The organism is Leptospirales bacterium, assembly GCA_019694655.1.
Taxonomy (GTDB): domain Bacteria; phylum Spirochaetota; class Leptospiria; order Leptospirales; family Leptonemataceae; genus SSF53.
In genome coordinates, this window is record JAIBBN010000017.1 from 1 (window position 1) to 54,180 (window position 54,180).

A 54,180-nucleotide genomic window follows, 5' to 3' on the forward strand; every position below is an offset into this window, starting at 1 on the left:
ATCAGCCAGAAGAAGACCAGATTGATATAAGTGGGCGTCATCGTATCGCCAGCGCCATTGAAAGCCTGGACGGAGACCATCCACCAGCCGTAAACGATGAAGGAGATTGCCAGGATGCGCAACCATTCCGCGCCAACGGCAATGACCGCCGGGTCTTCGCTGAACAATGCGATGATCGAGCGATCCAGCGAATAGAAGAGAATGGAAATCACTAATAGAAACACTGTATTGCACAGACCAATGCGCCAGACGGCGGACTCGGCGCGATCGGCGCGGCCGGCGCCAAGGTTCTGGCCGACCAGCGTCGCTGCGGCATTGGACATTCCCCATGCCGGCATCAGACTGAACATCATTACGCGTAGCGTTATCGTCGCCCCGGCGACAGCCGCCACGCCGACGCTGGATAGAATGCGCATCAGGAAAATCCACGCCGTAGTTGCAATGATCATCTGCGCAATGCCGCCAAGCGAGGTGCGCAGCAGATTCCAGAAGGCTGCCGCGTCAAAACGCAGATGCCGCGCCGCCAGTCGCAGGTGTTTTCCACCGCGAAAAAGCAAAAGAAGCTGCAACAATACGGCGCTGCCTCGGCCAATGTTGGTAGCTACGGCGGCGCCCTCAATTCCCAGACGCGGAAAAGGGCCAATGCCAAAAATCAAAAGCGGATCAAACAGGATGTTCAGTGCGCTGGCTATGGCCAGGGACCACAGCGCCATCATTGGATCGCCGGCGCCGCGAAAGACGGCGTTGATGACAAACAGCAGCAGAATGACCGCATTGCCGCCAAGCATCCAGCGCGTATAGCGGTAGCCCTCGCTCAGCGCCCAGTCGTTGCCGCCCATCAGAGCCAGTAGATCGCGGGCAAAGAAAACTCCCAGAAAGCAAAAGGGGATAGAGATCAGCAATGCCAGCAGAATGGACTGCACGCCGGCTATGGCCGCATCTTCCGGCCGCTTTTCGCCAATGCGTCTGGCTACGATCGCAGTGGCCGACATGGCCAGTCCGATGCTGATGGCGTAGAGCACAAAAAGAAAGGTCTCGGTAAGTCCAACCGCGGCCTGGGCATCGGGTCCAATGCGCCCGACAAAATAAATGTCCACTAACGCAAAAGTCGCCTCCATCATCAATTCCAGGACCATCGGCGTGGCCAGCAGCAGAATGGCGCGACCGAGCGGGATGCTGGTGTAGTCGGCATCGCTGCCGCGCAGTGCATCGAGCAACTGTTGCCAGATGCTCCGGGCCCAGGAGCGGGATGGATCTGATTGAACTGCTTGCTGCATGATAGTTTTGCCCCGGGCTAAGATCGCCAGCCGCGACGAATCCGCCAAACTTTTCCGACGCAGCTTTTTGCGCGTTGCCAATTTTGCCGCCTGCCGCCGCCTGTCGCTGATGAAAGCAAGCCTGTTGATGCGGATTGCCGGCGGTCTGAGTCTATTTACCTGTCTTGGACATACGGCAGGAACCTTTATGCCCATTCCAGCGGAGCAGCCGGCGGTCGCCGCCGCCTTTCAATTGATGCAGGAAACCCTTGTGCCCATGCCCTTTGGTCGGCCGCAAAGCTACGCTGACATTTTTCTTGGCGTCAATCTTTGCCTTATGGTGCAACTGCTGACTTACGGGCTCATGCTTTTTGTTCTGTCAAGTCGACTGACACAGGACAGAACTGCGAGATTGATTGCAATGTTCATCGCTCTGGCCCTGACCGCCACGGCCGCAATCAGCGCACGCTATTTCTTTCCGTTGCCTGCGTTCTGTACTGCGCTGGCGGCAATAGCAGTAGCCCTGGCGTTGGCTGTCTCGCGCCGCAGTCTCGCAATGGAGCATTCCTGATAGGCTGTTCTCCGTCAACGCATCAGGGGGCCACAGCGCTGAAGATGTCGTTGGCCACATTTGCGTCCCCACTGAAAAGGTTTGTTGCAGCAGACTCAAAGGCGACCTGAATGCAGCGCGCACTCAAGTCTGGCAGGCTGCTCAGGCCGTTTGCCACGGCGCCGCCGGGCGCAAGCGACACGACACTGGTCACGGAGGAGGAAATATTGTGCACAAATATATCGCCCACGCCATTGGTGTCGCCTGCAAAGAGGTTTGCGGCGTTGGAGCGAAAGGCAACTAAGTTGCCGTCAAAGCCGATAGAACCATCTTGTGATCCGCCGGCAGCTTCAATGCCGCCGGCGCCTACCGACACTCGAATCGTTTCATTGGCGATCAAGTCGCGACGAAATACATCGCTTGCTGCATTCGTATCGGTTGAAACCAGGCCTGCATCTAGACTGCTGAAAAGCGCATAGCGTCCACTGCCGCTAACGTCCTCTAGCGTCGATAATTGCGTCGTCTGGCTGCCATCGAATCGCAGTGAGGCGCGGATTGTCTGCCCGGTGAGGCGATAGTATACGAAAACATCCTGCTGGCCATTGGTGTCGCCGCTTACCAGATTGGTGGCTGAGGATTCATAGGCGATGACTGACGCATCAGCGTTGATCTCTGGATTGAAACTTCCTCCATTGCTTTCGACTCCGCCTGGTCCCAGCGATATTCGCACGGTCGTTCCCAGCAGCCGGTCGCGCAGGAAAACATCCGACTGAGCGTTCGTATCCCCGGCGACAAGATTCGAGGCCATCGACGAGAAGGTTACAAAGCGTCCGTCGGCGCTGATTCGCGCGCCGCCACTGAAGCCGCCAACTGCTTCGGCGCCTCCGGTGGCAACGGAGAGCCGCTCTACGGCGCCAGTGTTCCGATCGTAGAGGAATGCGTCATTTTGTCCGTTGGTATCGCCGATTACCAGCGTGGTTGCGAGGGAGGTGAAGGTAACAAAGCGACCTGTAAAGCTGAGCCAGGGCGCTGTGCTAACGCTGTCCCCCTGAACGCCGCCGGGGCCGCGCGAAATGAGCGCCGTGGAACCGGTGCTACGATCGCGCAGAAAGATATCTACCTGTCCGTTAGCATCGCCAGCAACCAGATCAGAGGCTTGCGATTGGAAAGTCAGCCAGCGACCCTCGGCATCCAGACTGACTGCTGCGCTGGCTGCGTTGCCAACGCCGCCTCCGGATGCGGCAGATTCAAGACCGCTGGCATAGTTCCCACAAATGTTGGCATAGAGCAACAGCGCTCCTGGCGAGCAAAGGGCGTCGCCCGGATGGCAGGTAGTGTCAAAGCACCGGCTGCCAACCAAACTGCTTAGAATGGCTAAAGTGAAATAAGTCGCTCCTCGAGTTGCACACACAGCAGACCCCCGCTTTGACAACTGTGCGGCGGTCGATTTTTTCAATCTCAGCAGAAAAAATCAGCCCTCTTTTCGGGGCCGCTCTTGCACAACTTCTCAGCTGGAGCGCGCTGCATGGCGGCCGGCATTGCGGCCGCTGAAGATACAGCCGCCCAGGAAGGTGCCCTCCAGCGCGTTGTAACCGTGGTAGCCGCCGCCGCCAAAGCCGGCCACCTCGCCGGCCGCGTAAAGACCGGCGATCGGCTGGCCCGCTGCATCGAGCACCTGTGAATCAAGATTGGTGTGCAGACCGCCCAGGGTCTTGCGCGTTACAATATGCAGGCGCACCGCAATCAAGGGTCCCTTGCTGGGGTCCAGAATTCGGTGCGGCTTGGCGGCGCGGATCAGACGATCTCCGCGGTACTGACGCATCTGACGGATGGCCATGATTTGTGCATCTTTGCAGAAGAGATTGTCGAGCTCGCGGTCGCGGGCGACAATCTGGGCGCGCAACTTCTCGTGATCGATCAGGTTCTCTCCGCTCAACGCGTTCATGCCCTGCACCAGTTCGCCAAGGTCGTTCTTCACAATAAAGTCGACCCCGTGCTCTTTGAAGGCTTCCACCGGTCCCGGCGCCCGACCGCGAGCCCCCAGACGGCTTCGAATGACCTGCATCCAGCTGGCCGAGGCCAGATCCGGATTCTGTTCCGAACCGGAAAGCGCGAACTCTCTGGAGATGATGGCTTGAGTCAGTACAAACCAGGAGTAGTCGTATCCCGTGGAAAGTATCTGGCGCAGCGTTCCCAGCGTATCAAAGCCCGGCAGATAGGGCGGCGGCAGTCGCTGCCCGAGAGCGTCGAACCACATGGACGAGGGGCCGGGAAGGATGCGGATGCCGTGGTTGGGCCAGATCGAATTCCAGTTCTTGATTCCTTCTGTATAGTGCCACATACGATCTTCATTGATCGTGGCGGCGCCGGCCGAACGCGAGATGGCCACCATTCGGCCGTCCACATGATGCGGAACGCCGGAGATCATCGATTTGGGGGCCGGCCCCAGGCGATCTACAGGCCAGTTCTTACGCACCAGCTCGTGATTCCCGCCGATGCCGCCGGAAGTGACAATAACCGTTGATGCTTGAAATTCAAACTGACCGATGACCGTGCGGCTCGATTGCTCGCCCCGATTTACTTTAGATTCCTCCAGCACTTCGCCGGATACGCCGCTGATGCGCCCGTTGTTGCGAAGGATCTGGCTGACCTGATGGCGGCAGCGCAGCTGGATCAGGCCGCGGGCGACGTGTTCGCGCACCCGTCGCTCGAAGGGCGCCACCACGCCAGGACCAATGCCCCAAGTGACATGAAAGCGCGGCACGGAATTGCCATGGCCATCGGCCAGCGCGCCGCCGCGCTCCGCCCAGCCGACCACCGGAAACCAGCGCATGCCCATCTTATGAAGCCACGGGCGCATTTCGCCGGCGGCAAAATCGACAAAGGCCTCCGCCACCGTGCGCGGCCAATGGTCCTCTGCTCGATCGAACTGCGCCGAGCCCAGCCAGTCCTGCAGCGCCAGTTCGCGGCTATCGCGAATGCCCATCCGCCGTTGCTCGGGACTGTCCACCAGGAACAGTCCGCCCAGCGACCAGAAGGCCTGTCCGCCCAGCGAGTTCTCGCCTTCCTGTTCAACGATGATGACCTTCTTGCCGGCGTCGCCCAGTTCGGCCGCCGCAGCCAGGCCGGCCAGACCCCCGCCAACGATGATCGCATCCGCTTGTTCCGCCATGACTGAAGCCAGGGCGCTCTCTTCAGGAAGTCAAGCCTTTGGAACGAGCTTTGCGACTGGAAAACGACGCAGGCTTTGGCGCCGGCGAAGACTGATTAGCGCAGGAGCAGGTCGCGCAGCAGTGATTTTTCACGCGCATCAAAGTAGTCGGCGTATTCGGCCATAATCTGCTCGGCCAGTTCCTTGCTCAGAAAGTCAATGCTGCGTGTGAAAGGCCGGCGGCGATAGGGCTCGTACCACTGGAAGACAAAGCCGCCATCGAGCGACCAGATGGCTGCGCCCATGCCTGTGCGCTCATCTACCGTGGAGTTCGTGCGACGACCATAGATTGCTTCGATCTTGCCGTTGATCAAGGAGGCTTCGATGAAGGGCAGTATTACTTTAACATGGAAGAGAATCGCCTCTTCCTCGTCCCACTGTTCCATGCTCAGCTGGTGATCGGCAATGCGCTTCACCTCGTAAGGCGTCTTGTAGAAGCTGTAGCGGTATTCGATGTCATTGCGTCGCACCAGAATGTAATCGTTGCGCACTTCGTTCAGGATTTCGACGCGCTCCACAGCGTTTTGCGCCGTGGCCAGGGCGCGCAGGCGTGCTTTCACTTCGGAAAAGGTGCTGCGCCAGGGCGTTTCGGCAAAACCGCGCAGCGTGGTTTGCGCCGGCTGCATGGGCGTTGGCTGATTGGCCCCGGCCTGGGCCAGCAAAACGGAGCTGGCGTCGATACTTTGCGTACCGGCTTCGCCAAAGAACTGCTGGTCGTCGCCGCCCATGGCCGCGGCAGCGGGATCGCCGGCCATGGCCTGTTCATCGGACGCCGGGCCTTCATCCATGGATTGCGCGCTCAGACCGGCGACGAATACCAGAAGCGTTGCCAGAAGGCTGCGACGAAAGTACATGCTATACATGTCGGTCCTCTTCGATGAGGGGATTAGAGTCCTTTACCGACTCCTGGCCGGCCGATGTCCCGCCGGCAGCGGCTTCATTCAATAGTCTCCGTCTTCCTGCTCGTAATCTCCGCCGCTGGCGGCCTGTCGTAGCCGGTAGAGGGCGTAACCGATACAGACTATGGCGTTGGCGGCGCTGAAAAGAAAGCTCATTTCGTGGTACACACCCCACATCGTCAGCGACATTGCCGCCAGACAGCAGCAAATGCCAAAGAAGAAGGGCGTCTCCGATTCGAGCAGTCTGGCCAGCAATCCGTCGGGGCCGCCGCGATCGATGGCAAAGTCGCGCAGCGAGGGCCAGATAGCGTGCAACACGCCAACGAAGAGAAAGGACTGAAAGAAGTAGTTGGGGACCTGGTTTTCGCCGTGGTCGGGGACCAGCGCCACCTGGTCCGGGGATAGCAGACCGCCCAGCAGGGTCAGGGTCCACCCGCCGCCGACGCCAGCCGCCAGCGCCAGGTAATTCAGGCCGGCCTCGCCGCGCACGGTGAGGATCTCAAATTCACGGCGCAATATTGCAGTGAAATCAAGCAGCTCGTCGCGTTCGTAGCTGTCCTTTTGCTGGAAGAGCCGCAGCCAGTAATCCAGAAAAAAAGCAACGCCGCCGCACACGGAGAAAAGAACAATCCAGACAATGGCCTGAACAATTTCCATAAGCCTACTCCAGGTCAGTCCTGATTCTGCGTCGAGCTTGCGCCATCAGCCAGGCGCCCTGTCGTCCAGAGCCTTGTAACGCCCTTCTCGGACAACAAGGATTCAAAGGGATCGACCTGTCCGACGGCCGGAAATCGATCGAAAATCTCAATCTCATCAAGCTGCACCTGGCGCCCGGCGCCCTCATAGCTGGTGCAGAAGCGCAACCCATGCACCGTTCGCCACTGGCTGAGCCGAAATTCCATGCCCGGCGCACGAATGGCGCTGACCCACATTTGCCAGCGCTGCGGCAAACCCTTCTCGTCGGTGACAATCAAGTACGAATCTCCCGGAGTAACGCCGCCGCTGGGGTAGTGAATTGCCAGCGCGCGTTGGCCGATGAACTCACGCTGCGCCCCCGGAGCGCGCAATTGCGTAAAAGGCAGCAGCCAGAAATAATCGTTGGTGAAGGCGCGGTAGGCGGCGCGAACAGCAGTTCGTATGTCCTCAGTATTTTCCAGCCGGCGTCCGGCGCGCCAGGCGCGGCCGTGCAGATCGCGCAGGGAAAACTGGACGCGCATTGGCTGCTCGGCATCCTGGTAGCGGACCTCGGCCAGTCGGCGATGCAGATCATAAAGGTGGCGACGATCCGCCGGTCCGAAATGAAAGCGCAATGCCGCCACGCTCGACAAATGGTCGGCGCCGGTTGCAATTTCAATGGAACGCGCCAGCGCTTCGGCGCGCTGATCAGCAGCGCCGCGAGGCCGGGGCTGTTGCAATCGAAGATAGATTACGCCAAAGACAATGGCCAGTGCCAGCAGCGCCAGCGCCAGCAGCGTAAGCAGCAGTCGATGCGACTTCATCGAGCCTGCTCCCGCGCAGCGCGCTCTTCCATGCGCATGTATTCGCGCCAGACAAGGCGCAACGAATCCAGCGCGTCCTGGACGTTCAAGGCGACGGCAGGACCATTCTCCGGTTGCAAGAGCAACAGATTCTTGCGCGGGCCTTCGACGACCTGAATACCCGGCAGAAAATTGATGGCCCGCAACAGCAGCGAGCGCGCCGTCTCGGGGCTCAATTCGTCATCAATGGTTGATAGCTCATGGCGCAGGGCATGAAACAGCGTGAGGGCCAGGGCCCGGTCTTGGCGGGGATCCTTCACGCTTGAAACATCGCAGCGCTGCCGCCGTCAGGGACGGATGCAGCGGACGTAGCGCGGCGTATCCTTTTCGGCAGCCAGTTGATCGCCGAAGGTGTTTTCGGCAAAGCTGATCGACCACGCCGAAGTGCCGTCGGTGTCGGTGGTATTGGCGCTGCCCGTCCAGAAGTACTTATCGTCAGGCGTCTGCGGAAAGGTATAGAGCAGTGCGCTGCGCGAGGAAAAGGCCGCCAGCGAGGCCAGTTCGCCCTGGGTTGGCAGCCGCCAGTCGCTCTGTCCGGCAAACACCAGATTGGAGCAGCTATCGTAAGCAGGACCGGAATTGGCCACGCCTTCGTTGGTAGTGCAGTAGGACGCGCCGCCGGTGATGACAGTACAGAAGGCCAAACTGGTTGCGCCATAGACCGTTCCCGATCCTGTGCCGGCGCAATTGTTCAGGGCTGCATTCCAGGCCTGGCCCTGGGTACACTTCATCCAGCTGAAGGTTCCTGTGCCAATCACCTGGTTCACAGTGCCATTGTAGTTATCGGTGACGCCGCTGGAGGATAGCAAGAGACCCAGCCAGTCCTCGTCCTCTTCGGACTTACAGGAGGCCGCGGCCGCCACAACCAGGACCAAGGCCGCCGCCAGAGTCGCCATGCGCTTCAGGCTCATGTTCCAAGTATCGACGTTGCTGTAAAATCGGGCAAGCATTGCTTCCAGACCAGGCCGCCAGATGGGGGCCCTCTCAATTAGACGACGCCTCAGGGCCGCCCGGCTTTCCGTTTTTTCAGGGCCTCGCGCAGCTTTTCGAAGCTATCGCCGGCGTGGTAGGAACTGCGCACCAGGGGTCCGGCCTCGACATGCAGAAAGCCCTGCTGCAGCGCATGGTCGCGGAGAGCCGCAAAGCGCTCCAGCGGCGCATATTCCAGCAAGGGGGCGTGATCACGGCTGGGCTGTAGATACTGGCCAATGGTAAGCATGGTCGTCCCTGCCGCCGCCAGATCCTCGATCACTGTGCGAACCTGCGGCTCTGTTTCGCCCAGGCCCAGAATGATGCCGCTTTTGGTCAGAAAGCCGCGTTCGGCGCTGAGCTGTAAGGTGCGCAAGGAATGCTCGTAATTGGACTGCGGGCAGATGCTGCGGTAGAGCTCGGGGACCGTTTCCACATTGTGATTCACGATGTCCGGGGCTGCCAGCCAGATCCGCTCCAGATTTTCCAGCCGCGCGCGAAAATCGGGGATCAGCGTTTCTACAATGAGCCCGGGGTTGAGCCTGCGCACGGCGGCAATCACTGCGGCAAAGTGCGCGCTCCCACAATCCGGCAGATCGTCGCGATCGACGGACGTTATCACAACGTGGCGCAGTCCCAGCCGCGCCACGGTCTGGGCCAGGCGCTCTGGCTCATCAGCCTCAAGCGGCAGCGGCTTTCCGGTGGCAATATCGCAAAAGCCACAGCGTCGAGTGCAACGCTCGCCCATGATCATGAAAGTGGCGGAGCCCTGCGCCCAGCAATGGCCGAGATTGGGGCAGGAGGCTTCCTGGCAGACAGTACTCAGCCGGGCGCCATCCACAATTTGTTTCAATTGTGTTGCCGGATCGACTTCGCCCACGGCCATGCGCAGCCGCACCTTCATCCAGGCCGGCGGCGCCGGCGGCGTTGATTGCGCGTACTTCACGACCAGAAAGCTCGGGCGCCGCAGAACCTGCTTCAAGCCTTTTTTGCGCCGCGTCATGACGATCCGCCCTGGCCCCGTCGGCTCCCGGATTTGCGGAAATTACTTTGCCGCCCCGCAAGGCGAAGCCAGCTTGCCAGCGCTTTCCTGAAGCAAAGCATTGGAGCAAAGCGGCATGGCGCAGCAGGCGGAGACACTTCCTCTATCAAAACAACTCAGCTACGCCATCGGGCAGCTTGGCTGGAGCACGCTGGTCAATATCATTGGCTTCTGGCAGGTGAAGTTTTACATACCAACAGAAGAAGACAACATGCCGTCGTTGATCACGCGCATCACATTCCTGGCGGTGCTCAATGCAATTGCCATCATCGCCGCGGCCTCGCGACTGTGGGATGCAATCACCGATCCCTTGATTGCCAGCCTCAGCGATCGCAGCAAGAATCCGCGCGGGCGTCGGATCCCCTTCATGAAAATTGCAGCTTTGCCGGCGGCCGTCTTTCTGACGCTATCATTCATGCCGCCCGATCGACAGCCGACCATCGCCAACATCGTCTGGCTCTGTATGATGCTGCTGGGCTTTTTTCTCTTTCTGACAATCTATGTAACGCCCTACTTTGCGCTGATTGCCGAATTCGGTCATACGCCTGCCGAACGTTTGAAGCTTTCGACCTGGATTTCCGTTACCTACGCACTGGGCATCATCGTCGCCTCACAGGCTGCTTCCATCTGGAATCCCATGATTGAAGGCGGTATGGATCCGCTGCAGGCCCGGCAGATCGCCATCGGCCTCCTGGCCGCCATCGCCGCAGCGCTGATGTTTGTTCCAGTCCTGACCATTGATGAGCGGCGCTACAGCAAGGCCGAGCCCTCCAGTTCGGCCCTGCTGCCGGCGCTCGTACGCACCTTCAAGAATCGCAACTTCTTGCACTACACCGCAGCCGACTTCGCCTACTTCATGGGCTTGACGATCATCATGACTGGCCTGGCATACTACCTGCCGGTGATGCTTGGCATGTCCGAAGCAAATGTCGGCCTGCTGATGACGGTCATGATCGCCATTTCCTTTGCATTCTATGCCCTGGTCTATTTTCTGGCCGGTCGCTTTGGCAAGCGCCCGCTGGTTTTGATTTCATTTCTGTGGTTTGCCGCCGTGTTTGCCTTTATCTACAACCTGGGTCGCTTGCCGGCGTCGCCCGAAGCGCAGGCCTACGCCCTGGTCGTTCTGGCGGCGCTGCCCATCGCCTTTCTGGGCGTGTTGCCCAACGCCATTCTGGCCGATATTGCCGAACACAGCGCGCTCAAGGAGGGCGTACGCCAGGAGGGTATGTTCTATGCCGCGCGCACTTTCATGCAGAAGATGGGCCAGACCCTCGGCATCTTTGTCTTTGCCATCCTGACGCAATTCGGCATTGATCGTGGAAATGATCTGGGGCTGCGTTACAGCGGCCTGGCCGGAGTCGCACTTTGTGCGTTGGCCTTTGCCTTGTTTTTTGGCATGAACGAAAAGAAGCTGCTGGCGGAAACTGCAGAGTTGCAGAAGCCAGAATCTTGAGCCAGGATTTTCAGCCACGTGACTCGACTTGCAATTTACCCCGGCTCTTTTGATCCGATTACCAACGGCCATGTCGACATTATCAGCCGCGCCAGTCGCATCTTCGACCGCCTGCTGGTCGCCGTAGCCGCCAATTCCTCGAAGAGCGGCCTGTTCACCTACCAGGAGCGCGTCGAGTTGATTCGCAGCGTGGTCGGCAACATCGCCAATGTCGAGGCTGTTACCTTTGAGGGACTGCTGGTGGACTTTGCGCGCCAGTCCGGGGCCACTGCCATTGTGCGCGGCATCCGAGCCGTAACCGACTTTGACTACGAATACGCGATGTTTCAGATGAATCAGGAGGTCTTCCCCGCGGCGGAGACCGTCTTTCTGCTGGCATCCGGCGAATTCTCCTATCTCTCCAGCACCATCGTGAAGGAGTTCGCACGTTACGGCCGCTCGGTTGAGAACTTCTGCCCGCCAAGCGTAAGCGCCGCGCTACTCAAAAAGTTTGGCCACGGCGAGGCGCAGATCTGAGGTGGAGGCTTCCCGACGCCAGCTTGACACCGCCCTGGAAACGCCGGCGCCGGAGTACATTGTCTTTCGCCATGCCCTGGCCGGACCGGCGACGCGATTTGTCGCAGCGCTCATCGATCAATTTGTTCTGACTGGCGGGCTGCTGCTGATCATTCTGGGACTGCTGGTCATTTTTGGCATCAGCGGTCTGGCCGCCTTCGAAAGCGGCTCTGCATTGCTGATCTTTTTGATCCTGATGGCGCTCTTCGCCTTCAACTGGTTCTACTTCGTGCTGATGGAATGGTTCACGCGCGGTCGAACCGTTGGAAAGCTGGCGCTGGGATTGCGCGTGGTCTCGCTCGATGGCAGTGCGCTGCGCTTTTCGCAGACCGCGTTGCGCAATTTGCTGCGCGTGGCGGACATGATGCCGGCAAAACTCTTCGTGGGCGGCGGGCAGATTATCCCTATTTATGCCGCAGGCGCTCTTGCTATGATCCTGAACGCGCGCACTTTCCAGCGCCTGGGCGATCTCAGCGCAGGGACGATTGTAATCCGCGATCGGAAGCGCGACGTCATTTTTTCACCGCCGCCGCCGCCAGCGCATATCGAGTCGCTGGCCGAACGACTCAACCCGCGCATCCTTCCTTCGCCCACGCTGGCCCAGGCCTTGAATGACTTCGTGCATCGCCGCTCGCGTCTGCATCCCGATCGGGCCGCGGAGATTGCGCGTGCTGTCGAACCGGAGTTGCGACGCATCTTTGGCGCGACGCAGATTCCCTGCGATGCCGTCGATCTGCTGATCGCCGCGCAGACGCGAATGTTCCGACTTTCACGCGAGGCCGCCGCATCGCTGCAACTTACGGCTGGCCGGTCGCCGCTGCAACAGCTGGGAGCAAAGCTATGATCCCGGCGCAGTTTGTCGAGCGTCGGCTGGCCGACTGGCGTCGATTGGAAGGGTTGCTGCGCCGCGTCGAGGGCGCTCCCGACCTGATGCTGAGCGCTGGCGAATTGTTATCCTTCTCGCGTCTCTACCGCGTTGTCTGTACGGACCTCAGCCTGGCCGATGCCAATCGGCTGTCGCGCGAGATCCAGCTCTACCTGGAAGATCTGGTATCGCGTTCCCATGCCGCACTTTACACCGTGCGCCGCAAGCGCATCGAAGCGATTCGCGATCTGTTTTTTTTGCGCATCCCGGCGGCTATTTATGGCGATCGCTACATCCGCTTGAGTTTGCTTGCTTTTTTTCTGCCGATGATCTTTTGCGGCGTCGCTTCCTATCATTCGCGCAGCTTTGCGGCCAGCATCCTCGGCGAAGCGGATATGGAATCGTATGTAGAGATGCACTCCGACTCGCACAAGGATCCCTCTGCGGCCCAGGCCCTCGCCGGAACCGGTATGTACATCTACAATAATACATCGATTGCGCTATTGATGTTCAGCGTTGGCATCCTGGGCGGCGTCCTGTCGCTCTTTCTTACCCTGTTCAATTCCGTGCACATCGGCGCGGCAATTGGTTTTCTGTTGAGCAGTCCGGCGCGCGACAACATCCTGTCGTGGATTCCAGGGCACGGCCCTTTCGAGTTAACGGCCATTGCCATTGCCGCCGGCGCCGGGATGCGCGTCGGCTTTTCCTGGGTCGCGGCGCGCGGCCGCGCCCGCTTGCGAGCGTTGCGCGAGGAGGCGCGCGCTTCGACGCCGGCGGTTTTTGCCGCCTGTATTCTGCTCTTTCTGGCCGCCGGACTGGAAGCTTCGCTGGCCCCGGCTGAACTTCCGCTATGGCTGAAGTGCAGCGTGGGCGGTCTGTGCCTGGTCATGATGATCGCCTACTTTGGCGTCATTGGCCGCATGGCCATGCGTATCTTGCGCAAGCGGGAGCTTGATGGACATTCGTAATATTCAGTACGAACTGCGCCCGCGACGGATGCTGGAGATATTTGATTTTGCGGTGCTGGTCGTGATGCGTCGACCGGGTCCCTTCCTTACATTCACTCTACCTTTTGCCCTTGTCTGTGTAGCGGCCAATACCGCGCTGATGTCATTGTTCGCCGATCCCGACGACGGACTGGAGTGGTGGCACTGGCTGAGCTGGCTGTTGCCGTGGATCCTGTTCCAGCAGATGCAGTTGCTTTCCTTGCCGCTCACTTTGATCAATGGTCGCTTGTTATTTGAAGAAGAGTTGCGGCCTGGTCAGATCTTTCGGGAAGCCGTGGCGCTCTTGCCGCAGTTTGCATACCATCAGCTTTTCTGGCGCGGCAGCCTGGCAGCCTTGTTTGCAGCGCCCTTTGTAATGATCCATGTGTTGCATCGCTACTGGCACGATGCGGACCTTGGCGGCTACATGGCGCTGGAAGTTGCCATTGGCCTTGTCGCGCTGGTTGCAGGTTGGCGCGCCCTGCTCAGTCAGATTTTTCGCGGCGAGGTCCTGGCCCTGGAGCGACTGGAGCGTCCGCTGATGCGCCGCAGGATGCGCACACTGGCCGCAGGCAATGCCGATCGCAGCCTGGGCTTTCGGCTGCTGGAGCTCAGTCTGCTATTTCTGGCAATGAGCGCTGTAAGTTTGAGCTGGAACTTTGCGCTGGAGGGTCTGGAGTTTCATGGTCGCCATTGGTGGCTGGATGCAAGCTTTGTTCCGCTTTCGCCGCCGATGCAATTGCTACTGTTCATTTTCTTTGCCTACCACTGCACGGCTCGTTTTCTCTACTATATAGATTCACGTTCCTTGCGCGAGGGCTGGGATCTGGAGCTGGGGCTGATTCGGGGTGTGCGCGATACGGAAGAGGCCGTCAGTCGACGATGAGCGTCCGTAGCCCAGGCCTCCTCCATGATTTGCTTCGACAACTGGGGCGCGGACTGATCCTGGCGCTGGCCGTAGGCTGGCCCTTAGCCCACGGCGCCGCTTTGCTGGCCCAGGATGCTACTCGCGAGGCCTTGCAGGGTTCTGAGTGGTACGAGTATGGCCCGGATGATTATCACAAGTACGCACCCGAGGATATTGAACCGCCAGCGCAGCGCGAAGGCTGCAATCAATCCAGAGATCAGCAAATGGCGCCGGCGCCCGGCGGTCTTGGTCTGTCGCTGTTTCAGGGCCTGCTGGTTCTTGCCATCGCGGTGGTGCTGGCGCTGGTCATTGCGCTGCTGCTGCGCGTCTGGCGGGAACGCAACAGCGGCCCGGCGGACGAAGCCGATGAACTGGCCAGGGTCGAGCACGGCGCGCTGCCTGATTGGATCGCGGCCCACGGAGGCATGGAAGAGCCGCTGACCATTGCCCGCCTGCGCAGTCTGCTCGATCAGGCGCTGGAGCAACAGGACCGTTTGAGCGCTGCCCTGCTGATGTTTCTTCTGGCGTTGGCGCTCCTGGAACAGGCTGGCTGGATCCAGGAAAAAAAGGAAAACACGGCGCGCGAGTATCTGAACGACGCGCGGCGCTCGCCGCTGGCCGTCGCGAAGCCGGAACTGTTTGAGCCCCTGCGCCATTGCCTGCGCTGTTTCGAATACGCTCGCTACGGCGGCCTGGCGCCGCCCGATATTGATCTGCGCCAATTGTGGTCGCAACTGGAGCCACAGCTGCCATGATTTCGCCGCAAATGCTATCGGGACGCCGCGCTCTATTGCGTCTGCTGCTGTGCCTGCTGCTGGCGCCTGCTTTTGGCTGTGGCGATGGCTCGCCAGCAACCAGCTATGGAACGCTGGGCGCCGAAAGCGTCAACGGCTTTGACGCAATTGTCGCCGAGATCAAGGCATCATCGGACGATGTAATCGAAGGCGCCTATCTGACCCGAAGGATGCGGCGCGAGGCGGATGTTATTGTCTACCTGGAGCGCGATCCCGATGAGTCGCCGCAATATTACCTGTACATGGAAGCGTGGCTGCAGCGATCCAGCGTAGCCGAAATGAAGAAGCGTGCGCGCAATCCGGAACAATTTGAAGACGCTGCCGAAGATTCCCCGGACGAAGAAAGCGTTGAACCCGGCGACGACGAGCAGCAGAGCCCGGAGGACGAGGAGGAGAGCGAGATAGCAGAAGAGGCGCCCGTAGCTCCTGATTCATCCGCGGACGGCGATGATGCGACCGATCAGGACGAAGACCAGGGCGATGTCATGGCTGACGAGCGAACAAAGACGGTGCTCTACTTTGTGCGGGACACGGATGCAACCGCGCCGATGTGGGAGTTGCTGCACAGCCAGATGGGGCAAACCGAACCACAAGCCGCCTACTGCCAGCTCAGGCAAGAACTGGCAATGCAGTTCCGATCCGAGCATGACCGACAGAGCGTTCCCTTCAATACCACTCGCATGATCGACGAGTTCGGCCGCAGCGCTGCGCCAGGCTCTTACAGTGAAGACATCTTTTCCGCAGCGCCGCCGCCATGGCCTCAGCACGTTGGCCCCTCCGGCGTACCGGCTTTGCATGTAACGGGCGAGGCGCTGCTGGCGCACAGCGTTCTTGCCGATGCTCATGGTCGTCCGCTGATACGCGAATTCCACTTCGAGCAGGCGCAGCTGCTGCTGATCTACAACACCGAGCCCTTCCTGAATTTCTGGATGGTGCACAAGCAAAACCGGCGCATGGCCCGCGACTTGATTCGCTATGCGAGTCGCGCAGCGCTGCGCGAAGGCCGCAAGCCTGTGGCGGCTATTGTACGCAGCGGCCTGACGCCGGTGCACCGCGCCGCAGAAAATGAAATTGGCCTCTTGCGATTCCTTACGGTCTATCCCTTGAATTTGATTTTCATCCACTTTGCTGCGCTGCTGCTGCTCTATCTTATTTCGCGCTGGCCGCACAAGCAGCGGCCGCTGGAGAATCCTTCGGCCGGGCGGCGCGAATTCATGGAACACATTCGAGCGTTGGGCGCCCGTCTGTCGCGAACACGCGATCGTCGCAGCGCCCTCGAACCGCTGCTATTGTATCGTAAGCGACATTTCAATCAGGACTTGAAGCCGCTGGCCGACTCGCTCTTTGGCCCCCTGCCTGAAGCGAAGACCGCGTCAACTTCGGAACCGAATCAAAATACGAATGCGGCCACAGCGCCTGCGGAGAAGAATCCCTATGTCTAACACGCCCCAAATCGATCGCCACCAGGCCGCGGAGGATATCCAGAGGCTGCGCGCCGAGGTCAGTCGCGTCTTCGTCGGCCAGGAAGAGCTGGTAACAGGCGTACTGGCTGCACTTTTTGCTGCGGGCCACGTACTGATCGAAGGCGTTCCGGGGCTGGGCAAGACGCTGCTGGTTCGCGCGCTGGGCAAGGCGCTTGGTTGCACCTTTTCGCGCATCCAGTTTACGCCGGACCTGATGCCTTCCGATATTACCGGCTCGCACATTTTCAATCAGAAGGACCAGAAGTTTGTCTTTGTACGCGGGCCGGTTTTCACCAACCTGCTGCTGGCCGATGAAATCAATCGCGCGCCGGCCAAGACGCACTCGGCGCTGCTGGAGATCATGCAGGAGCGGCAGGTCACAATTGATAACCGTCGCTACAATATTGATGCGCCCTTTCTGACGCTGGCTACCCAGAATCCGGTAGAATCCGAAGGGACCTACTCCTTGCCGGAGGCGCAGCTGGATCGCTTTTTGTTGAAGCTCCTGATTCAGTATCCGGAAGAGAAGGAGGAGCTGGAGATCCTGCGCCTGCACGCAGGAACAGAGCGCTTCGACGAAGTAGACTCCATCCAGGCCGCTCTCGATCCGCAGCGCACTCTGGCCTGCATTTCGGCGGTCGCCCAGGTGCGCCTGGATGATGCTATACTGGACTATATCAATCGGCTGGTGCGCGCCACGCGCGAAAGACGCGATATCTATCTGGGCGGATCGCCGCGCGCCGGCATCGCCCTGCTCAAGACAGCCCGCGCGCTGGCCTTGATGGAGGGAAGAGATTTCGTTATTCCCGACGACGTCAAACGACTGACGCCGCCCGCTCTGCGGCACCGCATCACCCTGACTCCGGAGGCCGAGGTCGAAGGTCGCAGCGCCGACGAAGTCATAGGCGAAATCCTGCGGGCGGTCGAAGCGCCAGTGCGCGCCGGCTGAGGCAACTCGTTCAACCAGGGCATGATCTATCCTACCAAGCGATTCCTCTGGCTGCTGGCCATTCCGCTGGCGCTGGCGGCGGTCCTGCCGGCCGCCGACTACTTGCTCAGCGGGAAGCTGCTGGGCGAGTCGGGACTTGCCGCCTGGAGCATCCTGTGGATCGTCGATGGCGCCCTGGCTGCAGCTCTGGCCATCGACTGCCTGAGCATTCCGCGCCGCAGTCGTTTCGCGGCCGAGCGTCAGTGCGATTCCATCTTTTCCGTGAACTATGCCCATCGCGTCAGGCTGCACTTGTTTTTGCTGCCTGGCTGGCGCCGCAGGGTTCGGGCTCTGGTTTACGATGACCAGCGCGAACACATGCGCGTGCGCGGCCGCCGACCGCGCATGCTACTGAGCACAGGACGCAATACGGTTGAGTACCGTTTGCAGATTCCGCTGCGCGGCCGCTACCAGCTGGAGTGCGTCTACTTGACCTGCTATTCGATCTTCGGTCTGGCGCGCAGGGTCTACCGCATTGCCTGTCCGTCGACGCTGCGCGTATATCCGGATCTCAAGGCGGTCAGCCGCTACTCGCTGCTGGCGCGACGATCACACCTTGGATTGCTGGGCATTCGCCGTGCGCGTCGGGCCGGCGGCGATACCGAGTTTGAGCGACTCCGCGAATTCCAGCGCGACGATGAGTTCCGGCATATTGACTGGAAGGCCACGGCGCGCCAGAATAAGATGATTGTACGCACGTACCAGATGACGCAGAACCAGAGCGTCCATTTCTTGCTCGATTGCGGCCGGGTGATGACCGCGGAGTTCGATGGTCGATCGCTGCTGGACTACGCCTTGAACAGCGCGCTTTTGCTGGCGCATGTCGCCTTGAAGCAGGGCGATCGCGTGGGTCTCTCTGCCTTTGCTGCGGCGACGCTACGTTACGTAAAGGCGGCGCCCGGTCCGGTGCAACAGCGACGCCTGATACAGGCTTCCTACGACCTGGCGGCGCGGCCAGAAGAAAGCAATCTCGACGCAGCCTTTCAGTTTCTCAATGCCGTTTCGCGCAAGCGCAGTCTGGTCATTTTGATTACCAACGTCATCGATGAGCTGACGGCCAATCAACTACTGGCCTATCTGGGCGCAATTTCTGGCCGGCACCTGCCGTTTGCCGTACTTCTGAAGCAGCGTGAAATCGAATCGCTGGCCGACGCGCCGCCAGCAGAGAGCGGCGATTTATTCGAGATGAGCGCGGCGGCGGACTTTCTGCTCTGGCGAGAATCCGCCGTGCAGCGCTTGCGCAATCGGGGCGTGCTGTGCCTGGAGGCCTTCCCGGATCAGCTGGACTCGGCGCTGATCAACGAATACCTGAAAATCAAGGCCCGCAAGCTGTTGTAACTTCGGTCGGAGGGGCGCTCCTGTATGCATATCCGCGATTGGCTGCTGCCCTATGGCGGCCTTGGTCTGGCAGTCGGACTGATACTTTCCGGCGGGCGTCTGGCCAGCGAATTGTGGATCGCGCCTGTCGCGTCGCTCTTCATTTCCGCAGGCGCAATGTTTCTTTCATCGCGTCCGAGGATTGTCGCCGGCGGCGCCAGAGCAATGGTAGGCGCGGCTCTCATCGGCGGCGCTGGCGCCGCCGGTCTGCTGCATCTGGCGCTATGGGCGCTGGCGCTGGAAGAGCCCCGGCCGCTGTCCGCTGTAATGCTGGAGTTTTATGCGCCGGCGTTGCTGCTGACTGCAATCAGCGCCCTGGCTACGCTGCGCGTTCGATTGCGCCGGCAACTCGACGAAAGGTCCAGGCCTGCGAGGTCTGAGCCCGGCCATTCCATCCCCGCGGCGCTGGCCCTGCGTCTGGGCGGGGAGACCATTTTGATTCCTTATGCCGAAATTAACTACCTGTCTTCGCGACGCAATACCACGGTCCTGCATGCTTCCGGCAGGGATCACGCCTTGAAGCAATCGCTCAAGGCGATCCTGGCTCGGCTGCCACAAGACAAATTCATCCGTATTCATAAACAATACGCAATAGCGATTGATCGTCTGGCCGCTTTGCAAGGCGGCCAGAGCGGGAACTACGTTCAATTGCGCGATGACGATGATACCCGGCTGCCGGTAGGGCGCGCCTATGCGTCCCGTCTCCGGCAGCTCGTCGCCGAGCTCCGGCCGGCGCCGATTCAAGGACAGCGAAAAGTCTCCGGATAAGCGGCAAGGGCCTGTTGCACCTCTGGCGGAAACTGATCGGCAATTGGCGCATAACTCTGGCGGATGAGCGCTGCGTTTTGTTCGGCGCCTGCCGGATGCAACAGCGGCCGCAGATCGCCGGCGCCGCTGTTGATATCGATGGTCCGGGCGCCAGCGCGACAGGCAAATTGCAGCTGGCTCAGGTCGATCCAGCGCAACTGCGCATTGGAACGAGTGCGCAGCGAGATCCTGCCAGCCTGCGGTTGGTAGACAATGCTCCATTGCGTAAAGCCCGGCGCAGTCCCATGAAAGATCCAGGCCAGCAGATCGCGCCAGCGCGGTTGAGCCGAAACAGCTCGCAATGTGGCGTAGGCGCGATCCAGCGGCGCAAGCTGCGCATTGCCCTGCGACTGATGGAAGGCAATGGCAAAGCGCTGTCGGTGATCGTAGATGTCGTCGGGAAGTTCGCCGCGACTTTCGGCGCGCTCGGCGTAGGCCAGCGAGACGGCGTAGGAGGTGTTGGCCAGCGCGCGGCGCGGCAGTGCGGCCCCGGAGAAGACCGTCATTCTGCCATCGACAAATTCAATGATGGCGCAAGCCGCGCTGCGATCGCAAAGAAAGTAGTGCACCGGCAAGACAACGCGACGAATTCCGACGCGTCTGGCAGCGGCAATGGCGTCGGACACAGTAGCGGATAGGTCGAGCTGGTACTGGATCCACTGCAGTTCATTGAGGTTGCCGCGTTCGGCTGGCGGCGGATAGACGGCGTCATCCTGCCAGAGCAATTCGATGGCCAGTCCGGCCTCATTCATGCCGCCAGTCGGCAACTCGCGCCCAAATTGATTTAAGGTTACGCTGCCATAGCGCGCCTGCCAGTCGATCCGGTCCGATTCCACGTCGCGCAGATTGCTTTTCTGCAGACCGCGCGGATTGACGAAGAGCAGTCCCTGTTCGTAAGCAAAGTCATAGTTGGCCGCAAAGAAGAGCTGTCCTTGCTCGGAGAAGGCGGCTACGGTGCAGGCCTGATCGGGGCGCGCCGTCAGCAAGAGGATAGCGCTGCAAAGCCAGAGAAGTTTCAGGCTACGGGGCCAGACGCGGCGCGAATCATGGTTGTTCATGCCTCAGTCTGGCACAGTCCTGGGCGCAAGGCAAGAGGGCGGGGGACAAACGACGCCTGCGCCGGGGACCAACGACCGCAACGTGATCAGCGGCCAAAGGCGGCCACGCGCGCTTTCAAGAAGGCATCGAGCCGCGCGTTGTAGGCCTGAGGATTGACGTTGATGGCGCGGGCGTGGGCGCTCTGCCAGGGAACCTCGAAATAATCGGCGATGGAATGATCGAGCGCGGCGTAAATACGACGGGAATGATCCACGACGGTATACTCGTCGGAACGAGCATGCATCAACAATGTCGGGATGTGGATCTGCGGCGCGTAGCGCAGCGGTGAAACATCATCGGGGTCGAAATGGGCGCGCAGCCCGGCGACGGCAAGAGCGCCGTTGAAGAGCGGCAGCACAGCCTGGCCGTACTGTTTAACGCCCTGTTCTTTCAGAATGGTCGGCAGGGCGCTGAAAGGCGAGTCCGCAATGACAAAGGCGGTTTCATTGTAGCGCGCCGCAGAAAGCAGGACAAAGACTGCGCCCATCGATTCGCCAACCAGTCCGATCTGGTCGGGGCGCAGCGATTGGCGCCGGGCAAGCCAGTGGACGACATTGTGAATATCGTCGCGTTCGAAAAATCCGTAGGTGGCAAATTCGCCGGAGCTCAGGCCGTGGCGGCGGGCGTCCATGGAAACGATGGCGCATCCGCGCTTCCAGAACAGCGGGGCATACTTCAATGCGCCGTAGCGCGTGCCGCCGTGACCATGCTGCAGGACTACCGCACAGGGTCTCGCGGCGGGGTTGTTGAAAAACCATCCCTGCAATTCGCCGACGGCGATCGGAACGGCGACGTCAGCCGGCGCCGGCAGACCAAAATCGGCGGGCGATTGAATCTTCAAGCGCTGACGGTCAACTTCCAGGGGCCGCCGATCGAAGGCGATGATGACCCCGGAGAAAAAGAAACAGAGCGCTCCATAGATCAGAATCAAGCCGGTCGCGATGACCAGCAGCAGGCGAAGGATGCGGGAGCGATTCACGACGCTGATCCCGGACGGACTCAGCTGCCCGGGCAAGCTTTTTCTGGCGTCGTGCGGGGCGCCGCCAGGCGCTCAGTTGGCGCTGGGTTCCATGGCGCCCATCAGTGCGCTCAGTTCCTGGAAGGCGCGATCGCGCTCTTTGACGCCAGTTTTCTTGATCGCCTTGCGCAGCACGTCTTCCCACTTCTTCTGCGGCAGATCGGCCTTCATCGCCTCCAGTACCTCGAGCACATTGACATCCTCGCGGGCGTTGAAGATTTCGGCTTCGTCATAGCGAAAGAGCGCAAACAGTCGCTCGATGTATTCTCCCACAGAAGCGCCGGCGCCGGCGCCGGCGGCGCCGCCAGCAACGCGCTGATTGGCCTTCTCGCGTCGGCGCATTTCGCGCTCGATTCGCTCCATCTCTGTGCGTTTCATTTGCATAGTCTTCACCGCGTTTCCGCGACGCCTCCGAGTCCTAAAAGAGCACCTTAAACAATTTCAGAATGCCCTGCTTCCAGGGAACCCGATGCGTAACTCCGGATTGATTCTGAAAGCTGGCGCGATTGGCCAGGTACCACCGATAGTTGCGGATCAGCGCGTCCTGGTTCGAGTATTTCGGCTTGTAGCCGAGAATCTTCTCCGCCTTTTCAATAGAAACAAATGAATCCTTGCTCGCCGTCTCGTAGACCCACTTGTAGAGCGGCGAAAGTCGGAAAAATTCCAGAACGCGCAGAACCAGAATCATCGGACCGGCTGGAAAGCCGCGAATCTTCTTCTTGAATCCGGCCACATCGAGCACCGCCTGGTAGTCCTCGCGCATGCTGAGAAACTTTTTGGCGCCAATGTTAAAGGTGTCGTTGGCCTTTGCTGCGGGTTTGGTAGCGCACAGGTAGATTGCATCGCAGAGGTCTTCGACATCGAGCAATTGGTAGCGATTCTTGCCGTTGCCAAGCATGGGAAAACCGTGGCCGTCCGCCGCCCAATCGTAGAACAGGGCAAATACGCCGAGGCGTTCGGGGCCTATGAAAGATTTCGGTCGAATGATGGGGACAATCATGCCCTTTTTACGGTATTCCAGGCAGACTTCTTCCGCCTGGATCTTCGCCTTGCCATAGGGCCCTACGCCATCCAGCCGGTCGTCCTCGTAGAGCGGATGATGGTCCGGGATGCCATAGACGGCTGTCGAGCTGATATGAATGACGCGCTTGACTTTGTTCTGGCGCGAAGCCTCCAGCACGTTGCGCGTTCCGGTCACGTCGGTGGACATGATGTCCTCTTCCGTGTAGAGCGGCAGCGCAGCTGCGGTGTGGATCACAACGTCGCGTCCCTTGCAGGCTTTTTTCAGCGCCTCGAAGTCGCGTATGTCTCCCTGGATTCGCTCCACGCGATTGCGTTCCGGGTAATCGAATTCCAGAAGATCGTAGACAGCGACCTTGTGTTTCTGGGCCATCAGGTAACGCGCCAGATTGATGCCCAGAAAGCCCGCGCCGCCGGTAATCAGATAGTTGGCCATGCTCGCTCCATCGACAGTTCTGTCGGGGAGCTTACTAAACGCTTGTTGGCTGCTTGAATTTCAAGCCTTTCCCTGCGTCGCGCCGGACGCTGGAAAAGGCCTGCGACAGAGGGTGATCAGCGGTAAACGAAGCCGTAGGCGTCGGTAACAACCGGCGTGAAGATCATCGTGATCGGCCCCAGAGGATACCACAAGATATTGGTATTCACGTTAGTGATTTCAACTCTTGACATTCCGCTTTGGCGAGCCTCTTCCAGAAAATTTTCGACCCCTGCCCCCGTCTTTCCGTCGCCAAAGAGTCGAATCACCCCGAAGAAAAGGTGAATAGCGTAGGTTGTGGTATTCTGAAACGCGGCAGGTCGACCGCGTTCGGCTGAGGTAATCCCTTGCATGCGAGTGCTGCTCACATTAGTGACGCATCCCAGGGCGACGCTGCTAAACAGGCCAAGGATGCCGCACCAGAATGCCAGACGCTTCATATTTGCTCCCTACCGGCGCAAACGCGCTCAGATGTAGTCGTGCTTTTCTTTTTTGATGACGATCTCGCCATCCTCATCAAGGCGTCGAGCCACATTCAATACATATTGCCGGGCCTCGTTGATTTCCTTGATGGATAGCGGCCCGCGGCGATCGATCTCTTCGACGATATCGGCGGCGCGATTCTGCGACATGGCGTTGAAAAACTGTCTGCGAATTTCGTCGCCGGCGCCGCGCAGAGCGGAGGCCAGCAGCAAGTCGTCGTTGACCCTGGCCACCAGCAAGCGCATCTCGCGGTTGTCCAGATTCAATATCTCTTCGAAAGTGTAGAGGCGATCCTTGACCTGTTCGTAAAGATCGGGCGCCTTTTTGTCCAGCACGTCCAGAATCTCGTCTTCCTGGCTGCGATCCATGTGATTGAGGATATTGGCCAGCGTTTCGGCGCCGCCGATCTCGCTGTAGATTTCCGACTGACGTTTCTCGAATTTCTCACGCAGCGCGCGCGCCACGCGTTGCACGGCTTCCGGATGGATCCTGGCCGCGCGCGCCAGTCGCAGCGCAATCTCGCTGCGGTACTCCTCCGGCATCTGACGCAGCACTGCCGCGGCAATGCGCGGCTTCAGGAAGGAAACCGCCACCGCCGCTACCTGCAGGTGCTCCTGAGCCAGGGCCCCGGCCAGGACGCCGGCCTCAATCCGTTCCAGGAATTCGAAGTCGCTGTAGAGGTCGCGCCGCGTGACGCGGCTCAGGATTTCTTCGGCCTTGTCCTGGCCCAGGCCGATCTCCAGGATGCGGCGCGCCTGATCGACCCCGCCGCGCACCGGCGCCTCGAAGTCGCGTGCGGTTTCATCAAACTCGGCCAGGATCTGGCGCTTTTCTTCGGCGCTGATATGATCGAGCGTCGCCATTTCCGTCATCACTCGCTCGATTTCTTCCGGCGAGAGTTCCTTCAAGATGCCGGCAGCCTGCTCTGCGCCAAGCGCCAGCATCAGCCGGGCGGCGCGCTGAACGCCGTTGAGCTGCGCGGGCGTGCTGACACTGCGATCATTGACCTGGGAGCGAAAGGCCTGCAACAGTCCGTGGTCGGTGAGGGTGATATCCAGGCTCTGGCCAATTTTTCCAGCGGTCAGCCCTGGCTTATTGGACGGCTTTGGCGCGGCGGAGGGCGATCTGCGCGACGGGGATTTGCCAAAGAGACCCATATCGTCTGGGATGCGACATAATTGTCCGCCTGGCAAGCGGAAATAGGCAGCCGATCGGCGAAACGGGGGGCCCGTACTGCCCGATCGTTTCAAATCGAGCAAAGCGGGCCCTCCAGATCATTTCGATCGCCAGGTCCTTGGCGCCAGGGGCGTCATGCTACTGCGCGTTACGGATGCGGTTCAGCAATGCCGTTACCTGGGGTGTACATTGCTTCTCAAGCTCCGCTCTCGTTTCGGGACGCTGGAGTAATTCGGCCAGAGGGAATTCGGTTTCCGTAGTCGTCGAACATTCCGTCCTAAAAGTTGCGCCAGACTCGCGATCATAGCCGCCAATCAGCAAGCGGATGACGGCAAAGTTTGAACCGGAAGCGGATTGAGCTGGTAGGTATTGTGCGAGAACCTCTACGGTAATCTGCTGCCTGTGCTTGAGACGATCGGCGGCTGCCGTGACTATCCCTTCAACCGACGACTGTCCTATCCAACCGGTCTCAAAGGGATTCCAGCCGGTGTAGACGGGAGCCACACGTTCACTGTAGCCTACGAAATTGACCGTGGCCTGCGGCGCCAGTGTTGACGCAATCTGCTCGCCCACTTTCTTACCATAATTCAAATAGGCGGCCGGAATTGGCTGCTTGCCGTCATCCCAGTGGCGGGCCTGTCCGCTGTAGACCATTGAGAAACCGCCGGCCGGATGAACAATGACATCAATGCCATCGGTTGCGGCGAGATTGCTCCGGATTTGAACGTAGTTCACGCAGCCGAGCAACAGCAGGCTAAGGCTTGCAAAAAGAAAATGCTTCATCGGCCGAGAGAAGGCGACCGCGTCCAAAGGTCAATCGCTATCAACAATATTGTAAGATTACTATGATAATATCGTTCTTAGCATTGATGGCAGCGCGCACTTCGCTCACTCCCCGCCAATCGTTACCGGGCCAAGCAGCAGGGCCGGCGCCGCCGTGGCCCCCAGGCGCCAGTCAAGTTCCGATGCCACGGCCTCAATGCTCAGCAGCATCTGCAGCAAATTGCCGGCGACGGTTATCTCCTGTACGGGATAGGCAAGTGCGCCGTTTTCAATCCAGAAACCTGCCGCTCCCTGACTGAGGTCGCCGGTTACGCTGTTGTAGCCCATGCCAAAAAGCTGCGTGAGATAGAGTCCGCTTTTCACCGAGCCAATCAGTTGCTCGACGCTGCTCTTGCCAGGCGCGATCATCAAGTTGGAGGGGGCCACTCCCGGCTGGCCGCGCAGTCCGCGCGCTGCATGCCCGCTGCTTTTCTGCTGCAGCCGCCGTGCGGAATAGGCGTCCGAGGGATTGGCGCAGAGTTTGCCGTTCTCAACGATGCTCAGCGGACGCGAAGTGACGCCTTCGCCATCAAAGCTGCGCGAGCCTGGCGCCCCCGCCAGCGTGGCGTCATCGATCAGGCTGAAACACTCGGCGGCAATGCGCTGGCCCATGCGCTGCGTAAGAAAGGAAGCCTGGCGATAGATGGCCGAGGCCGAGGCCGCCCCGAAGACCATTTGCGCAAAGCGACGCGCCACCAGCGGATCAAGCAGCAGCGGCGCCTGCTGGGTTTTGACCTTGCGCGCCCCAAATTTCTGCGCGGTGCGCTCTGCGGCGCGGCGTCCGATTTCTTCCGGCGCCTGGATTTCTTTCAAGAAACGATGCGTGTTGTACCAGAAGTCGCTTTGTTTTACGCCCTGATCTTCGCCCACCAGCGAAAGCGAAAGACTGACGCTGCTGCTTTGCTTCTCAGCGGCAAAGGACAGGGAGTTTGCCAGCGCCACGCGGGCGATGCTATCGCTCCAGCCCGCGCCCTCTGAATTCTGGATGCGCGGATCGCTGGACAGACCGGCGGCCTCAGCGCGCCGCGCGCGTTCAATTTTTTCGACGGCGCTCAGACTTGCCAGCGATGGATCATAGCTGTCCACGCTTGCGCTGCAGGGCCCAAGCAGATCGGCTTCGGGCAGGCCGTTGGCCGGATCGGCGTCGCCGACCGCCAGCATCTCCAGCAGTCGATCGATCAATCGTTCGATGGCATCTTCGCTAAAATCGCTGCTGGAGCTGGTCGCCACGCTGCCGTTGCGAAAGGCGCGCAGTCCCAGTCCGCGAGAAGTCGCCTCTTCCAGCGCTTCGACTTCGCCCAGGCGCACCGTAGCGCTGAAATCTTTTGACTCAACAACAATAGCTTCCGCCTGATCGACGCCGCGCCGCTGCATCCGCTGCACCAGGTCGCCGGCCAGACCAAGCAGATCGGTCGAAGTTTCAGTATGTGTTTGCATGGAATTCATTTCTCGCGGCCGACGGGCGGCGCTCAGCGCTCCTGGCCGCCGACAGTAATTTCACTGACGCGCACGGTGGGGATGCCCATGCCCACCGGCATGGACTGGCCGTTTTTGCCGCAGGTCCAGCCGCCGTCGGTAAACTTCAGATCGCGTCCAACCATGTCGATGCGCGTCATTACTTCCGGTCCGTTGCCGATCAGCGTCACGCCTTTCAGCGGCGCGGTCAATTTGCCATCTTCGATCAGGTAGCTTTCCTCGACGCTGAAGACAAAGTCGCCTTTGGTAATGTCGACCTGTCCGCCGCCAAAGCGACGGGCGTAAACGCCGCGTTTGACGCTGCGGATGATCTCTTCCGGATCGCTCTGGCCAGCAAGCATGTAGGTGTTGGTCATGCGCGGCATGGGCAGATGGGCGTAGGATTCGCGCCGACCGTTGCCGGTCGCTTTGGTTTTCAGGATGCGAGCGCTGATCGAGTCGTTCATGTAGCCGCGCAGCACGCCGCCCTCGATCAAGGTTGTCTGGCCAGGCGCATTGCCCTCGTCGTCGATGTTGATGCTGCCGCGCATATTGGCGAAGGTTCCGGCGTCCACGACGGTGCACAGCGATGAGGCGACGCTCTGTCCGATGCGATTGGAATAGTTGGAAAGTCCTTTGCGATTGAAGTCCGCTTCCAGGCCATGGCCGACGGCCTCGTGCAGCAACACGCCGCTGTCGGCCGGGCCCAGCACCACCGTCATCGGTCCGGCCGGCGCCGGGCGCGCCTCCAGCTGCAGGATGGCCAGGCGCGCCGCCTCGCCGGCAATGACTTCCGGACTGCGCTGCCGCTCGAAGTATTCAAAGCCGATGCGGCCGCCTCCCGAATCGCGACCGGTGCGCAGCTCGCTGCCGTCGGCGGCGATCGCGCTGGCGCGCAGCGTCATCATCGGCTGCACATCGCTCCACACCAGACCGTCGCTGTTGATGTAGCTGATGCGCCGCAGCTCATCGGCCAGGCCCAGCTGCACGCGTACGATGCGCGAATCAAAGGCCCGCGCCGCCCGGTCGGCGCGCTGCAGAAAGGCCACGCGCGTTTGCAGGTCGCTGTCCGACGGGTTTTGTTCCACCTGATAGCGGGCCGCAGTTGGCTGCGCCTGCAGCGGATGCGTTTGTACCTGCGCCCGGGAATCGCGGGCAATGGCCGAGGCGCTCTCTGCGCAGCGCTGCAGGCTTTCGGCAGTCAGGATGTCGGTGTAGGCCAGGCCCTGGCGATCGCCAATGACGACGCGCACGCCTGCGCCGCGGGAGACGCCGTGGCTGGCCGATTTAACGCGCTCTTCTTCGTAGCTGAGGCCGGTGGAGATGTTTTCTTCAAAATAGATGTCGGCAAAATCGCCGCCGCTGGACAAAGCCGCGGCAAGGGCGCGCAGACAGTCTTCCGGGGGCAGGGGCAGTTCAGGGATGGCAGCGGAACTCACCGCGTCAATAAAGCACAGGTCGTCGCTGGCGGCGAGAAGTACGCGCAGAGGAAGTCAGCGATTCGCGGCCTTAATCCCCGTCTGGCAGCAATCGAGTAATGGACACTGCTGGCAAAGCGGTCGACGCGCCCGGCACACCAGGGCGCAGAAATCCAGCATCGCCAGATTCAGCTGAAAGGGGTCCTTTGTGTGTACAAACTGATTGGCCAGCTCCAGCACGCGGCGATCGCGCCGGCTCTCGGCATGCAGCGGCAGGCCATGCAGACGCGCCATCAGTCGCGCCACATTAACGTCCACCGCCGCCTCGCGGGCGCCGAAGAGTCGACTGCGCAACATTGCGCTGCAGTAGGCGCCCACGCCGGGGATCGCTTCCAGATCGTCGCCGATGGCCGGCGCACGCCGGGCAAAGCTGTCGCGAAGATAGGCAAAGGTCTGGCGCAACTGCGTCTGGCGCCAGCGCAGGCCAAGCGGGCGCAAGATCTCATCCAGCTCTTCAGGCGCAGCGGCGGCCGCGGCGGCCGGATCACGATAGCGTTCGGTGAAACGCAGATACACCGCCTGCACCTGATCGGCGCGCGTGCGTCGCAGCATCATCTCAGCGCTGAGCAGATGGAACCAGCTGTGCGTCTGGCGCCAGGGATAGTTGCGGCCGTGTCTTGCAAACCAGGCGCGCAGGCGTCGGCGCAGCAGCGGAAAAGCGGCGGGACGCGGGGAGCGGGTTCTGTGAGCGGGGCGCATGGCGGATTACAAAGCTATCCCCGGCGATTGGATCGGACGGCGGGCGGCCGGGCGAATCTCGCTGTGTCGCCGCCTGCACCGCTGGAGCGCGATGGTCCGCAGGATTGGTTCTCGACCCGGGGCCGCAGAATCGTCGCCATTCCTCCGTCCTTTGCCATTAGACGAGCCTTGCCAGTCCGCAATCTAAGAATCCTGGACAGGGTCTCCGTTGCTAAAGTAAGCTCGCTTTCCAATGGCATGGTTGAGAAAATCGGCAAGCTGCCGATCTCGGTCCCCGTAAACGTTCTCAATTGTAAATCCGTCCGAAACCGCTGGCACTTTGCTGTCGCCAAGATAACCCGGTTTCATAGAGGGATACCTGGCCCGCATGATTCTATGAAGTGCAGCTTCCACCGCGACAAGTTTGTCGGAGGGCGCTTGCGCAAAGCAAAAGTGACTGCTACGCACAAGTTCACGCGCGATTTTCTTCCTTTCCGCTTCCAGGAAATCATTGCGTTCAAGCGCCATAGTTTCGCTCGAAACGTACTCTTGGGGTCCATCAAGGAATGCTACCGGATCACGTGGCAGGTATAGGAGTGCTCCGGGGTTAAGGTATGTTTTGAGGAGATGATCCTGAAACCGTCCTCCGAGGTCAACTGCCCGCCCAATGTACCACACCTTGTAACGGCTCTTTCTCACCGAATATCCGGAAAATGCATAAACACCACTGCCCAACCGCGGTAGCCGGTATTCCCCGCCATCCGCTGATTCAAGAAGACGCGCCTGGGCCTCCATGGGCCAGGACATCCAGTGAAGTGATATCGTTATTTGAGAAATCATGGTATTCTCCTGGAGATATTGCAAAAACTAAATAGGTAGTAACTGCTGGCCCTGTTCCAGTTCCGCCAGCCGAAGGATCTTATTCGAATTTGGCGCGCCTCTATTAGGCAGGGGAAGCGACTGCTGCCCCTGCTTCAGTTCCGCCAGTCGAAGGATTTTGGCTGGCGTCGATGTCCTTGTGAGCGGTACCAATCGACCTGGATCCGACGCAAGGGCGGACATCAATCGATCGCGCATGGTCGCGCTACATTCCGCAACCAGCAATCGGAACCGCTCAGGCAGCAGCTCAAAATCGATTGGATCAAATCGCTCCGGCGTCATATACTCGCGAATCCATCGCCAGAGTTCGTCGCAATGAAGGCAGACCACGTAGCCCGGCGCCAGAGGGAAACACAGAAGGCGGCGACCGCGCCGCATCTTCAGGCGTCTGCGGATGTTGAAAATTCTGTAACCAGTCTTTTGCATTACAAAGATAGCAATAAGGAAAAGCCTTTTGAAACCCAGCCCGTATTGTTCCGTCATGCGTCGAAGGTGAGGATGGCCGAAAACACCAAGAATGTCAAGCGATGTGGAAAAGCTGCAACTGTCAGCCGCTTCCAGTACTGAAAGGAGAATCAAATCGTTGAGATTGTGAACAAGTTTCTTTGCCACAAAGCCATATTTGCCCGTCACAGCTTTGTCCAATTTGGCCTGAAAACTACTTTGCTGTCGCGCGTACCACCGCGCAAGGGGTCCGCCCAAACGAGGAATAACTCCGGACGCGTCCTCTTGCCGGTGGTTGAGAAGAAGTTTACTCGGAATATGGAGTTGATATTTCAAGTTTACTGATTGTTCGACAATCACAAAGAGAGGCGCGACGACTGTGTAACGCACGAATTCAAGCGGATCGATTGCTGTGCACCATGAGGCGCCTTTGCTCCAAAGGTTCGCCGCCCTAAATGAAAGCGGCTGAACAATAAAGTACTCTTGTCGACAGCCGACAAAACGAGTTTCCATCGCCAATTGAAACGCTTTGAGAAGCTGCGTGGGCCGTGAATACTGGCTGAAATTTCTTGCTTTTGGCGGTAACCTACCGAGATGACGCGACCAGAGATAAGCGAGCAAATGTATTCGCCGCATTTCAAGAGCCGTTATCGTCCGGCGGGTGCGAAGATGCAAATACCAGCGAGCAATGGGCCCGATCCGTCGCCAGTGATTGTCCTTTCGCTGCGATTGGGGGTCCGCCGCGATAATTGACTCTGTCTCCAATTCATTTGTGATTTTCATTTGATTCCTCCGGTCGGAGGAATCGGGGAGACTTGAGGCAGAAGTCCGCTCTGGTGGCGCTTTTCTAGATTTTTTTCCTTTTCTGAGACGCTATCTCAGGTCGATTCTTTCACTATCTGCGTCCCGCGGCAGCGGTCCCAGCTACAGCCAATCGGAATTCTGGCTGGTCAGCCGGAGCGGACAAAGTACGAACCCAGGGCCGAATGATTCAGGAATGTAGAGGCCCTTCGCGGCGAACCGGTGGAAGATTGAGTTGCGAAGCGAAAGCCAGCTCGACTACTTTGAGCCGGGTTCCGCGAGCGAGCTTCCGCCGCGGCCCGGACCTGCTCCTGGCGTTTACGATCTTTAACTATTTTCGTTTTCAGAACTTCAAGGGTTGGCAGGAGCGCTTGCCTTTCGCATTGCTCGGGTTTTCCGAAATGGTTCGCAGCAAGCGAATGTTTTGCGATCTATGCTGGAATGATACGCGTATTACCGTTGAGCAGCGCGGCAATGACGAGACAAAACAAGTAATCGAGGCCGCGCTCGGGCTTTTTTGCGACCGAGCACAGAAGGCGTTCTATGTCCAGGAGTTGAGTTCGGATAGCAAGCGTTCAAGGTCAGGGTGGAGATTGAGTTCATCTCTGACAGCGGAAGGGAGCGCCAATCCCGAGCTAATGCGCTATATGAAGGATCTTTTCGAGGGCGAATTGGCTACGATTGCTTCAAGAACAGGCGCCATCAATAGAGTGCAAGTCGACCTGATCTCTGAAGAATTTGAAGCGAAGATTCATATCGGTCGCGGCGATTGAAACGGAGCCCGCCGATCTGGCGGCGCTGGACCGCTTCCAGGTCCGCCAGAGGTGAAACGCTAACGCCGACGCCCAGACTGGATTCGGTGCGCCCGGATCGCTAGCGGCGCCGCAACAAGATTGCAGCGACAGTCCGCCGTCTGCTGCAATCGGCTATCTGAAGCGATCCACAAGGGCGCGGTCCACGGAGAAAGCGCCGGCGCCCGAAATCAGCAACGCGGCGCACATGCCAATGATCAGAATATGGTATTCATAACCTTCGCCTGCCTGGCTGCCGAACCAGTTCATGAAGAAGCCATTTTTGGCCTGCATCAGCGCGGCGCCGATCATCACTATGGCCAGACCGGCAGCCGCCGGCCGCGTGCAGAAACCCAGGATCAGCGCCAGCGCACCGAAGGATTCGGCGACAATGACCAGCAGTCCAATGGGCGCCGGTATTCCCAGGGAAACAAAGAAGTCGATCGTCGGCCGGAAGCCAAATCCGCCAAACCATCCAAGGAGTTTTTGCAAACCGTGGGGCAGCATTACGCCGCCCAGAACAATCCGAACGATGGTCAGAAATACGGTCGATTCAGTAGTGAAAATTTTCTCAAGCATTCCTTTCTCCTGACATGCGAATTGTCGCACATCGGGTGAAAGCATAGCCTGCAGGGTATCGCCGGTAAATGGACAGAAGCGGGAATTTCCTGGACTTTTCGTTCGCCGGCCGCCCTTTGCAGCGGCGGTCTGAGGCAGCGACTTCAGTCTCCCGGCAGCGCTTTTCTGGCCGCGCGTCGCAAAGTCTCCGGACTCATGCCCAGGTTCTTCTTCACGAAGCGGCTGAAATAGGCGGCATCCTCGAAGCGTATTTCGCGCGCAATTTGCAGGATGCTCAGATCGGAGTGGATCAAAAGCCGTCGTATTTCAAGCAGTAGGCGCTGGCGGATCACGGCTCTGGCCGATAAGCCGGATTCGTTCTGGCAGATCCGATTCAGGCGCGGAACAGGCAGGTCCAGTCGTTGTGCGTAGAAAGCAACTGATCGCTCTATCGAAACATGTTCGTCGAGCAGTTGCAGCAGAAGATGATAGGCCCGTGTCGTCGAGGGCGGCTGCGGGGCGCCGATCCGGTACAGATCGGCAATTTCATGAAGCGCTACATGCGAGAGGGCATAGAGAAACCTGGCGCTCCGGCCATTCTGGAAGGCCCGCACCAATCGTTCAAGATCGACCTGCAGCTGATCGGCGCTTTGCGGCGCAGCGATTTTCGCCTGAGTCCTTCCATTGCCAAAAAACGGAAAATCGACGAGCGACAGCGTTGCGCCGGAAGTCGCCGCACAAAACTCGTGCGAGATTTTGAGCGCATAACCGCTGAACGCAGAATCCAGGCGCCAGCAATGAACTTGCCGCGGCTTGAGCAGGAAGATGCTGCCTGGCTCGATGGTAAATTCTTCAAAATCAATTGTATGTCTTCCGAAACCGGACTGAAAATAAAATACAGCGCAATAGGGGTGGCGGTGCGGACTCGAATACTCAGAAAAGCTGGGCGGCAAATCCTGGAGACGACCGGCAAAGAAAAACGGATCGACCCGTCCCGCTGCGATGGACGCAGAATCCAGTTCCGGAATTGCCAGAGTGGCCGTCTGATTGGCCGCTTCGCTTACTGCCATAGTTTTCCCTCCCGCCGCGATTCCAGATCGATGCCAGAGCCTGGTTCGATCCCTGTCCATCTTAAAGATCGGACCGGTCCAGCCTCATGGGAGAGAGCTGCCTGCCATACTTCGGACCTGCAAAGCCCAAAAAAAGGGATTGACCCGGCCGGAAAAATTAGTTTTGTTCAAAACTAAATGGGGGCAAGCTGATGAACAGTGGTCTGGCGCCGGAACTGGGAAGGGTATACCGCTATACGCGAAAATTCACCCGAGGGGATATTCTGGAATTTGCCCGCATAACAGGCGATGCGGGGAAGCATCACGTGAATCCTCATGGACCGGTGGTTGCCCAGGGACTGCTGGTTGCAAGCATCGTCACCAAATTGGGCGGCGATATGAACTACGTGGCCAGGACCATGGACTTTGAGATGCGAAAGCCGGTCCATGAAGGGGATGCTATTACAGGCGAGCTGCGAATCGTCGCCCTTGTCCGCACGGCAAAGCGGCTGAAGCTGACCATGGACTGCACCTGCTTCAATGCGCTTGGCGAAACCGTGATTGCCGGCCAGTCAAGGGGCTTGATCTGGCTTACAGACGAAAACGATTGAGGGATTGCAGTTAGCTTGGGCGATCACGGCGAGTTTCGATCAGCACACTGCGCCCTGCCTGGAGAGCAAGGCGCAGTCAGCCGGCGAGTTCCGCTGCAATCAATTCGGCCTGCTTGAGCACCGTCTCCGTCGCCAGAAGTTGCATGTCTGGCGGGTAGCCGTACTCGCGCAGCGCGCGCTTCACCATTACCTTCAGCCTGGATCGCACGCTTTCCTTGATCGTCCAGTCGATCGACACATTTTCCTTTACCCGCTTGTACAACTCCACGGCAAGCTCGCGGAGCTTGTCCTTCTCCATTAACTCACGGGCGCTCGCATTGTCCGCTACGGCACAGTAGAAGGCGTATTCGATTTGCGTGAGGCCCATGGCCGAAGGCTCTTCGTCCTTCTTCTTGATTTCCTTGCTGAGCTGAATCAGCTCCTCGATGACCTCGGCAGCGGTGATTACTTTGGCGTGGTAGCGCTTGAGGGAATTCTCCAGCATTTCCAGCAGTGTCTTGCTTTCGACGAGGTTTCTCCTCGCCCGTCCCCTTATCTCATCGCTGAGAAGCTTGCGGAGCACCTCAAGGGCGAGGTTCTTGTGCTCCATCCCGGCGACTTCTTGTAGAAACTCGTCCGACAGAATGGAGATCTCCGGCTTCTGAAGTCCCGCAGCGTCGAAGACATCGATGACCTTCTCACCGACGAGCGCCTGGTCGATGACCTGCCGAATGGCCGTCTCCATCTCGACGTTGCTCATGCCCGGCCCGGGGGCGTCGAACTTGACCAGCCTCGCCTTTACGGCCTGAAAGAAGGAGATCTCCTCCTTTGCATCCATCGCCTGATCGTGAGGGAGGGCAATGGCAAAGGCCTTCGAGAGCGCCGTGACTTCGTCGATGAATCGTTTCTTGCCGTCTTCCAGACCAAGGACATGATTCTCGGCGGCAAGGATCATCGCCAGTTTGCCGGGCGTGTCCGCATCGAAGTAGTTCTCGTAGGGAAACTCGTGGAACATCTGGCTGACCACTTCCAGCTTCTCCAGCATGAGGTTGACGGCTTCCTCCTGCGTGGCCGCCGGGTCGCCCTTACCGCCGCTCTCGGAGTAGAATGAGAGAGCGTCTTTCAGATCAGAGGCAATGCCGAGGTAGTCCACCACCAGACCGCCTTCCTTGTCCCGGTATACCCGGTTCACCCTGGCGATGGCCTGCATCAGGTTGTGACCCTTGATCGGCTTATCGATGTAGAGCGTGTGCATTGAGGGTGAATCGAAGCCGGTCAGCCACATATCCCGCACGATGGCCAGCTTCAGCTCGTCTTCGGGGTCTTTCATCCGGTCCGCCAGCACACGCCGCTGGTCCTTGGTCGTGTGGTGTTTGGCTATCTCGGGTCCATCGGATGAGGCGGCAGTCATGACCACCTTCACGACGCCCTTCTTGATGTCGTCGCTGTGCCACCGCGGCCGGAGCCTGGTGATCTCCCGGTAGAGGTCGGCTGCAATGCGCCTCGACATGGCCACGACCAGAGCCTTGCCATCCATGCCCATCAGGCGCTGCTCAAAATGCGCCACGATGTCCTGCGCCACGAGTTCGATGCGCTCTTCACTGCCGACCAGCGCTTCAAGCTTGGTCCATTTGGCCTTCGCCTTCTGCGAGGCGTCCATCTCTTCGGTCCCGATCTCTTTGTCGAGATCAGAGACGAGCTGTTTGCCCTCATCCGATAGCTTGATCTTCGCAAGGCGGCTCTCGTAGTAGATGCGGACCGTGGCGCCGTCTTCCACCGCCTGGGAAATATCATATATGTCCACATAGTTCCCGAAGACGGCCGGAGTGTTGATATCGGTGTTCTCTATCGGCGTGCCGGTAAAACCGAGGTAGGTGGCGTTTGGCAGCGCCTCCCGCATGTATTTGGCAAAGCCGTAGACGATCTTCTTTCCGATGACGTTCCCGCCGGCGTCTTTGTCGTCAATGGTGCGGGCCTGAAATCCGTACTGGGAGCGGTGGGCCTCGTCACAGATCAGGATGATGTTCTCTCTTGCTGACAGCTCATCGTAGACATTGCCCTCGTCTGGCTGGAACTTCTGGATGGTTGTGAAGACCACGCCGCCTGAAGCCACTTTGAGGAGTTCTTTGAGGTGACCCCGGTTGTCGGCCTGCACCGGCTCCTGGCGCAGGAGCTGCTTCGAAGCGGCGAACGTATCGAAGAGCTGGTCATCGAGGTCGTTGCGGTCGGTGATGACGAGGATGGTCGGGTTCTTCATCGCCTGCACGATCTTCCCGGCATAGAAGACCATCGTCAGCGACTTCCCGGAGCCCTGCGTATGCCACACCACGCCACCTTTGCGGTCCTTGTACTTTCTGGGATTGCCGCTCTGTATCCCGTGCAGCGCAAGGCTGTGCTGCTCAATGTCGTCGGTGTTGAGCAGCCTGCTTTCGACCTTCTTGAAACCGGCGGCCCTCAGAGTCGATTCGACCGCACGATTGACGGCATAGTACTGGTGGTAGGCGGCCAGCTTCTTCTCCGTACTCACCTGAACAAGCCCTGTCTCCCTGTACTCCCGCTTCGACTTCTCGAAGACCACGAAGTGCCGGATCAGGTCGAGCAGCGTCTCGGGGTTCAGCATCCCGACAATGAGGGTTTCCAACTGGGTGGAGAGCTGCGATGCCTCCTTCCGGCCGTCCTTGGATTTCCACACCATGAAGCGACTGAAGCCGGAGGAGATGGTCCCCGCCCGAGCCTCCAATCCATCGGAAATGACCGTGAAGCCATTGTACGTGAACAGCGTCGGAATCTGGGCCTTGTAGGTCTGGAGCTGCTGGAAGGCCGAGGTGATCGTGGCGTTCGCATCCACGGCGCTTTTCAGTTCGAACACAACCAGAGGTATCCCGTTCACGAAGAGAATGACATCGGGTCGCTTGTTGATGTTGTTCTCCACTACCGTGAACTGATTGATGACGTGGAAGGTGTTGTTCTTGGGGTTGTGGAAATCCACAAGCATTGCCAGTTCGCCCCGCTCCTGCCCCCGGTCCTGCCTCGTTACCGTAACGCCTTCGGTCAGCAGGCGATGGAACTTCTCGTTGCCCGCAATGAGGTCCGGGGAGGCAATCCGCTCCACCTGCTTCATTGCATCCCGGCAGGTGTCCGCATCGAGCTTGGGATTGATCCGCTGCACAGCTCGGGCAAGCACTTCGGTCAGCAGTACGTCAGAGAAGCTGGCCCGTTTGAAGGGCGCATCCGCCTCGGAATCGGGTGCAATGTCGGGGCCGTGGATGAATGCGTAGCCCTGCTTTGCAAGCAGGCCGATGACCCACTCTTCGATGGAGGCTTCGGTAAGAGAGGTCATGTTACTCGTCCTCACGCTCCAGCGGGGCCTCTTCCACATCAATGACCATGCTATGGTACACCGCATGGAACCAGTCCTGGAACATGGGAAAGCTGACCTCTTTCGGCCAGAGGGACTCCTCCGGTGTCCACTCCTCGACCATCCGCATGAAGAAGAACTCGTAGTTCTCTTGAATCCACCGGTCGAAGTGCTCGGGTGAGTCCAGTTCCTCGATCAAGAAGACCGTACCCGATTCATGTCGGGTCAGATCGACAGGCCCGTAGTTCTCGTTCTCCGCAAAGATGCGATTGGCCCAGTCATACAGCGCCTGCTTCGGGTACAGGATGAGAACGTCCCGATTGACGAGGCTCATACGGCGACTCGGACCTCGCCGGACATGAGTTTGGGGAGCAGGGTGTCACGAAGCTGAACCAGCGTCCGAATCTGTCGGACGCTGGAAGTCATCTTCTCCAAGATGGGCCGCACAGTTTCATTGAACTCTGCGAGCCTTTGGTAGTCCGGCTTGGGGACTTCGTAGCTTGCGAGCATTTCCCAACTGGTCCGGGGCATCCGAGTGCCGCCAGACCCGGCATCTGAGAAGTCCACTACCTCTTTGCTGAAAAACCAAAGAAGGCAGAACAGGGCGAAGTGCTCTGCTTTGGCTCGAATAACGAGAACGTCAGTAGAACAAACGCCCGCAATAGGTGCGACAACAACCTTGTGAAAGTAGGGACGAAGCTTCCCAAAAAGGATGTCCCCTTTCCGAAAAACGGACTTGTTGCTTCCGAGTCCCTCCGGCGTACCCCATTCATCCAAGTAGAGCCTCTTCCGAGGGATATGTTCAAGGCCCACATAGTGCTCGAAGGCATCGAGGTTTTCGGCTCTCACCCCATCCCGAATATTCTCTGCGAACTCGCCCAGGGGAACCACCGAGTCATCCGCCTCCTCCACAAACCACTGCCGAAAGAGCGTCTCGGCCATGGCTTCCAGGGTCTTGTTCTGCCGGTGCAGCAGGTCGATCTTGTCGTCGAGGCTGGAGAGAACTGAGGCGATGGCTTTTTGTTCGGGGAGGGGCGGGAGGAGGATGGGGATCTCAGACAGGTCTCGAATCGGAAGCTGTGGTTGGGCACTCCCCGAAGCAAAGTCGGCAAAAGCCCTCTTCAATGAAACGAACAGATAGTAGTTGAATTCAGGCGAAAGCTGGGCGGGTTCAGGGCGGAGTATGACCATTCCAGAGTTTATCCGCATTCGATCAAATGGAACGGCACCGTTGAAGAAAGCGACATTCCCGACAGTGCCTCTTGTCGTGAGAACGGTGTCTGTGCGCTCCAACCTTCCCTTCCGAAGTAGATTGTCTCTTGCAGCCGAAATGAATTGTGTTTCAGCGAAGTCGAAACCAGTGGACGTCACGTTCCTTGCACTCAAGAATAGACAGTGGCCCGAAGCGGTAAATTCATCCTGCTTCGGATAGTGCCTGCCTCTGTCTCCATCAATGATCTGGAGCGGTGCTGCACCAAGCTTGGTTTCCATCCACTCTTTCATCTTTCCGTAGGTTTCTCCAGGTTGGCCGTGGCGCTGACCCGGACTTCACCGGACATGAGCTTTGGAAGCAGCGTGTCACGCAGTCCTTCGAGGGTCTCGATCTGGTGCGTATTGGCATCAACCTTGGTGAACAGGGTTCTGAAGTACTCCAGCTTGGGCTCAAGCGCATCTGCGGGGACGGGAACGGGTTGTTCCTCGATCATGCCTTTCGTGATGAAGTTGATCACCGAGCCCCGGTGTCCGCCTGTGATCTCATCAAGGTAGTACTTCATGTACACATACAGAAAGTCGTACCACATGACCTCGTAAGGGATCAGCACATAGGTGCGTTGATAGACTTCGAACTTCCCAGAATAGCGTTTGATGTTGAAATCCCCATTGCCAGCCAAGAGGATGGCGCTGCCCTCGAAACTGTAGTCCGGGGCACGTAAGGTCGTCTGCGAGCATGTGAAGAATGGGTACGGGCCATCCTCGGTCGAGAAGTTCGCATTCTGCTTGCCTGTCCTCACGGAGAAGAAGTCTCCGAGCCTCTTTTGCTCCCATCCCTCATCCGCCTCCTCCACAAACCACTGGCGAAAGAGGGTCTCGGCCATGGATTCCAGGGTCTTGTTCTGGCGGTGCAGCAGGTCGATCTTGTCGTCGAGGCTGGAGAGGACGGAGGCGATGGATTTTTGTTCGGGGAGGGGTGGGAGGAGGACTTCCTCCCTGTGGACATCATTGCGATTCACGCCGGGAACGGCGCTCTTGTCATTGAACTTCTCCCATTCTACCTGCTTCAAGAAGTAGTATATGAACACCTCGTCATTTCCGTTGAACTCGATCACATACAGAGTAGTATTCAACGGCCAGTAAGGCCCACGGGACAGAAAGACATCGCCTATGGTACCATATCGTCCAGTGATGACACCGGGACCTGGCAGGATTGGCTCATCGTGGTAGCCAGATATGCCGGATGAAGAAAAAATGGGAATGTTGCCGGGCTTCCGATCCTTAGCAGGCAGGTCGTGGCCCCGCTTCAGCGTTACCACCTCCCCCAGCGGCATCTCTCGCCAATCCTTCACCGAGGTGCCACCTTCCCTAGATTCTCCAGAATCGCCCGATTGAGCTTTGCCTCTTCCGCCAACTGCCCTTCAAACGCCGCCTTCAGGCCCGGCAAACCGCTCCGCCAAATCAAAGTCGTCCTCCTCCTCTGGCAGCCCAACATACCTCCCCGGCGTCAGCACAAAGTCCAGCGCTTGGACTCGGTCGAGCTTCGCTACACAGCAGAACCCTGGCTCGTCTTTGTACTTCTTCGATGATGCCCGCCAATTGTGATACGCCTCGGCGATCTTCTGGATATCCTCTTCGGCGAACTGTTTCGTGCGCCGCTTGATGAGACGACCGAGATTGCGGGCATCGATGAACATGTCGGCCTCAGCAGCAGGGCTCATCGTCTCTCACCCTCCAGAACCTGCAGCAAGGACTCTACCTGCGCTTTCAGCTCCGGAAGGTCGCGCGTCACAGCCTCCCAGACGATCTCCGCATCGATCTGAAAGTAGCCGTGGACAAGCACATTCCGCATTCCAATGATCCGGGGCCATTCGATTTCAGGCGCCCGCGAGCGCACTTCTATGGGCAGGGCACGTGCGGCTTCGCCGATGATTTGCAGGTGGCGCACAAACCACGATTGTAGAAGCTCGTCGCGCTCGAAATCGGCTTTTCCGCGCACAAGATGACGCTCAATCGCAGCAATCGCCTCCAGAATATCGCGCAGGCGCTCGGCCGGGTCCCTCACAGCGGCACGGCCTCCCGCTGGACGCGCTCCCGGAACCTGGGCTTCAGTCCGCGCTCGGTCACGACGTCTACGGATCGGCCGAGGAGTGCCTCCAATTCGTACTGGATTCCGCCGAGATCAAAGAGGCTGCGTCCGGGCTCCATCTCCACGAGGAAATCGATGTCGCTTTGCTCATCGGCGTCCGCGCGGGCCTGGGAACCGAATACTCGGACCCGGTGCGCCCCGTATCTGGCACAAATCTCCAGAATCTGGTGTCTGTGCACTCGGATTGTTTCTCGTAGTGTCATGTTCAAGGGCAGCTTCCCGGGCCGCCCGCCTACAACACAGATTCCCCATTTTGCCTTGAAAGGCTATCCTAAAACAAGGACCGATCGAGCGCAGCCAGGCCAGTGCCTGGGAGTGTTCAGCGCGATCCGCCGACCTGGACCTTCGCCAGATTCTGCAGAATCGCCTGATTCAGCTGAGCCTCCTCCTCCATTTGGCCTTCCAGCTCCGTCTTCAGCCCGGCAAACCGCTCGGCAAAATCAAAGTCGTCATCCTCTTCCGGCAGCCCCACATACCGCCCCGGTGTCAGCACATAGTCCAACTCCTGCACGCGCTCTAGCTTGGCCACGCAACAGAAGCCCGGCTCGTCAACTATGGTCCATCCTGACATTCAAAAAGCGCCGATCATATCCTGTCCGTCCATCCATCGCCCAGCAGCTTTTCCACCACAGCGAGAAGCGCGGGCAGGTGATCCTGTGCGACGCCCCAAACAGTTGCATCGTCGATGGCGTCATAGCCGTGAATGATACGATTTCGAAAAGCCACGATGCGAGTGACTTCGGGAATCTGATCGGCCACGTCCGGCGCATGCTTTGCCAATCGCGCAAGCGCTTCGCCGATGATTTCAAACTCCCGTTCGGTGGCGCGACGCAGCAGCCGATCGCTCTGGTAGTCAGCGAAGTTGCGTTGGGCCTGCCAGGTGCGGATGCTCCGTCCGGCCTCTACCACGTCGAACAGGAGCTTCCTCGAGTGGTTATCCATACACCAGGACGCGCGTATCCTCAACTTCGCGGCGCAAGTAGGGGTTGCGCATGGCCTGATCTGTCAACAGGTCCACCCGCCTGCCGAAGAGGCGCTCCAAATCATCAGCGAGTCCCAAATAGCGATCCGCGTATTCACCGGTGGGACTGCGGTCCGACATTTCCACCAGGAAATCCAGGTCGCTGCTGGCGGTAAGCTCCTCCCGCACTGCTGATCCAAAGACGTACAGACGATTGACGCCGTAGCGTCGGCACAGCCCCGCCAGGGCTTCACGATTCTGTTCGATTGGACTTACCACCTCACCCACGGGACCGCCGGATTGCCCGGTCAGCAAGAGAAAAACGCGCGGGTAACGGAGCCAAATGCGCGCACCCGGTGCCCCCCCGTACTTGGCGCAAATCTCCAAGATTGCGGGCTTGTTGCAATCGGACTGTTTCTTCTCCCGTCATGGTCGATTACGGGCGGCGTGCTCCGGCTCCAAACTACAATACAGCAATCCCTATTTTACTTTAGAGGGCTATCCTAAAACAAGGGCCGCGCGGCGGACGGGTCGCGGCGTGCAAAAGGCTTCAACCTTCCTTCCCGACCCGCACCTTTCCCAGATTCTCCAGAATCGCCTGATTAAGCACAGCCTCTTCCTTGAGCTGCCCTTCAAACTCCGCCTTCAGGCTGGCAAAACGCTCCGCAAAATCGAAATCGTCGTCCTCCTCGGGCAGCCCCACATAACGCCCTGGCGTCAGCACATAGTCCAACTCCTGCACTCGCTCCAGCTTCGCTACGCAGCAGAACCCCGGCTCGTCTTTGTATTTCTTGGACGAGTTCCGCCAGTTGTGATACGCCTCGGCGATTTTCTGGATGTCTTCATCCGCAAACTGCTTGGTGCGCCGGTTGATGAGATGGCCCAGATTGCGGGCATCGATGAACAGAATCTCCTCCGACCTCTTGGACTTAGAATCGTTGGCCTTCCCACGGTCGAGGAACCACAGACAGGCCGGTATCTGCGTGTTGAGAAAGAGTTTGGCCGGGAGGTTGACGATGCAATCCACCAGCCGGGCTTCTACCAGCGCCTTGCGAATGTCGCCCTCGCCCGACGTCTTGGAGGTCAATGAGCCTTTCGCCAGCACGAATCCGGCGACCCCGGTCGGGGCCAGATGGAACAGGAAGTGCTGGATCCATGCGTAATTGGCATTGCCCTCCGGAGGCACACCGTGCTTCCAGCGGCCATCCTTGCGGAGCTGGGCGCCTGACCAGTCCGAATCGTTGAACGGAGGATTGGCAATGACATAGTCAGCCTTCAGGTCCTTGTGGGCATCGTTCAAGAAAGAGCCCTCGTTGTTCCACCTCACCTGCGAGCTATCGATACCCCGAATCGCCAGGTTCATTTTGGCCAGTCGCCACGTGGTATGATTGCTCTCCTGTCCGTAGATGGAGATGTCGTTCACCTTGCCCTGATGGCTCTCGACGAACTTCTCCGACTGGACGAACATCCCGCCCGAGCCGCAACATGGATCGAAGACACGGCCCTTGTGCGGTTCGAGCATGGCCGTCAGAAGTTCGACTACTGACCTCGGGGTATAGAACTGTCCGCCCTTCTTGCCCTCTGCCAGAGCAAACTCGCCAAGAAAGTATTCGAAGACATGCCCGAGTATGTCCGCGCTGCGGGCTCTGGCATCGCGCATGGCGATCTTGCCGATCTCGTCGATCAGTCCGCCAAGGTTGGCAGGATCGAGATTGCCACGAGCGTAAACTTTAGGTAACACATCTTTTAGAGAAGGATTGTCCTTCTCAATCAAGTCCATGGCCGCATCGACCGTGGTCCCGATGTTCGGTTTCTTTGCTTCGGCTACAAGAAACGACCAGCGAGCTTTCTCCGGGACGAAGAATACGTTCTCGGCTTTGTATTCATCTTTGTCCTCCGGATCGGCGCCGGAGTAATTGCCTTTGCCGGACTTCAGGCGATCGTGCAGATCTTCGAATGCGTCCGAAATATAGCGCAAAAAGATCAGACCGAGGACCACATGTTTGTACTCTGCCGCGTCAATGTTCTTGCGCAGCTTATCGGCTGTCTTCCAGAGCTGCTTTTCGATGGGTTCCGCGGTAACGACGGAGTCTTTCTTCTTACTTCTGGCCATAACCTTAACTTTTCAAGATCCGCACAATCCCGGCCGGCCGAATGTGGCTTGAACAATACGCCAGAAAGTCCAATAGCAAAATCGAGCTCTACCCATTTTCGCCGTCCCTTCGAACTTACGTTGGTTGTGCCTGGCAGTCGGTTCGGGCTTCGGGCATTCGTCGACTCCGGTTGCGGGCGGATGTTTTATGCTTGTTCGCTCAGAAAATCAACGAAGTTGTCCATTTGATTTTCGTTGAACTGTCTACGTGTTTCCTTGTAATCCATGGATGGAAACAAGAACGTAAGCGCTTTTTCCGGCCACCTTGTGCTGGATTGAAGCGTGTGCTAAGCTGCCCGGTTTGGAGGCAGCATGCAAACGAAATCAAGACCAAGGACCGAATGGCTTCAGATCCTCGCAAATTGGCGTCAATGCGGCCGGACTCGCAGGGTGTTCTGCGAGGCGCGGGCCATCAAGCCGTGGACATTTTCGCCAGCTGTACTTTTCCGGTCCCTAAAAATCCATGTTCCCTGGCGTTGAAAATCTGCGCGTGTTCGTCCGCCCTGGAAGAACGGATATGCGCAAGTCCATCAATGAAGCAGAAGACGGCGACGGCGAAGAGCAGCCTTCCGAAAAATCCGTGGTGTCTTCCTTTCTGCGTCGGAAGCGCGGCCGGCGGCCAATACCGGAGAGTATTCCGCGCGAGGAAATCATTCTCGACTTGCCGGATTCCGAAAAAACCTGCGCCTGTGGACAGACCTTGAGTTACATCGGCGACGATGTATCCGAAGAGCTGGAACTCATTCCGCAGAAAATCATGGTCCATCGCTACATCCAGCGAAAATACGCCTGCAAGAGCTGTGAAGGGCTGGGCGATGAAAGTCGGCCTGCGGTGCGCACGGCCTTGCGTCATCGCCTTTTGCCTGGCACGATCGCCGGCGAGGGCCTTCTGGCTTATATACTTACCTCAAAATTCTGTGATGCGCTGCCCTTCTATCGCCAGGAAAAGATGTTCGATCGCATCGGCATCGACCTGACGCGCGGCACAATGTGCAGCTGGGCGATCAGAGTTGCTGAGGAGCTTGCGATTGTAAGCGAAATTCTATGGGATGAAATTCGCTCTGGTTCCAGCCTGGGCGCAGATGAAACGACTCTGCAGGTAATTTGCGAAGCGGGTCGTAAAGCAGACCAGAAATCATATATGTGGGTGTTGCGCGGCGGCCGGGCTGATCGTCCTGTGATACTGTTCGAATACAGATCTTCGCGCCGCCTGCTGGGCGCATGTACGCCGGCGCTTTGCCATCCGGAACAATGGGCAGGGCAATTGCCTACGCCTGGAAACTATGGCCGCGACTCACCGTTTACGTTGAGCATGGCGAACTGGAGATCGACAACAATCTGACCGAAAACGCAATCCGCCCTTTTGTCGTCGGTCGCAAGAACTGGCTGTTTTCCTGCGTTCCTGCAGGCGCGAGGGCCAGCGCACTCCTCTACTCAATCATTGAGACGGCTAAAGCAAACGGTCACGAACCATTTTCCTACCTGAGGCATCTGTTCTTGCACTTTCCAGACAATCGAAACAACATCGAGGCTGTCCGGGATCTGATGCCCTGCAGGCTCTCGCCGGCTGCCGTGCACGCGGCGTTCAAGTCGCGGTGAAAAAGCGCTTACGCTTGAGCTGAGTTGCATGCAAACCGTTCTGGCGAAGCCAGCGCCTGCGCTTCATGTCAGCCGAAGCGAAAGATGCGCGCCGTTCAACGATATTCCCTGCCATCGAAGCGCCAGGTCGTGGTGCGATCTACCGGCTGTGAAGGCGCGGATAGGTCCTCAATGTCCGTCCCTCGCGTTACGGTAACAATGTCCGGGTAGTAGGGCGCTTGGGTTACGGAGATTTCTGTAACATTCTCGGCGCAGTTGTTCCTTTCGGGCTCACATGCTCCCTCATTGCTGAAGGAGGTATTCATTTCAAATACTACAGAATACCCGGCTGAAGTTGGTCCCACGAAACGCACGTTCGCAGACGAGAAGCCCATATGAACGTCGCCGGTGGCGAGTACAAACACATTGATTTCTTGGCTGAGTCGCTTCAGGGTCGCATCCGGAGGCTGCCCGTAGCTTCCCATCGGTCCGAGCTGCGCATAGGATGCGAGTTGCCACACGGAGTTATTCCTTTTGAGGTCCGCGACGGAGATTATGGGTGCGCACGGGCGGCAGTCAAAAAAGCCTTCGCTGGGAGTCGTGCTCAAGAGGAGAACCAGCTGGTTGGGTCTTGACGTGTCGCTCAGGATAACTCTTGAGGCGACTGTCTCTGCTGCGGCGTCGGAGGATTGCTCTTCAAACATCGGATCCGAGATCCAGATCGAAATCCGCTGCGCCGCCGAGTAATTTCCAAAAAGGCGAACCATAACGTCGCCTTCAGTAATTGTCGGTTTGTCTATCGCGAAGGCTGCGGGGACCTTCCAGACGTTCGATTGTTGACCGCACAGCGGAAGGAGCGCAGCGGCAAGCAGGACAATCCATGTTTGAATGGGACGCAAATATCTCATGGCGTAACAGGTTGGATTGGCACTCGGCGCGGCAAGGGCAGGCAGCGTCAAATTCCGCAGCTGTTCGCTGCGCCGGCAAGGCGTAATTTGGCGTTACAGGATGCGTTCTCCGGCGCGGTAGAGGCGGTAGAAGTAGAAGACAAATAAGAGCGAAAAGATAAGGTCCCCAATGACCACCACGAAAATCACAGGCCCGGCGAGGCCAACGAGATAGAGTTGCAGTAACTTTGCGGCAAAGGCAACCTTCCCGATGCCGCCGACGATGACAATACCGCTGTGCTTGAGCGGATCCTTTGCGACGATGAGGTAACCAAAAAAGTAAATAAGCGTAGTTCCCCATGCTCCCCGGTAGATGGCCAGTATAAGGGGATCTGTGAGCTCTTTGCCAAAAAAATGGGCGAAGGTGTACGCCGTATTGAAATAACCGAAGCCAGCCCCGATCATATTCCACACAGCAGCAAGAACGAACAGCGCTCTGAATAGTCTGATCTCCAGGTCTTTCATCGATCTCCCCGCGGGCAGGCCCGAAATTCCGACCCTGGATTCGTAAGCGTTTGCTACGCCGCGCTTTGCGTCACACTGCGCATAGCCGAACAGCTGCCAACCGTTTCGCCAGAGGCGAAATACGGCGAGGCGCGGTTCGATGCGCGGCCTGCTCCGAAAGGAGGAACCAAGGTGATCGAGCCCGAGCCCTGCAAAGGCGCGAGACTCAGCGCGTCTGCCTTCGAGTTTTCGGAGGCGGGCAAAGAATCAGGCGAAACGCATTTTTGTTCATACGCACCCAGGGAGGGTGAAGTTCTTGGCTGTGACTTCTGACGGCGACGCGGTGAAAACCGGGGACTGCGGCGACGATATCCGGGCAAACAATGATCTGGCAATGCGGACGTAAACACCGGCGGCACCCCGGAAGGCCGCTTCCACGCTGATAAGATCGGACCTACAAACTCTGCAAGTCGAAAGGAGTGACAGGGAAGTTTATCGACCTGCTGATTGCATCCGTAGCTATGACTAAAGATTTTGCGGAATTCACTCGCGACAGGGATTTCGACAATCTGAAACGGGTGATCCCGTTGCGGTTGCACTCTCCCTTCGCCCGCTAATTTCGCTTAACGTTAAGCTTCCCGAAGTCGTGCAAAGTTCATTTGTCTGAAGCACGGCGCGGTGCGCGCGCTTCAAGTATTCCAAGGTCCGCGCGCGTCCGCGTGAAGCAAAAAGGGCTACAGAGTGAGCCGTTTGGGCGGAGAGCGCGAAACCCGAGCGCCGCAGGCGAAGCCGAGGAGCGGAGCGTTTGCCCGAAGTTATGCGCCGTGAGGCTCGCTATCTTGCAAGGCATACATGGTTGACCAGATTGAACCATAGGCTTTGCTTTTCCCTTTCTGATCGGGAGTATTCCCGATCATGGACTTGAAATTGGAGTAATCAATCGAATTGGTCAACGCCGTCATGACGCGGGCGAGTTGTTCGGAAGATATGATGATTCTGAATCGGTGGTCTGCCGCCGGCCAAGTTTGAATTTCCTGTCGCAAGCCTGCGGCGGAAACGAGATTTTGCAGATCCTGAAGGACCCTTGACCGAACATGGACCCCATCATCCTTTCGAACGATCGAGTAAAAGCCGAGTTTAGTTGCCAGCCACATATTAGCTTTCCTTTTCAAAGTAGTCGAAGCCCGCCGGGTTCAGGGCTTAATGAATCGAGGTGAGCAGTTTAGGGTCTCTTCCGATGAGAACGTAGTAACGGGCCGCTCGGTATACAACACAGTGCTGGAAGTGGCCAGAGATCGAAGCTTGCAGGAATCTGTTGATTGCCCCAAGACGTTGATCGCGCGGTTGCCGAGAAAAGTGCTGGTACACTATTGTGAGCTCATTGCGATGCACATAATCCTGGATTTCATGGGAGACGACGTACTTCGGCAACTTGCTCCCTTGCGCCGATGGAGGTTGCAGGCCGTTGTCTGGATCCAGGAGCACCGCTTTGACCCCAGCGAGCTTTTTTAGGGCAATTTGGTGCCACGCGTGTCGGGATGAGGGTTCTGAAGGAACAGGATCTGAAAAATACACTGCCTTGCTGGGCAGTCGAACAGTGTCTTCCAGAGTAGAAACGCGCCGGTTCAAAAGGGTTGTGTTCAGATCACTGACCAATTGCGCATCCAGTTGGATGTGGAAAGGATCTGCGAGAAAACTGGTTTTGTGGCCATCACCATTCCTTTCTGGTCGGTCGTTCAAATACCAATTCAACCCAAAGTCACCATCCTGGTAGTCCAGAATACGTTGAATTCTCTTGATTAAATAGAACTTCGTAAAGTCCCCAATGTCTCCGGCGTATCGATCTTGCATTGATCAGAGCCTCATGACGCATAACGTCAAGCTAGCAGAAGTTGCGAGTACAGCGAGCAATTTGCCCGAAGTTCCGCTCCGGCACGCGCCATTTATTCTGCCTTAAGGTAGCGCGTGTCCGGATGGAGCCCAAAGAGGCGGAGTTGTGAGCCGTTTCGCGGAGAGAGCCGAGTGGCCTAGTACCACAGGGCTATGCCCCGGAGCGTAGCGGAGGGCCGGGCCGAAGGCCCGAGCGCATAACCGCTGTTGAGTCTGTTGAAAAAGCCCGCTCCAGGAAAAGCAGTACCAAAAACTGACGCATCTTGCCGGCATGCCTCTGAATCGTCGGAAGGAGAGCGCAGATGACCCGCTACAAACACTATGATCGCACACAATGTCGCATGGTCGCGGTTGATTCCGACAGACAGATTCTGCCAGGCAGTTTCGAGTCTGTGCTGGATCGGCTCATTGATCGGCGCTTTCGCCTTAGCGGTCTCGATGCACGCTACCGGAACGACGAAACCGGCGCTCCAGCATTCGACCCGCGTACTTTGCATAAGATCATTCTGTATGCATATTCGCGCGGCCTGTATTCCTCGCGGGCGATTGAAGAGGCGCGCCGCACAAATGTAGCCTTCATGGCGCTCTCCGGCTGCATAGCGTGCCTGCTGTGAAAGCGTTGTCCTGGAGCAGACACAGCCAGACGGCGGAACTTACACGTCATAAACAATCGCGGCGAAGCGACGCATGCCAGCGGCATGAAGGCGAAGATCGACGCGCTGCGCGGTCGGCAAAAGGCAACGCCCAATGGCTGCTCTATTGCATGGTTCACAGCATCGAAAAGATCGCCAACGTCGCGGATCTCCGAAGTTTGTGATTGCACAGTCCGCGAGAGCGAGCGGCCATTCGAGCATCGCATCGCAAAAAACGTCGATTCGCCTGGATCGGATCCAGAAAGTTTGCCTCGATCTATCCGAAGGGCCGGGGCGAGGACAGGCAGCTTCAAATTCTGTACTGATTCGTCAGTCTGGTTATGCGAAGTAGCCGCGCGCATTCGCTGACTGCATCAACTCGGGCTTTCTATGCGGGAGCGACTTCTCTATAGTTAGGTATCTTCGCGAGATCCTTCTTGAGGCGTTTCTGCTCTTCTTCCAGGTCAAAGTCCGTTTGGAGTCCCAGCCAGAATTGGGCCGAGTTACCAAAGAATTGAGATAATCTCAAAGCTGTGTCGGCTGTTACCGAACGAGCGCCCTTGACAATGCTACTAATCCGCGTTTGAGGCATGCCAGTCGATTTTGCCAGTTGATACGCGGTGATACCGAGAGGCTCGAGGAACTCCTCGTTGAGAATTCTTCCCGGGTGAACGTTCTTTAGCGTTTTCATAGTTCTAATGATAGTCAACTATTTCGACATCGTACACATGGCCATTCTGGTACGAGAAGCAGACTCTCCACTGATCGTTGATCCTGATGCTGTACTGTCCTTTCCGATCACCCTGCAGTGATTCCAAACGATTTGATGGCGGAATTCTCAAATCGGCAATCGTTTGCGAGTTGTTTAACATCCTCAGCTTATCCCTCGCCTTCTGCTGCATGTCGGGCGGAAATTTCTTTGAGAATTCTCCGTTCCAGATCAGTTCAGTCTGCTTAGACTTGAAAGACCTGATCACAGGTTATACTAACGTTCTGCGTAAGTGATGTCAACCGTAATTAGCGGCTCATAAGTCGAAGTGAGCCGAATCGGGGAACTCTTCGCTTGCCGCTCAGCCAGGATTACTTCCGAATCGTTATCGGCTCGCGCGGTTATTTCGCTTAACTTACGCGGTTAGGCGACGGCACAAACGCGACTCTATGGTGATGACGGGCGTTCGACGCCCGTCAATCCTTTTGCGTAGAGACAGGAGAAAACCCGGAGGGTCTTCAACCAGAAAGTGGAGGCGCGTTTTGTGGTGCCCCGGAGCGTAGCGGAGGGCCGGGCCGAAGGCCCGAGCGCATAACCGCTGTTGAGTCTGTTGAAAAAGCCCGCTCCAGGAAAAGAAGCGCCAAAAACTGACCCATCTTGCCGGCATGCCTCTGAATCGTCGGAAGGAGAGGGCAGATGACCCGCTACAAACACTATGATCGCACCCAATGTCGCATGGTCGCGGTTGATTCCGACAGACAGATTCTGCCAGGTAGTTTCGCGTCTGTGCTGGATCGGCTCATTGATCGTCGCTTTCGCCTTAGCGGTCTCGATGCACGCACGAATCCGGCGCTCCAGCATTTGACCCACGTACTTTGCTTAAGATCATTCTGTATGCCTATTCGCGTGGCCTGTATTCCTCGCGGGCGATTGAGGAGGCGTGCCGCACAAAAGTAACCTTCATGGCGCTCACCGGCCGCATAGCGTGCCAGCTGCGAAAGCGTTGTCTTGGAGCAGACACAGCCAGACGGCGGAACTTATACGTCATAGACAATCGCGTCGAAGCAACGCATGCCAGCCGCATGAAGGCAAAGATCGACGCGCTTCGAGGTCGCCAGCTCTATTCAAAACGCATGGGCATCGTGGAGCCCGTGTTTGCGAACATCACCTTCCAGAAAGGGCTCAATCGTTTCACGCTGCGTGGTCGAAAAAAGGCAACGCCCAATGGCTGCTCTATTGCATGGTCCACAACATCGAAAAGATCGCCAACGCTGCTGATCTCCGGCGTTTGTGATCGCGCAATCCGTGCGCCCGGGCCGCCATTCGCGCACCGCCCTGCGAAAAACGTCGAATTGCCTGACTCCGATCAAAAAAGTTCGCTTCGATCTGTCCGAAGAGGCAGGCGAGGACAGGCAGCTTCAAATTCTGTACTTATTCGTCAGTCTGGTTAGGCACCGTTCCGCCGAACCGTGTCAAGGACGCAATTGTGCAACTGGCCACGTGTGCCCCATCGTTCGTGAAAGGCCCGGGAATCCTGCCCATCGGATCGCGAACGATAGATAGTCCAGGAGTGCGAGGTCTCCATACGGAGTATTCGTCACTGTGTACGGGCCGTCCTCACTCAGTGCGATATTGTAGAATGGACCGCCGGAAACATTCGCTTTATGGTAGTAGTCGGGGCTCACGGGAAAGCGGAATACTTCATATGCTTCCAAGTAAGATTCGGTGTCGGCAAGGTAATCACTGAGTTCTGCCAGGGCGGACTCCGGCGAATCAATCATGAGCGGGTCGGGGTACTCACAACCGCCCCAAGCCTGCGGCGGGGTCCCGCTGAAGTCGATGGAGTCCAAACGGCGATAAAAGTCCCGCAGTTCCTGCGGCAAAGGAAAGTGTTTCTCTAATTCTGCGATCGAATCAGCGGTCTGATTCGTCGCCATCCGTACTGGCGTCGCGGAAACGAATTGATAGCCTGCTTGTTCGAGGTTCTTAACCAACCCGGATAGCTTAACGATGATGTCTTCCATGGTGTGAACGCGGAATGGCGGATAACGTATTAAGTTCCCCGAAGTTGCGCGAAGCGCAATTTGTCCGCAGCACGGCGCGGCGCGCGCACTTCTTATATTCCTGAACCTGCGCGCGCCCGCGTGAAGCAAAAAGGCGAACGTGTGAGCCGTTTGCTGAGAGTGCCAGGACCGAGCACCGTAGCGGAACGCAGTGTAGCGGAGGCGCGGAGCGGGGAACGAGAGTTATGCGACGTGCCACACCCACATTGTTTAGAGTGACGGAAACTCGATTGGAGGTTTGATGAATTCTTTTCCGTATTTTTCCAATAGGGGTAACATGATTTTACGTTTTGTTTCAGAGAATCCACAAAACAGAGAGGCCAAATTCTTGTTCTTGAGAACCGGTATTAAGTCTTCTGCTTCCTGAGAGTTACCTTCAAGCAAATGGAACACATTGAGAGCGGGAGCAGATTGGAGTCCCGAGAAATCTTTTAGTTTTTTCATTTGTTGAACACGAACCGCGCGGAGCTTAGTCAACTTTGCGCAATCAGGCAAGGCTATTATCTGCGCCAGGGATTGGAGAAACAGGATTTCCAGATTAAGAAGTTTGCTAATTTGCGAAATGTCCCGAAGACCTGCCACTTGCCACAATTCTAGGTACCTAATACTCGCGCTTTCAAGTCCTTTCAAGCTAGGAACTCCACCGAGCTTAATATCCAGAGAGCGCAAGAGTGGCAAATTGCGTACAAACTTAAGGCTGCCAATCTTGATAGATCTCAAGGTTAGGTCTTCAAGAGCGGGAAGCTCACCAATCACTTCGAGGTTCTTTGAGTGGCCCTCCAGATATAGACTCCTTAGACTGCGAAATCGGGTTATGGCATCGATGCTTGGCCTCTTAGATTTTGTGCCTTCTAAGCCCAATGTTTCTATCGAGTCCGGGAGTTTCTCAAGAAAGGAAAAGTTATCGAGGGAAAAGATGCCAACGCGGAGGGTTTTTAGCTTGGGTAAATGCGCTACTGACTCGACATGTTCTGCCTGCATTATGCAATTCGCAGTGAAATGCTGTAAATTTGGGAGATGGTCCAGCAGACTCAGATCACAAGTTTCCGTGTGATGCCCCCAAAAACGCAGTTCGATGTCTGGACGGAGGCGAAATACGTCATTCAGCCGCTGCGCTGTCTTTACTGAGATAGGGCTACCTGTTTGTATTAGCTTTGTCTTCAGGTCTTCCGCACGATTGCGCAAAACTTTGTCGGAGACTTTATCTGAAAACTCCCATGCATGTGGCGCAAACTGCTTCATATTGGCAAGAATCCTGTGGGTGTGGCATGTCGCATAACGTATTTGTGTAGCCGACGTGCGAGCGCAGCGAGCATGTGCCCGAAGTTCCGACCCGGCGCGCGCGCTTCTTATTTTCCACTTTTCGCGCGCGTCCGGGCGAGCGAATAAACGGAGCGAAGCGAAATGTTTCGCGAGAGGAACGAGTGGCCGAGCACCGCAGGCGGCCTGCCCGCCGAGGAGCGGAGTGGCTACATGGAGTTATGTGTTCAGCTAACCTTCATGTCTAACACTCCCATGGTATCCGCAGGCCTTTTGCCCATGTTGCGATACCCGCGGTGGGGGCGTTCGTAGTTGTAGAACTGGATCCATTTGTTCAGGTCTCGCTGCAG

Annotated in this window: 58 protein-coding genes and 1 pseudogene; 18 read left to right on the plus strand and 41 right to left on the minus strand. The window is 58.1% G+C overall.

Going from position 1 to position 54,180, the window contains the following annotated elements; all coding sequences use genetic code 11:
* The coding region (locus tag K1X75_16095) for an MATE family efflux transporter (protein MBX7059586.1) at positions 1-1,277 on the minus strand (1,277 nt) is incomplete at its 3' end.
* 109 nt (positions 1,278-1,386) lie between these two features.
* On the opposite strand from K1X75_16095, the gene K1X75_16100 reads away from it, so the two are divergent.
* On the plus strand, positions 1,387-1,827 hold the full coding sequence (locus K1X75_16100; GenBank protein MBX7059587.1) for a hypothetical protein: 441 nt from the start codon (positions 1,387-1,389) through the stop codon (positions 1,825-1,827).
* A gap of 22 nt (positions 1,828-1,849) precedes the next feature.
* On the opposite strand, the gene K1X75_16105 is transcribed toward K1X75_16100, so the two are convergent.
* The 8 genes from K1X75_16105 to lipA all read right to left on the minus strand — a co-directional run bounded on the left by K1X75_16105 (position 1,850) and on the right by lipA (position 9,369).
* On the minus strand, positions 1,850-3,217 hold the full coding sequence (locus tag K1X75_16105) for a hypothetical protein (GenBank protein MBX7059588.1): 1,368 nt from the start codon (positions 3,215-3,217) through the stop codon (positions 1,850-1,852).
* Between the two features lie 96 nt (positions 3,218-3,313).
* Positions 3,314-4,978, minus strand: a complete 1,665-nt coding sequence (locus K1X75_16110) for an FAD-binding dehydrogenase (protein ID MBX7059589.1) — start codon at positions 4,976-4,978, stop codon at positions 3,314-3,316.
* Positions 4,979-5,073: 95 nt separating this feature from the next.
* Positions 5,074-5,871 carry a hypothetical protein gene (locus tag K1X75_16115; GenBank protein ID MBX7059590.1) on the minus strand — a complete coding sequence of 266 codons (798 nt, stop codon included), beginning with the start codon at positions 5,869-5,871 and terminating at the stop codon, positions 5,074-5,076.
* Between the two features lie 87 nt (positions 5,872-5,958).
* Complete coding sequence (locus K1X75_16120; GenBank protein ID MBX7059591.1) at positions 5,959-6,573, minus strand: hypothetical protein; 615 nt, start codon at positions 6,571-6,573, stop codon at positions 5,959-5,961.
* Between the two features lie 14 nt (positions 6,574-6,587).
* Positions 6,588-7,415 carry a hypothetical protein gene (locus tag K1X75_16125; protein MBX7059592.1) on the minus strand — a complete coding sequence of 276 codons (828 nt, stop codon included), beginning with the start codon at positions 7,413-7,415 and terminating at the stop codon, positions 6,588-6,590.
* On the minus strand, positions 7,412-7,714 hold the full coding sequence (locus tag K1X75_16130) for a hypothetical protein (GenBank protein MBX7059593.1): 303 nt from the start codon (positions 7,712-7,714) through the stop codon (positions 7,412-7,414). The genes K1X75_16125 and K1X75_16130 overlap by 4 nt, the downstream gene beginning before the upstream one ends.
* Before the next feature lie 27 nt (positions 7,715-7,741).
* Positions 7,742-8,404, minus strand: a complete 663-nt coding sequence (locus K1X75_16135; protein MBX7059594.1) for a DUF1566 domain-containing protein — start codon at positions 8,402-8,404, stop codon at positions 7,742-7,744.
* Between the two features lie 50 nt (positions 8,405-8,454).
* A complete protein-coding gene (lipA, locus tag K1X75_16140; GenBank protein MBX7059595.1) occupies positions 8,455-9,369 on the minus strand; it encodes a lipoyl synthase in 915 nt (304 codons plus the stop codon).
* Positions 9,370-9,541: 172 nt separating this feature from the next.
* Here lipA and K1X75_16145 point away from each other — a divergent pair, with 172 nt between their 5' ends.
* Genes K1X75_16145 through K1X75_16190 form a run of 10 tightly spaced genes read left to right on the plus strand, consistent with a single transcriptional unit; the run spans position 9,542 to position 19,621 of the window.
* Positions 9,542-10,918, plus strand: coding sequence for an MFS transporter (locus K1X75_16145; GenBank protein MBX7059596.1), 1,377 nt, complete (start codon positions 9,542-9,544; stop codon positions 10,916-10,918).
* Positions 10,919-10,936: 18 nt separating this feature from the next.
* Positions 10,937-11,434: a pantetheine-phosphate adenylyltransferase gene (gene coaD, locus K1X75_16150; protein ID MBX7059597.1), complete on the plus strand. Its 498-nt coding sequence runs from the start codon at positions 10,937-10,939 to the stop codon at positions 11,432-11,434.
* A 1-nt stretch (position 11,435) separates the two neighbouring features.
* Positions 11,436-12,317, plus strand: coding sequence for an RDD family protein (locus K1X75_16155; protein ID MBX7059598.1), 882 nt, complete (start codon positions 11,436-11,438; stop codon positions 12,315-12,317).
* On the plus strand, positions 12,314-13,306 hold the full coding sequence (locus K1X75_16160; protein ID MBX7059599.1) for a stage II sporulation protein M: 993 nt from the start codon (positions 12,314-12,316) through the stop codon (positions 13,304-13,306). Before K1X75_16155 ends, K1X75_16160 begins: the two co-directional genes overlap by 4 nt.
* Positions 13,293-14,210, plus strand: coding sequence for a hypothetical protein (locus K1X75_16165; protein ID MBX7059600.1), 918 nt, complete (start codon positions 13,293-13,295; stop codon positions 14,208-14,210). The genes K1X75_16160 and K1X75_16165 overlap by 14 nt, the downstream gene beginning before the upstream one ends.
* Positions 14,207-14,986: a DUF4129 domain-containing protein gene (locus K1X75_16170; protein ID MBX7059601.1), complete on the plus strand. Its 780-nt coding sequence runs from the start codon at positions 14,207-14,209 to the stop codon at positions 14,984-14,986. Before K1X75_16165 ends, K1X75_16170 begins: the two co-directional genes overlap by 4 nt.
* Complete coding sequence (locus tag K1X75_16175; protein MBX7059602.1) at positions 14,983-16,467, plus strand: hypothetical protein; 1,485 nt, start codon at positions 14,983-14,985, stop codon at positions 16,465-16,467. The genes K1X75_16170 and K1X75_16175 overlap by 4 nt, the downstream gene beginning before the upstream one ends.
* A complete protein-coding gene (locus K1X75_16180; GenBank protein MBX7059603.1) occupies positions 16,460-17,437 on the plus strand; it encodes a MoxR family ATPase in 978 nt (325 codons plus the stop codon). The genes K1X75_16175 and K1X75_16180 overlap by 8 nt, the downstream gene beginning before the upstream one ends.
* Positions 17,438-17,458: 21 nt before the next feature.
* Positions 17,459-18,814, plus strand: a complete 1,356-nt coding sequence (locus tag K1X75_16185) for a DUF58 domain-containing protein (GenBank protein ID MBX7059604.1) — start codon at positions 17,459-17,461, stop codon at positions 18,812-18,814.
* Positions 18,815-18,838: 24 nt separating this feature from the next.
* A complete protein-coding gene (locus K1X75_16190) occupies positions 18,839-19,621 on the plus strand; it encodes a LytTR family transcriptional regulator (protein MBX7059605.1) in 783 nt (260 codons plus the stop codon).
* Here K1X75_16190 and K1X75_16195 read toward each other — a convergent pair.
* The 10 genes from K1X75_16195 to K1X75_16240 form a co-directional block, all read right to left on the minus strand.
* Positions 19,594-20,718, minus strand: coding sequence for a linear amide C-N hydrolase (locus K1X75_16195; protein MBX7059606.1), 1,125 nt, complete (start codon positions 20,716-20,718; stop codon positions 19,594-19,596). The genes K1X75_16190 and K1X75_16195 overlap by 28 nt on opposite strands.
* Before the next feature lie 86 nt (positions 20,719-20,804).
* Positions 20,805-21,737, minus strand: a complete 933-nt coding sequence (locus K1X75_16200) for an alpha/beta fold hydrolase (GenBank protein ID MBX7059607.1) — start codon at positions 21,735-21,737, stop codon at positions 20,805-20,807.
* Between the two features lie 72 nt (positions 21,738-21,809).
* Positions 21,810-22,154, minus strand: coding sequence for a hypothetical protein (locus K1X75_16205; protein ID MBX7059608.1), 345 nt, complete (start codon positions 22,152-22,154; stop codon positions 21,810-21,812).
* Positions 22,155-22,194: 40 nt separating this feature from the next.
* On the minus strand, positions 22,195-23,232 hold the full coding sequence (locus K1X75_16210; protein ID MBX7059609.1) for an NAD(P)-dependent oxidoreductase: 1,038 nt from the start codon (positions 23,230-23,232) through the stop codon (positions 22,195-22,197).
* A 116-nt stretch (positions 23,233-23,348) separates the two neighbouring features.
* Entirely contained in the window at positions 23,349-23,711 is a 363-nt protein-coding gene (locus tag K1X75_16215) for a hypothetical protein (GenBank protein MBX7059610.1), read from the minus strand.
* A 27-nt stretch (positions 23,712-23,738) separates the two neighbouring features.
* Positions 23,739-24,911 carry a flagellar motor switch protein FliG gene (gene fliG / locus K1X75_16220; GenBank protein ID MBX7059611.1) on the minus strand — a complete coding sequence of 391 codons (1,173 nt, stop codon included), beginning with the start codon at positions 24,909-24,911 and terminating at the stop codon, positions 23,739-23,741.
* Positions 24,912-25,068: 157 nt separating this feature from the next.
* Positions 25,069-25,713, minus strand: coding sequence for a hypothetical protein (locus K1X75_16225; GenBank protein ID MBX7059612.1), 645 nt, complete (start codon positions 25,711-25,713; stop codon positions 25,069-25,071).
* Positions 25,714-25,818: 105 nt separating this feature from the next.
* Entirely contained in the window at positions 25,819-27,189 is a 1,371-nt protein-coding gene (locus tag K1X75_16230) for a TldD/PmbA family protein (protein MBX7059613.1), read from the minus strand.
* 32 nt (positions 27,190-27,221) lie between these two features.
* Complete coding sequence (locus K1X75_16235; protein MBX7059614.1) at positions 27,222-28,646, minus strand: hypothetical protein; 1,425 nt, start codon at positions 28,644-28,646, stop codon at positions 27,222-27,224.
* 54 nt (positions 28,647-28,700) lie between these two features.
* Positions 28,701-29,384, minus strand: coding sequence for a hypothetical protein (locus K1X75_16240; protein MBX7059615.1), 684 nt, complete (start codon positions 29,382-29,384; stop codon positions 28,701-28,703).
* On the opposite strand from K1X75_16240, the gene K1X75_16245 reads away from it, so the two are divergent.
* Positions 29,370-29,957, plus strand: a complete 588-nt coding sequence (locus K1X75_16245) for a hypothetical protein (protein MBX7059616.1) — start codon at positions 29,370-29,372, stop codon at positions 29,955-29,957. The genes K1X75_16240 and K1X75_16245 overlap by 15 nt on opposite strands.
* A gap of 273 nt (positions 29,958-30,230) precedes the next feature.
* On the opposite strand, the gene K1X75_16250 is transcribed toward K1X75_16245, so the two are convergent.
* Positions 30,231-31,469: a hypothetical protein gene (locus K1X75_16250; GenBank protein ID MBX7059617.1), complete on the minus strand. Its 1,239-nt coding sequence runs from the start codon at positions 31,467-31,469 to the stop codon at positions 30,231-30,233.
* Positions 31,470-31,750: 281 nt separating this feature from the next.
* Here K1X75_16250 and K1X75_16255 point away from each other — a divergent pair, with 281 nt between their 5' ends.
* Positions 31,751-32,260: a hypothetical protein gene (locus K1X75_16255; GenBank protein MBX7059618.1), complete on the plus strand. Its 510-nt coding sequence runs from the start codon at positions 31,751-31,753 to the stop codon at positions 32,258-32,260.
* Positions 32,261-32,413: 153 nt separating this feature from the next.
* On the opposite strand, the gene K1X75_16260 is transcribed toward K1X75_16255, so the two are convergent.
* Both K1X75_16260 and K1X75_16265 read right to left on the minus strand, forming a co-directional pair.
* Positions 32,414-32,857, minus strand: a complete 444-nt coding sequence (locus K1X75_16260) for a DoxX family protein (protein MBX7059619.1) — start codon at positions 32,855-32,857, stop codon at positions 32,414-32,416.
* Between the two features lie 143 nt (positions 32,858-33,000).
* Positions 33,001-33,906: an AraC family transcriptional regulator gene (locus K1X75_16265; GenBank protein ID MBX7059620.1), complete on the minus strand. Its 906-nt coding sequence runs from the start codon at positions 33,904-33,906 to the stop codon at positions 33,001-33,003.
* Positions 33,907-34,097: 191 nt separating this feature from the next.
* Here K1X75_16265 and K1X75_16270 point away from each other — a divergent pair, with 191 nt between their 5' ends.
* Positions 34,098-34,496 (plus strand): hypothetical protein, encoded by a 399-nt coding sequence (locus K1X75_16270; protein ID MBX7059621.1) that lies wholly within the window; start codon positions 34,098-34,100, stop codon positions 34,494-34,496.
* Positions 34,497-34,572: 76 nt separating this feature from the next.
* Here the strand turns inward: K1X75_16270 and K1X75_16275 are convergent, their stop codons facing one another.
* The 11 genes and pseudogenes from K1X75_16275 to K1X75_16325 form a co-directional block, all read right to left on the minus strand.
* Entirely contained in the window at positions 34,573-37,854 is a 3,282-nt protein-coding gene (locus K1X75_16275; GenBank protein MBX7059622.1) for a type I restriction endonuclease subunit R, read from the minus strand.
* Positions 37,817-38,167 (minus strand): hypothetical protein, encoded by a 351-nt coding sequence (locus tag K1X75_16280; GenBank protein ID MBX7059623.1) that lies wholly within the window; start codon positions 38,165-38,167, stop codon positions 37,817-37,819. The genes K1X75_16275 and K1X75_16280 overlap by 38 nt, the downstream gene beginning before the upstream one ends.
* Complete coding sequence (locus K1X75_16285) at positions 38,164-39,336, minus strand: restriction endonuclease subunit S (protein MBX7059624.1); 1,173 nt, start codon at positions 39,334-39,336, stop codon at positions 38,164-38,166. The genes K1X75_16280 and K1X75_16285 overlap by 4 nt, the downstream gene beginning before the upstream one ends.
* The gene (locus K1X75_16290) at positions 39,333-40,397 is read right to left on the minus strand and encodes a restriction endonuclease subunit S (protein ID MBX7059625.1); all 1,065 of its coding nucleotides are present in this window, start codon (positions 40,395-40,397) and stop codon (positions 39,333-39,335) included. Before K1X75_16290 ends, K1X75_16285 begins: the two co-directional genes overlap by 4 nt.
* A pseudogene (locus K1X75_16295) lies at positions 40,394-40,766 on the minus strand (SAM-dependent methyltransferase). Before K1X75_16295 ends, K1X75_16290 begins: the two are co-directional and overlap by 4 nt.
* On the minus strand, positions 40,763-41,110 hold the full coding sequence (locus K1X75_16300) for a DUF86 domain-containing protein (GenBank protein ID MBX7059626.1): 348 nt from the start codon (positions 41,108-41,110) through the stop codon (positions 40,763-40,765). Before K1X75_16300 ends, K1X75_16295 begins: the two are co-directional and overlap by 4 nt.
* Complete coding sequence (locus K1X75_16305) at positions 41,107-41,373, minus strand: nucleotidyltransferase family protein (protein MBX7059627.1); 267 nt, start codon at positions 41,371-41,373, stop codon at positions 41,107-41,109. The genes K1X75_16300 and K1X75_16305 overlap by 4 nt, the downstream gene beginning before the upstream one ends.
* 140 nt (positions 41,374-41,513) lie before the next feature.
* Positions 41,514-41,765 carry a hypothetical protein gene (locus tag K1X75_16310; protein ID MBX7059628.1) on the minus strand — a complete coding sequence of 84 codons (252 nt, stop codon included), beginning with the start codon at positions 41,763-41,765 and terminating at the stop codon, positions 41,514-41,516.
* A gap of 14 nt (positions 41,766-41,779) precedes the next feature.
* Positions 41,780-42,136 (minus strand): DUF86 domain-containing protein, encoded by a 357-nt coding sequence (locus K1X75_16315; protein ID MBX7059629.1) that lies wholly within the window; start codon positions 42,134-42,136, stop codon positions 41,780-41,782.
* Complete coding sequence (locus K1X75_16320; protein ID MBX7059630.1) at positions 42,129-42,443, minus strand: nucleotidyltransferase domain-containing protein; 315 nt, start codon at positions 42,441-42,443, stop codon at positions 42,129-42,131. The genes K1X75_16315 and K1X75_16320 overlap by 8 nt, the downstream gene beginning before the upstream one ends.
* Before the next feature lie 262 nt (positions 42,444-42,705).
* Positions 42,706-44,268 carry a type I restriction-modification system subunit M gene (locus K1X75_16325; GenBank protein ID MBX7059631.1) on the minus strand — a complete coding sequence of 521 codons (1,563 nt, stop codon included), beginning with the start codon at positions 44,266-44,268 and terminating at the stop codon, positions 42,706-42,708.
* Positions 44,269-44,824: 556 nt separating this feature from the next.
* Between K1X75_16325 and K1X75_16330 the strand changes: the two genes are divergently transcribed.
* Together K1X75_16330 and K1X75_16335 are read left to right on the plus strand one after the other, a co-directional pair.
* Positions 44,825-45,649, plus strand: a complete 825-nt coding sequence (locus K1X75_16330) for a transposase (GenBank protein MBX7059632.1) — start codon at positions 44,825-44,827, stop codon at positions 45,647-45,649.
* Positions 45,559-45,906, plus strand: coding sequence for a transposase (locus tag K1X75_16335; GenBank protein MBX7059633.1), 348 nt, complete (start codon positions 45,559-45,561; stop codon positions 45,904-45,906). The genes K1X75_16330 and K1X75_16335 overlap by 91 nt, the downstream gene beginning before the upstream one ends.
* A gap of 95 nt (positions 45,907-46,001) precedes the next feature.
* Here K1X75_16335 and K1X75_16340 read toward each other — a convergent pair whose 3' ends face one another.
* From K1X75_16340 to K1X75_16355, 4 genes are all read right to left on the minus strand, one after another.
* The gene (locus tag K1X75_16340) at positions 46,002-46,793 is read right to left on the minus strand and encodes a hypothetical protein (protein MBX7059634.1); all 792 of its coding nucleotides are present in this window, start codon (positions 46,791-46,793) and stop codon (positions 46,002-46,004) included.
* Positions 46,794-46,886: 93 nt separating this feature from the next.
* Complete coding sequence (locus K1X75_16345; GenBank protein MBX7059635.1) at positions 46,887-47,297, minus strand: hypothetical protein; 411 nt, start codon at positions 47,295-47,297, stop codon at positions 46,887-46,889.
* 794 nt (positions 47,298-48,091) lie between these two features.
* Positions 48,092-48,430, minus strand: coding sequence for a hypothetical protein (locus K1X75_16350; protein MBX7059636.1), 339 nt, complete (start codon positions 48,428-48,430; stop codon positions 48,092-48,094).
* 46 nt (positions 48,431-48,476) lie between these two features.
* Complete coding sequence (locus tag K1X75_16355) at positions 48,477-49,127, minus strand: hypothetical protein (GenBank protein ID MBX7059637.1); 651 nt, start codon at positions 49,125-49,127, stop codon at positions 48,477-48,479.
* Positions 49,128-49,468: 341 nt separating this feature from the next.
* On the opposite strand from K1X75_16355, the gene K1X75_16360 reads away from it, so the two are divergent.
* The gene (locus K1X75_16360; protein MBX7059638.1) at positions 49,469-49,780 is read left to right on the plus strand and encodes a transposase; all 312 of its coding nucleotides are present in this window, start codon (positions 49,469-49,471) and stop codon (positions 49,778-49,780) included.
* 406 nt (positions 49,781-50,186) lie between these two features.
* On the opposite strand, the gene K1X75_16365 is transcribed toward K1X75_16360, so the two are convergent.
* Positions 50,187-50,489: a HigA family addiction module antidote protein gene (locus K1X75_16365; GenBank protein ID MBX7059639.1), complete on the minus strand. Its 303-nt coding sequence runs from the start codon at positions 50,487-50,489 to the stop codon at positions 50,187-50,189.
* A gap of 4 nt (positions 50,490-50,493) precedes the next feature.
* Positions 50,494-50,775, minus strand: coding sequence for a type II toxin-antitoxin system RelE/ParE family toxin (locus K1X75_16370; protein ID MBX7059640.1), 282 nt, complete (start codon positions 50,773-50,775; stop codon positions 50,494-50,496).
* A 607-nt stretch (positions 50,776-51,382) separates the two neighbouring features.
* On the opposite strand from K1X75_16370, the gene K1X75_16375 reads away from it, so the two are divergent.
* Positions 51,383-51,958 carry a transposase gene (locus K1X75_16375; GenBank protein ID MBX7059641.1) on the plus strand — a complete coding sequence of 192 codons (576 nt, stop codon included), beginning with the start codon at positions 51,383-51,385 and terminating at the stop codon, positions 51,956-51,958.
* 21 nt (positions 51,959-51,979) lie between these two features.
* Here K1X75_16375 and K1X75_16380 read toward each other — a convergent pair whose 3' ends face one another.
* Together K1X75_16380 and K1X75_16385 are read right to left on the minus strand one after the other, a co-directional pair.
* On the minus strand, positions 51,980-52,531 hold the full coding sequence (locus tag K1X75_16380; GenBank protein ID MBX7059642.1) for an SMI1/KNR4 family protein: 552 nt from the start codon (positions 52,529-52,531) through the stop codon (positions 51,980-51,982).
* A 249-nt stretch (positions 52,532-52,780) separates the two neighbouring features.
* Positions 52,781-53,812: a hypothetical protein gene (locus K1X75_16385; GenBank protein MBX7059643.1), complete on the minus strand. Its 1,032-nt coding sequence runs from the start codon at positions 53,810-53,812 to the stop codon at positions 52,781-52,783.
* Positions 53,813-54,180 lie beyond the last annotated feature (368 nt).

Bases quoted from the DNA above. Each gene is read 5' to 3' on its own strand.
- K1X75_16340 (MBX7059634.1), bottom strand. From the start codon at position 46,793: ATGAGATATTTGCGTCCCATTCAAACATGGATTGTCCTGCTTGCCGCT.
- K1X75_16335 (MBX7059633.1), top strand. From the start codon at position 45,559: ATGGGCAGGGCAATTGCCTACGCCTGGAAACTATGGCCGCGACTCACC.
- K1X75_16385 (MBX7059643.1), bottom strand. From the start codon at position 53,812: ATGAAGCAGTTTGCGCCACATGCATGGGAGTTTTCAGATAAAGTCTCC.
- K1X75_16360 (MBX7059638.1), top strand. From the start codon at position 49,469: ATGACCCGCTACAAACACTATGATCGCACACAATGTCGCATGGTCGCG.
- K1X75_16230 (MBX7059613.1), bottom strand. From the start codon at position 27,189: ATGCAAACACATACTGAAACTTCGACCGATCTGCTTGGTCTGGCCGGC.
- K1X75_16355 (MBX7059637.1), bottom strand. From the start codon at position 49,127: ATGCAAGATCGATACGCCGGAGACATTGGGGACTTTACGAAGTTCTAT.
- K1X75_16215 (MBX7059610.1), bottom strand. From the start codon at position 23,711: ATGAAGCGTCTGGCATTCTGGTGCGGCATCCTTGGCCTGTTTAGCAGC.
- K1X75_16265 (MBX7059620.1), bottom strand. From the start codon at position 33,906: ATGGCAGTAAGCGAAGCGGCCAATCAGACGGCCACTCTGGCAATTCCG.
- K1X75_16190 (MBX7059605.1), top strand. From the start codon at position 18,839: ATGCATATCCGCGATTGGCTGCTGCCCTATGGCGGCCTTGGTCTGGCA.
- K1X75_16310 (MBX7059628.1), bottom strand. From the start codon at position 41,765: ATGTCAGGATGGACCATAGTTGACGAGCCGGGCTTCTGTTGCGTGGCC.
- K1X75_16260 (MBX7059619.1), bottom strand. From the start codon at position 32,857: ATGCTTGAGAAAATTTTCACTACTGAATCGACCGTATTTCTGACCATC.
- K1X75_16380 (MBX7059642.1), bottom strand. From the start codon at position 52,531: ATGGAAGACATCATCGTTAAGCTATCCGGGTTGGTTAAGAACCTCGAA.
- K1X75_16250 (MBX7059617.1), bottom strand. From the start codon at position 31,469: ATGAAAATCACAAATGAATTGGAGACAGAGTCAATTATCGCGGCGGAC.
- K1X75_16205 (MBX7059608.1), bottom strand. From the start codon at position 22,154: ATGAAACGCACAGAGATGGAGCGAATCGAGCGCGAAATGCGCCGACGC.
- K1X75_16315 (MBX7059629.1), bottom strand. From the start codon at position 42,136: ATGGATAACCACTCGAGGAAGCTCCTGTTCGACGTGGTAGAGGCCGGA.
- K1X75_16185 (MBX7059604.1), top strand. From the start codon at position 17,459: ATGATCTATCCTACCAAGCGATTCCTCTGGCTGCTGGCCATTCCGCTG.
- K1X75_16285 (MBX7059624.1), bottom strand. From the start codon at position 39,336: ATGAAAGAGTGGATGGAAACCAAGCTTGGTGCAGCACCGCTCCAGATC.
- K1X75_16280 (MBX7059623.1), bottom strand. From the start codon at position 38,167: ATGAGCCTCGTCAATCGGGACGTTCTCATCCTGTACCCGAAGCAGGCG.
- K1X75_16120 (MBX7059591.1), bottom strand. From the start codon at position 6,573: ATGGAAATTGTTCAGGCCATTGTCTGGATTGTTCTTTTCTCCGTGTGC.
- K1X75_16225 (MBX7059612.1), bottom strand. From the start codon at position 25,713: ATGAAGCATTTTCTTTTTGCAAGCCTTAGCCTGCTGTTGCTCGGCTGC.
- K1X75_16330 (MBX7059632.1), top strand. From the start codon at position 44,825: ATGCGCAAGTCCATCAATGAAGCAGAAGACGGCGACGGCGAAGAGCAG.
- K1X75_16170 (MBX7059601.1), top strand. From the start codon at position 14,207: ATGAGCGTCCGTAGCCCAGGCCTCCTCCATGATTTGCTTCGACAACTG.
- K1X75_16135 (MBX7059594.1), bottom strand. From the start codon at position 8,404: ATGCTTGCCCGATTTTACAGCAACGTCGATACTTGGAACATGAGCCTG.
- K1X75_16125 (MBX7059592.1), bottom strand. From the start codon at position 7,415: ATGAAGTCGCATCGACTGCTGCTTACGCTGCTGGCGCTGGCGCTGCTG.
- K1X75_16160 (MBX7059599.1), top strand. From the start codon at position 12,314: ATGATCCCGGCGCAGTTTGTCGAGCGTCGGCTGGCCGACTGGCGTCGA.
- K1X75_16345 (MBX7059635.1), bottom strand. From the start codon at position 47,297: ATGAAAGACCTGGAGATCAGACTATTCAGAGCGCTGTTCGTTCTTGCT.
- K1X75_16100 (MBX7059587.1), top strand. From the start codon at position 1,387: ATGAAAGCAAGCCTGTTGATGCGGATTGCCGGCGGTCTGAGTCTATTT.
- fliG (MBX7059611.1), bottom strand. From the start codon at position 24,911: ATGGGTCTCTTTGGCAAATCCCCGTCGCGCAGATCGCCCTCCGCCGCG.
- K1X75_16270 (MBX7059621.1), top strand. From the start codon at position 34,098: ATGAACAGTGGTCTGGCGCCGGAACTGGGAAGGGTATACCGCTATACG.
- K1X75_16195 (MBX7059606.1), bottom strand. From the start codon at position 20,718: ATGAACAACCATGATTCGCGCCGCGTCTGGCCCCGTAGCCTGAAACTT.
- K1X75_16325 (MBX7059631.1), bottom strand. From the start codon at position 44,268: ATGGCCAGAAGTAAGAAGAAAGACTCCGTCGTTACCGCGGAACCCATC.
- K1X75_16180 (MBX7059603.1), top strand. From the start codon at position 16,460: ATGTCTAACACGCCCCAAATCGATCGCCACCAGGCCGCGGAGGATATC.
- K1X75_16240 (MBX7059615.1), bottom strand. From the start codon at position 29,384: ATGCGCCCCGCTCACAGAACCCGCTCCCCGCGTCCCGCCGCTTTTCCG.
- K1X75_16145 (MBX7059596.1), top strand. From the start codon at position 9,542: ATGGCGCAGCAGGCGGAGACACTTCCTCTATCAAAACAACTCAGCTAC.
- K1X75_16350 (MBX7059636.1), bottom strand. From the start codon at position 48,430: ATGTGGCTGGCAACTAAACTCGGCTTTTACTCGATCGTTCGAAAGGAT.
- K1X75_16365 (MBX7059639.1), bottom strand. From the start codon at position 50,489: ATGAAAACGCTAAAGAACGTTCACCCGGGAAGAATTCTCAACGAGGAG.
- K1X75_16115 (MBX7059590.1), bottom strand. From the start codon at position 5,871: ATGTACTTTCGTCGCAGCCTTCTGGCAACGCTTCTGGTATTCGTCGCC.
- K1X75_16175 (MBX7059602.1), top strand. From the start codon at position 14,983: ATGATTTCGCCGCAAATGCTATCGGGACGCCGCGCTCTATTGCGTCTG.
- K1X75_16110 (MBX7059589.1), bottom strand. From the start codon at position 4,978: ATGGCGGAACAAGCGGATGCGATCATCGTTGGCGGGGGTCTGGCCGGC.
- K1X75_16210 (MBX7059609.1), bottom strand. From the start codon at position 23,232: ATGGCCAACTATCTGATTACCGGCGGCGCGGGCTTTCTGGGCATCAAT.
- K1X75_16165 (MBX7059600.1), top strand. From the start codon at position 13,293: ATGGACATTCGTAATATTCAGTACGAACTGCGCCCGCGACGGATGCTG.
- K1X75_16275 (MBX7059622.1), bottom strand. From the start codon at position 37,854: ATGTGGAAGAGGCCCCGCTGGAGCGTGAGGACGAGTAACATGACCTCT.